Origin of the sequence: Castellaniella sp., from assembly GCF_034675905.1 — a bacterium.
Classification (GTDB): domain Bacteria; phylum Pseudomonadota; class Gammaproteobacteria; order Burkholderiales; family Burkholderiaceae_B; genus Castellaniella.
Map to the genome: position 1 here is coordinate 741,341 of NZ_JAUCCV010000010.1, position 53,753 is coordinate 795,093.

General features: G+C 62.4%; 60 protein-coding genes and 2 pseudogenes (2 of these 62 running past the window's edge). 47 read left to right on the plus strand and 15 right to left on the minus strand.

Annotated elements, in window-relative coordinates; translation table 11 throughout:
* The 4 genes in view from VDP79_RS13745 to sctW are tightly spaced (at most 14 nt apart) and all read right to left on the minus strand, a layout consistent with a single transcriptional unit that may run on beyond the window.
* On the minus strand, positions 1 to 356 hold the 5' portion of the coding sequence (locus VDP79_RS13745) for a hypothetical protein (RefSeq protein WP_323018727.1). It extends 37 nt beyond the left edge of the window; the window shows 356 of its 393 coding nt (coding positions 1-356); it begins with the start codon at positions 354 to 356; its stop codon lies beyond the left edge, outside the window.
* Positions 357 to 367: 11 nt separating this feature from the next.
* A complete protein-coding gene (locus tag VDP79_RS13750; protein ID WP_323018728.1) occupies positions 368 to 769 on the minus strand; it encodes a hypothetical protein in 402 nt (133 codons plus the stop codon).
* Between the two features lie 14 nt (positions 770 to 783).
* The gene (locus VDP79_RS13755) at positions 784 to 1,167 is read right to left on the minus strand and encodes a CesT family type III secretion system chaperone (RefSeq protein ID WP_323018729.1); all 384 of its coding nucleotides are present in this window, start codon (positions 1,165 to 1,167) and stop codon (positions 784 to 786) included.
* Entirely contained in the window at positions 1,167 to 2,270 is a 1,104-nt protein-coding gene (gene sctW, locus VDP79_RS13760; protein WP_323018730.1) for a type III secretion system gatekeeper subunit SctW, read from the minus strand. Before sctW ends, VDP79_RS13755 begins: the two co-directional genes overlap by 1 nt.
* A gap of 235 nt (positions 2,271 to 2,505) precedes the next feature.
* Between sctW and VDP79_RS13765 the strand changes: the two genes are divergently transcribed.
* The 22 genes from VDP79_RS13765 (at position 2,506) to sctC (ending at position 19,099) form a co-directional block, all read left to right on the plus strand.
* A complete protein-coding gene (locus VDP79_RS13765) occupies positions 2,506 to 3,141 on the plus strand; it encodes a hypothetical protein (RefSeq protein WP_323018731.1) in 636 nt (211 codons plus the stop codon).
* 79 nt (positions 3,142 to 3,220) lie between these two features.
* The gene (locus VDP79_RS13770) at positions 3,221 to 3,847 is read left to right on the plus strand and encodes a hypothetical protein (protein WP_323018732.1); all 627 of its coding nucleotides are present in this window, start codon (positions 3,221 to 3,223) and stop codon (positions 3,845 to 3,847) included.
* Between the two features lie 15 nt (positions 3,848 to 3,862).
* The gene (locus VDP79_RS13775; RefSeq protein ID WP_323018733.1) at positions 3,863 to 4,144 is read left to right on the plus strand and encodes a hypothetical protein; all 282 of its coding nucleotides are present in this window, start codon (positions 3,863 to 3,865) and stop codon (positions 4,142 to 4,144) included.
* 24 nt (positions 4,145 to 4,168) lie between these two features.
* Entirely contained in the window at positions 4,169 to 4,672 is a 504-nt protein-coding gene (locus tag VDP79_RS13780) for a SycD/LcrH family type III secretion system chaperone (protein WP_323018734.1), read from the plus strand.
* 98 nt (positions 4,673 to 4,770) lie between these two features.
* The gene (gene sctB / locus VDP79_RS13785; protein ID WP_323018735.1) at positions 4,771 to 5,598 is read left to right on the plus strand and encodes a type III secretion system translocon subunit SctB; all 828 of its coding nucleotides are present in this window, start codon (positions 4,771 to 4,773) and stop codon (positions 5,596 to 5,598) included.
* A 29-nt stretch (positions 5,599 to 5,627) separates the two neighbouring features.
* Positions 5,628 to 6,896, plus strand: a complete 1,269-nt coding sequence (gene sctE / locus VDP79_RS13790) for a type III secretion system translocon subunit SctE (RefSeq protein ID WP_323018736.1) — start codon at positions 5,628 to 5,630, stop codon at positions 6,894 to 6,896.
* A 28-nt stretch (positions 6,897 to 6,924) separates the two neighbouring features.
* Entirely contained in the window at positions 6,925 to 7,407 is a 483-nt protein-coding gene (locus VDP79_RS13795; protein ID WP_323018737.1) for a SycD/LcrH family type III secretion system chaperone, read from the plus strand.
* Positions 7,407 to 7,865, plus strand: coding sequence for a hypothetical protein (locus VDP79_RS13800; RefSeq protein ID WP_323018738.1), 459 nt, complete (start codon positions 7,407 to 7,409; stop codon positions 7,863 to 7,865). The genes VDP79_RS13795 and VDP79_RS13800 overlap by 1 nt, the downstream gene beginning before the upstream one ends.
* A 15-nt stretch (positions 7,866 to 7,880) precedes the next feature.
* Complete coding sequence (gene sctI, locus VDP79_RS13805; RefSeq protein ID WP_323018739.1) at positions 7,881 to 8,306, plus strand: type III secretion system inner rod subunit SctI; 426 nt, start codon at positions 7,881 to 7,883, stop codon at positions 8,304 to 8,306.
* Positions 8,306 to 9,154, plus strand: coding sequence for a type III secretion system inner membrane ring lipoprotein SctJ (gene sctJ, locus VDP79_RS13810; RefSeq protein ID WP_323018740.1), 849 nt, complete (start codon positions 8,306 to 8,308; stop codon positions 9,152 to 9,154). The genes sctI and sctJ overlap by 1 nt, the downstream gene beginning before the upstream one ends.
* Positions 9,151 to 9,807, plus strand: a complete 657-nt coding sequence (locus VDP79_RS13815) for a SctK family type III secretion system sorting platform protein (protein ID WP_323018741.1) — start codon at positions 9,151 to 9,153, stop codon at positions 9,805 to 9,807. Before sctJ ends, VDP79_RS13815 begins: the two co-directional genes overlap by 4 nt.
* Positions 9,777 to 10,415: an HrpE/YscL family type III secretion apparatus protein gene (locus tag VDP79_RS13820; protein WP_323018742.1), complete on the plus strand. Its 639-nt coding sequence runs from the start codon at positions 9,777 to 9,779 to the stop codon at positions 10,413 to 10,415. The genes VDP79_RS13815 and VDP79_RS13820 overlap by 31 nt, the downstream gene beginning before the upstream one ends.
* An 18-nt stretch (positions 10,416 to 10,433) precedes the next feature.
* A complete protein-coding gene (gene sctN, locus VDP79_RS13825; RefSeq protein ID WP_323018743.1) occupies positions 10,434 to 11,774 on the plus strand; it encodes a type III secretion system ATPase SctN in 1,341 nt (446 codons plus the stop codon).
* Complete coding sequence (locus VDP79_RS13830; protein WP_323018744.1) at positions 11,771 to 12,277, plus strand: type III secretion protein; 507 nt, start codon at positions 11,771 to 11,773, stop codon at positions 12,275 to 12,277. Before sctN ends, VDP79_RS13830 begins: the two co-directional genes overlap by 4 nt.
* Positions 12,274 to 12,843, plus strand: coding sequence for a hypothetical protein (locus tag VDP79_RS13835; RefSeq protein WP_323018745.1), 570 nt, complete (start codon positions 12,274 to 12,276; stop codon positions 12,841 to 12,843). The genes VDP79_RS13830 and VDP79_RS13835 overlap by 4 nt, the downstream gene beginning before the upstream one ends.
* 13 nt (positions 12,844 to 12,856) lie before the next feature.
* Positions 12,857 to 13,933, plus strand: coding sequence for a type III secretion system cytoplasmic ring protein SctQ (sctQ, locus tag VDP79_RS13840; protein ID WP_323018746.1), 1,077 nt, complete (start codon positions 12,857 to 12,859; stop codon positions 13,931 to 13,933).
* Positions 13,930 to 14,601: a type III secretion system export apparatus subunit SctR gene (gene sctR / locus VDP79_RS13845; protein ID WP_323018747.1), complete on the plus strand. Its 672-nt coding sequence runs from the start codon at positions 13,930 to 13,932 to the stop codon at positions 14,599 to 14,601. Before sctQ ends, sctR begins: the two co-directional genes overlap by 4 nt.
* A 7-nt stretch (positions 14,602 to 14,608) precedes the next feature.
* The gene (sctS, locus tag VDP79_RS13850; RefSeq protein ID WP_323018748.1) at positions 14,609 to 14,875 is read left to right on the plus strand and encodes a type III secretion system export apparatus subunit SctS; all 267 of its coding nucleotides are present in this window, start codon (positions 14,609 to 14,611) and stop codon (positions 14,873 to 14,875) included.
* Positions 14,876 to 14,888: 13 nt separating this feature from the next.
* Positions 14,889 to 15,689 carry a type III secretion system export apparatus subunit SctT gene (gene sctT, locus VDP79_RS13855; RefSeq protein ID WP_323018749.1) on the plus strand — a complete coding sequence of 267 codons (801 nt, stop codon included), beginning with the start codon at positions 14,889 to 14,891 and terminating at the stop codon, positions 15,687 to 15,689.
* Positions 15,686 to 16,738 carry a type III secretion system export apparatus subunit SctU gene (gene sctU / locus VDP79_RS13860; protein WP_323018750.1) on the plus strand — a complete coding sequence of 351 codons (1,053 nt, stop codon included), beginning with the start codon at positions 15,686 to 15,688 and terminating at the stop codon, positions 16,736 to 16,738. The genes sctT and sctU overlap by 4 nt, the downstream gene beginning before the upstream one ends.
* A 4-nt stretch (positions 16,739 to 16,742) precedes the next feature.
* A complete protein-coding gene (locus tag VDP79_RS13865) occupies positions 16,743 to 17,144 on the plus strand; it encodes a hypothetical protein (protein WP_323018751.1) in 402 nt (133 codons plus the stop codon).
* A gap of 59 nt (positions 17,145 to 17,203) precedes the next feature.
* Entirely contained in the window at positions 17,204 to 19,099 is a 1,896-nt protein-coding gene (sctC, locus tag VDP79_RS13870) for a type III secretion system outer membrane ring subunit SctC (protein WP_323018964.1), read from the plus strand.
* A 24-nt stretch (positions 19,100 to 19,123) separates the two neighbouring features.
* On the opposite strand, the gene VDP79_RS13875 is transcribed toward sctC, so the two are convergent.
* Positions 19,124 to 19,723: an RNA polymerase sigma factor gene (locus VDP79_RS13875; RefSeq protein ID WP_323018752.1), complete on the minus strand. Its 600-nt coding sequence runs from the start codon at positions 19,721 to 19,723 to the stop codon at positions 19,124 to 19,126.
* 140 nt (positions 19,724 to 19,863) lie between these two features.
* Entirely contained in the window at positions 19,864 to 20,325 is a 462-nt protein-coding gene (locus tag VDP79_RS13880) for a hypothetical protein (RefSeq protein WP_323018753.1), read from the minus strand.
* 257 nt (positions 20,326 to 20,582) lie between these two features.
* Between VDP79_RS13880 and VDP79_RS13885 the strand changes: the two genes are divergently transcribed.
* Together VDP79_RS13885 and VDP79_RS13890 are read left to right on the plus strand one after the other, a co-directional pair.
* Positions 20,583 to 22,094 carry a glutamate-cysteine ligase family protein gene (locus VDP79_RS13885; protein ID WP_323018754.1) on the plus strand — a complete coding sequence of 504 codons (1,512 nt, stop codon included), beginning with the start codon at positions 20,583 to 20,585 and terminating at the stop codon, positions 22,092 to 22,094.
* Between the two features lie 22 nt (positions 22,095 to 22,116).
* Positions 22,117 to 22,452, plus strand: a complete 336-nt coding sequence (locus VDP79_RS13890) for an STAS domain-containing protein (RefSeq protein ID WP_323018755.1) — start codon at positions 22,117 to 22,119, stop codon at positions 22,450 to 22,452.
* A gap of 48 nt (positions 22,453 to 22,500) precedes the next feature.
* Here VDP79_RS13890 and VDP79_RS13895 read toward each other — a convergent pair whose 3' ends face one another.
* The 4 genes from VDP79_RS13895 to dnaA form a co-directional block, all read right to left on the minus strand.
* The gene (locus tag VDP79_RS13895; RefSeq protein WP_323018756.1) at positions 22,501 to 23,088 is read right to left on the minus strand and encodes a PIN domain-containing protein; all 588 of its coding nucleotides are present in this window, start codon (positions 23,086 to 23,088) and stop codon (positions 22,501 to 22,503) included.
* A 133-nt stretch (positions 23,089 to 23,221) separates the two neighbouring features.
* Positions 23,222 to 25,675: a DNA topoisomerase (ATP-hydrolyzing) subunit B gene (gene gyrB / locus VDP79_RS13900; RefSeq protein WP_416233119.1), complete on the minus strand. Its 2,454-nt coding sequence runs from the start codon at positions 25,673 to 25,675 to the stop codon at positions 23,222 to 23,224.
* 39 nt (positions 25,676 to 25,714) lie between these two features.
* The gene (gene dnaN, locus VDP79_RS13905; protein ID WP_323018757.1) at positions 25,715 to 26,824 is read right to left on the minus strand and encodes a DNA polymerase III subunit beta; all 1,110 of its coding nucleotides are present in this window, start codon (positions 26,822 to 26,824) and stop codon (positions 25,715 to 25,717) included.
* Between the two features lie 4 nt (positions 26,825 to 26,828).
* Positions 26,829 to 28,238 (minus strand): chromosomal replication initiator protein DnaA, encoded by a 1,410-nt coding sequence (dnaA, locus tag VDP79_RS13910; RefSeq protein WP_323018758.1) that lies wholly within the window; start codon positions 28,236 to 28,238, stop codon positions 26,829 to 26,831.
* Between the two features lie 181 nt (positions 28,239 to 28,419).
* Between dnaA and rpmH the strand changes: the two genes are divergently transcribed.
* From rpmH to VDP79_RS13975, 12 genes and pseudogenes are all read left to right on the plus strand, one after another.
* Positions 28,420 to 28,554, plus strand: coding sequence for a 50S ribosomal protein L34 (rpmH, locus tag VDP79_RS13915; RefSeq protein ID WP_043679136.1), 135 nt, complete (start codon positions 28,420 to 28,422; stop codon positions 28,552 to 28,554).
* A 49-nt stretch (positions 28,555 to 28,603) separates the two neighbouring features.
* Entirely contained in the window at positions 28,604 to 28,963 is a 360-nt protein-coding gene (locus VDP79_RS13920; protein WP_323018759.1) for a ribonuclease P protein component, read from the plus strand.
* Positions 28,960 to 29,202: a membrane protein insertion efficiency factor YidD gene (gene yidD, locus VDP79_RS13925; RefSeq protein WP_323018966.1), complete on the plus strand. Its 243-nt coding sequence runs from the start codon at positions 28,960 to 28,962 to the stop codon at positions 29,200 to 29,202. The genes VDP79_RS13920 and yidD overlap by 4 nt, the downstream gene beginning before the upstream one ends.
* A gap of 100 nt (positions 29,203 to 29,302) precedes the next feature.
* Positions 29,303 to 31,022 (plus strand): annotated as a pseudogene (gene yidC, locus VDP79_RS13930) (membrane protein insertase YidC).
* 120 nt (positions 31,023 to 31,142) lie between these two features.
* The gene (gene mnmE, locus VDP79_RS13935) at positions 31,143 to 32,513 is read left to right on the plus strand and encodes a tRNA uridine-5-carboxymethylaminomethyl(34) synthesis GTPase MnmE (RefSeq protein ID WP_323018760.1); all 1,371 of its coding nucleotides are present in this window, start codon (positions 31,143 to 31,145) and stop codon (positions 32,511 to 32,513) included.
* A gap of 319 nt (positions 32,514 to 32,832) precedes the next feature.
* Positions 32,833 to 33,171, plus strand: a pseudogene (locus VDP79_RS15000) (integrase arm-type DNA-binding domain-containing protein); the annotation flags it as partial.
* A gap of 85 nt (positions 33,172 to 33,256) precedes the next feature.
* The gene (locus VDP79_RS13950; RefSeq protein WP_323018762.1) at positions 33,257 to 33,565 is read left to right on the plus strand and encodes a tyrosine-type recombinase/integrase; all 309 of its coding nucleotides are present in this window, start codon (positions 33,257 to 33,259) and stop codon (positions 33,563 to 33,565) included.
* A 189-nt stretch (positions 33,566 to 33,754) separates the two neighbouring features.
* Complete coding sequence (locus tag VDP79_RS13955) at positions 33,755 to 34,072, plus strand: helix-turn-helix domain-containing protein (protein ID WP_323018763.1); 318 nt, start codon at positions 33,755 to 33,757, stop codon at positions 34,070 to 34,072.
* Positions 34,073 to 34,123: 51 nt separating this feature from the next.
* Positions 34,124 to 34,294 carry a type I restriction endonuclease subunit R, EcoR124 family gene (locus VDP79_RS13960; protein ID WP_323018967.1) on the plus strand — a complete coding sequence of 57 codons (171 nt, stop codon included), beginning with the start codon at positions 34,124 to 34,126 and terminating at the stop codon, positions 34,292 to 34,294.
* 70 nt (positions 34,295 to 34,364) lie between these two features.
* Complete coding sequence (locus VDP79_RS13965; protein ID WP_323018764.1) at positions 34,365 to 34,670, plus strand: hypothetical protein; 306 nt, start codon at positions 34,365 to 34,367, stop codon at positions 34,668 to 34,670.
* A 23-nt stretch (positions 34,671 to 34,693) separates the two neighbouring features.
* A complete protein-coding gene (locus VDP79_RS13970) occupies positions 34,694 to 35,971 on the plus strand; it encodes an IS256 family transposase (protein WP_323018968.1) in 1,278 nt (425 codons plus the stop codon).
* A 44-nt stretch (positions 35,972 to 36,015) separates the two neighbouring features.
* Positions 36,016 to 36,792: a virulence RhuM family protein gene (locus tag VDP79_RS13975; RefSeq protein ID WP_323018765.1), complete on the plus strand. Its 777-nt coding sequence runs from the start codon at positions 36,016 to 36,018 to the stop codon at positions 36,790 to 36,792.
* 12 nt (positions 36,793 to 36,804) lie between these two features.
* On the opposite strand, the gene VDP79_RS13980 is transcribed toward VDP79_RS13975, so the two are convergent.
* On the minus strand, positions 36,805 to 37,098 hold the full coding sequence (locus tag VDP79_RS13980; protein ID WP_323018766.1) for an antibiotic biosynthesis monooxygenase family protein: 294 nt from the start codon (positions 37,096 to 37,098) through the stop codon (positions 36,805 to 36,807).
* A gap of 44 nt (positions 37,099 to 37,142) precedes the next feature.
* Positions 37,143 to 38,258 (minus strand): NAD(P)/FAD-dependent oxidoreductase, encoded by a 1,116-nt coding sequence (locus tag VDP79_RS13985; RefSeq protein WP_323018767.1) that lies wholly within the window; start codon positions 38,256 to 38,258, stop codon positions 37,143 to 37,145.
* Positions 38,259 to 38,455: 197 nt separating this feature from the next.
* Here VDP79_RS13985 and VDP79_RS13990 point away from each other — a divergent pair, with 197 nt between their 5' ends.
* The 3 genes from VDP79_RS13990 (at position 38,456) to VDP79_RS14000 (ending at position 40,974) form a co-directional block, all read left to right on the plus strand.
* Entirely contained in the window at positions 38,456 to 38,950 is a 495-nt protein-coding gene (locus tag VDP79_RS13990; protein WP_323018768.1) for a MarR family transcriptional regulator, read from the plus strand.
* 121 nt (positions 38,951 to 39,071) lie between these two features.
* Positions 39,072 to 39,497: an organic hydroperoxide resistance protein gene (locus tag VDP79_RS13995; RefSeq protein WP_323018769.1), complete on the plus strand. Its 426-nt coding sequence runs from the start codon at positions 39,072 to 39,074 to the stop codon at positions 39,495 to 39,497.
* 205 nt (positions 39,498 to 39,702) lie between these two features.
* Complete coding sequence (locus tag VDP79_RS14000; RefSeq protein ID WP_323018770.1) at positions 39,703 to 40,974, plus strand: nitrate/nitrite transporter; 1,272 nt, start codon at positions 39,703 to 39,705, stop codon at positions 40,972 to 40,974.
* Positions 40,975 to 41,144: 170 nt separating this feature from the next.
* Here VDP79_RS14000 and VDP79_RS14005 read toward each other — a convergent pair whose 3' ends face one another.
* Positions 41,145 to 41,429, minus strand: a complete 285-nt coding sequence (locus VDP79_RS14005) for a heavy-metal-associated domain-containing protein (RefSeq protein ID WP_323018771.1) — start codon at positions 41,427 to 41,429, stop codon at positions 41,145 to 41,147.
* A 121-nt stretch (positions 41,430 to 41,550) separates the two neighbouring features.
* On the opposite strand from VDP79_RS14005, the gene dinB reads away from it, so the two are divergent.
* The 6 genes from dinB to VDP79_RS14035 all read left to right on the plus strand — a co-directional run bounded on the left by dinB (position 41,551) and on the right by VDP79_RS14035 (position 48,453).
* Positions 41,551 to 42,684: a DNA polymerase IV gene (gene dinB / locus VDP79_RS14010; RefSeq protein ID WP_323018772.1), complete on the plus strand. Its 1,134-nt coding sequence runs from the start codon at positions 41,551 to 41,553 to the stop codon at positions 42,682 to 42,684.
* A gap of 161 nt (positions 42,685 to 42,845) precedes the next feature.
* Entirely contained in the window at positions 42,846 to 43,685 is an 840-nt protein-coding gene (locus tag VDP79_RS14015) for a formate/nitrite transporter family protein (protein ID WP_323018773.1), read from the plus strand.
* Between the two features lie 29 nt (positions 43,686 to 43,714).
* Positions 43,715 to 46,285 carry a nitrite reductase large subunit NirB gene (gene nirB, locus VDP79_RS14020; protein ID WP_323018774.1) on the plus strand — a complete coding sequence of 857 codons (2,571 nt, stop codon included), beginning with the start codon at positions 43,715 to 43,717 and terminating at the stop codon, positions 46,283 to 46,285.
* The gene (nirD, locus tag VDP79_RS14025) at positions 46,282 to 46,698 is read left to right on the plus strand and encodes a nitrite reductase small subunit NirD (RefSeq protein ID WP_323018775.1); all 417 of its coding nucleotides are present in this window, start codon (positions 46,282 to 46,284) and stop codon (positions 46,696 to 46,698) included. Before nirB ends, nirD begins: the two co-directional genes overlap by 4 nt.
* Before the next feature lie 4 nt (positions 46,699 to 46,702).
* Complete coding sequence (gene cobA, locus VDP79_RS14030) at positions 46,703 to 47,515, plus strand: uroporphyrinogen-III C-methyltransferase (RefSeq protein WP_323018776.1); 813 nt, start codon at positions 46,703 to 46,705, stop codon at positions 47,513 to 47,515.
* A complete protein-coding gene (locus tag VDP79_RS14035; RefSeq protein ID WP_323018777.1) occupies positions 47,512 to 48,453 on the plus strand; it encodes a precorrin-2 dehydrogenase/sirohydrochlorin ferrochelatase family protein in 942 nt (313 codons plus the stop codon). Before cobA ends, VDP79_RS14035 begins: the two co-directional genes overlap by 4 nt.
* Here the strand turns inward: VDP79_RS14035 and VDP79_RS14040 are convergent.
* Positions 48,405 to 49,277 carry an MOSC domain-containing protein gene (locus VDP79_RS14040; protein ID WP_323018778.1) on the minus strand — a complete coding sequence of 291 codons (873 nt, stop codon included), beginning with the start codon at positions 49,275 to 49,277 and terminating at the stop codon, positions 48,405 to 48,407. The two genes, VDP79_RS14035 and VDP79_RS14040, sit on opposite strands and share 49 nt — an antisense overlap.
* Positions 49,278 to 49,427: 150 nt before the next feature.
* Here VDP79_RS14040 and VDP79_RS14045 point away from each other — a divergent pair, with 150 nt between their 5' ends.
* Positions 49,428 to 50,312, plus strand: coding sequence for an EamA family transporter (locus VDP79_RS14045; protein ID WP_323018779.1), 885 nt, complete (start codon positions 49,428 to 49,430; stop codon positions 50,310 to 50,312).
* Positions 50,313 to 50,378: 66 nt separating this feature from the next.
* Positions 50,379 to 51,569 (plus strand): acetylornithine transaminase, encoded by a 1,191-nt coding sequence (locus tag VDP79_RS14050; RefSeq protein ID WP_323018780.1) that lies wholly within the window; start codon positions 50,379 to 50,381, stop codon positions 51,567 to 51,569.
* 114 nt (positions 51,570 to 51,683) lie between these two features.
* On the opposite strand, the gene VDP79_RS14055 is transcribed toward VDP79_RS14050, so the two are convergent.
* A protein-coding gene (locus tag VDP79_RS14055; RefSeq protein ID WP_323018781.1) for a malate synthase G crosses the window boundary here: on the minus strand, positions 51,684 to 53,753 show its 3' portion. 105 nt of this gene lie beyond the right edge of the window; 2,070 of the gene's 2,175 nt are visible here — the last part of the coding sequence; its start codon lies beyond the right edge, outside the window; the stop codon is at positions 51,684 to 51,686.

The following is a 53,753-nucleotide window of genomic DNA, read 5'->3' on the forward strand; positions in this document are numbered from 1 at the left end:
ATATTGATGTAAGCGCGCATAGCGGCTTCGGCTTCGGGCAATCGGCCTAGCGCCGCCAGAGCCTGGGCGCGAACCAGATGAAAGGCCGTGCCCATGCCTCCTTGGAGGGCTACTTTATCCAGAGTCCCCAGTGCGGATTCTGGTTTGCCGGCACGCAATTGCGCCAGCGCCAACGAGATGCGTTGGCGCGCGTCGGCCAGGCCGAGCTCGTCCAGCGCGGCGAGCAGCACGGCGGCTTTTTCGGGCCTGTCGTTTTCCAGATAGATGTAGGCCAGCAGGTCGAGCAGGATGTCGCCGTTCTCGCCCAGGGGGCGAGCGGGCTCGGGGGCCGTGGGCGTATCGGGGTCCGGAGTCATGGCGCCTGAGTTCATCCCTGGTATAGCGCGCTGCGGTACATGGCCACCAGGTCGCGCAGATTGGTTTCCTCTTTCAGCAGGCGCACGGCCCGGTTCAGCGTGCGGCTGTCGCCCGCACCGGATTCGGCCTGCGTGGCGAGATTTTTCAGGGCTTCACGCAGCGCCTCGGCGAACTGGGACGGCATCAGCAGGTCACGATTGCCGATGTCGGGGCGCAAGGCTTCTTTCAGGTAGTCGCCGGTATTGGGTTTGTCCAACAGCTGCGCCAGCTGGGCGCGGATCGGGTCATCCGATGGCGCCAGATTGCGCCGGTCCGGCAAGGTGCGGGTGTCAGGCTCGTTTTTCCGGGCATAGACGATGTTGTCGATCCCGTGATCGAAGCTCATGAGCCGGTTGACGTTCAGATCAGGCATGGGCAGGCTCCGGTTCAGGGTTCGTCACGCAAGGCGTCTAGCCAGCGGTTCAGGTAGTCCAAGGCCTGGTGCAGCCGCAATACCGTGAATTCGGCTTCGTTGAGCCGTACGAGCGCCAGCAGGTAGGAGACGCCGTCGTATTCGCGCAGCGCGGGTTGCACCGGCCAGTCGTCCATCCGGCTGTGGTGTGCGCGCTTGCAGGCGCGCAGCAGCCATTGCCCGGCATCATACGGCGTGGGACAGGCTGCGTAGACCAGGATGTTCGTGTCGGCGTGTTCCAAGCCCAGCAACCGACCAGGGGTCGTGCGAAAGACGACCTGGCCTCGGGCATCGAAGGACAGATCCGGGATGCCGGCGGCCTCGCCGAACTGTCGCAGAGTGCTGTTGGGGCCCGTCATTACAAATCTTCCTCGTCGATGGCCAGATCCAGGGCGTCCTGGGCGGCGCTCAGGATGCCCTGCCGGGTGTCGGAATCCGGAAATACCGGGACAGGGAGGTCGCGCAGCAGGGATTTTATGCCTGTCAGCAGCATGATGCGACCTTCCGGCGTCGTGACGCCATGCTGTTGGGTCAATGAGGTGAAACGGGATTCGCTCAGCCATTTTTCACTGGTCAGCGAAACCAGGTCGCGCATCAATCGTTCGCTGTCCGGGGCGCCCAGCCCTTTTGACTGCAGGTTGCCGGATAGATCGGTGCAGCCTTCCAGGACCGTTGCGGCGACCTGCAGATGATACAGATCGCTGGTCAGGGCCTGCAAGCGCCGGGGGTCGGTGGAGGGTCGGGTGGACGACAGGTCCTGGCCCAGGGCGGCCACCAGCTGTGTGAGGCCGCGGGCCATGTCTTTGCCGCCGAAACGTTCCAACGCCAAGCCCAGCGTCTTGCCTAGCGTGTTTTCGCCCAGAACGATGTCGCGGTATGTGCTTTGGAAGGTCTGAACCCCTTGGGCGTCCGACGCGAATTCTGCCGCGCTGCCCAGCGCATTCAGGCCCGCCCGGATTTGAGGGCCGCTATCAATTTCCAGATCGGCCAGGGCATCGCGCAGGGTCTCCAGCAGCTCGGGGCTGGCGCCGTCCTGTTCGCCCTTGCGCAGGGTGTATTGCAGCGCCAGGAATTGCTGGGAGACATCATCGAATGCCTGGGCGGCCTCCTGGCGGGGTGAACCCTGGCCCGACAGTAGTTTTTCGACAAGCGCTTCGAGCTTGGCCTGGGCATTGGGGTCCTGGCCTTGTTGCAGCATTTCGATGATTTCCGCCGGCTGCATGAGCTCCACGGGCCGCTCGGGCTTGACCTTGCGTTCGGCGTGGTGCTTGTTTTCAGTCTTTTCCGCCATGTGCAGGCTGATTTCCTCGGCGGCATCGTTCAGGGAGTCGATTCCGCCTTTCAGCAGCACCGCGTGTTCGCCCATCAGCGTGCCCGTGCGGGGCTGATCCGTGCTGAATCCGGGCTGTTGGCCCGGCGAACTGAATCCGGGGGTAATGCCGCCGGCGTCGATGCGGTTCATGGTGGGGAAGCGGTTCCATACAGAGACTGGTCTGAGGTAGTAACGGACGCCGCGCGAAGGTTCCCTTGAAGTGCGCGGAATCAGGCAGGTTTCAATGCGGTCTGGGGTTTTCCCTGGTTTTTGGTTGGTGATGGAACTGTTATCGCTTGCCTGACACTTATCCGGTATGCAGGCGGTCGCCCTTCGGTTTCACCCGGTCGCCCTCCGCTGACATACCGATATAGGATGATCCATCATGAACATGACAGTCAACAATTCCGGCGGCGTCAATTTCGCAGCGGCTCTTGCCAGCGGCGACATTCAGACCATCATCCAGATGGTGCAAAGCGAACGGGTCCGCTTGCTGGATTCGCAGTTGGTCGATCAGGTCAAGGCTGTCCAGTCCCGCAACGATCAGATCGCCAAGCTGAACAATGTGTTGTCCAGCCTGAATGCCTACTCCAGCCAGATCAAGGGGACCGATGCGCAGTCCAAACCCGCAGACTGGGGCTCCAACAACGAATTGCGCAAGACCTACGAGGTCGCCGTGAATGACGCCATTCAGGATGCGGGCATTACCGATTTGGGGATTCAGCAGCATGATGGCTTGCGTTCCGCCAAGCCCGGCGAGCAGCCGTCGCATCCGTGGGAAGCGGTCAACGGGGTCTTGATTCATGGCACCAATGTGATCAATCCCACAGTCACCAAGGGCGAAGTCGATGCGGCCATCACCAAGATCAAAGGCATGATCGACGCCGAAAGTAATAATCAGCAGATGGACATGCTGCGTCTGCAAAGCCTGAACAACAAGAAGAACGAGTCCATCGAGATCCTGACCAATACTCAGAAGAAACACACGGATTCAGCGTCCAGCATCATTCGGAACATCTGATGCTGCACACAGTGTTCGGGCGCCAGACTGAACGGCCTGTTCTTCAGGCTATGTTGCAATCCAGATCAAGGAAAATATTATGAATACTTCCGGCGTGGGCAGTTCGCTGCCGATCGACATCAGCCAGGCGATTGCGTCGGGCGACATCCAGACCCTGATTCAGATGGTGCAGAGCGAACGCGTCAAACTGCTGGATCAGCAGTTGGTGGATCAGGTCAAAGCGGTGCAGGCGCGCAATGACCAGATTGCCAAGCTAAATGACGTGTTGTCCAAGTTGACCGCCTTTCAGGGCGGCATCAAGGGGACCGATGCCGGCAGCAAGATCAAGGACTGGAATAACGACAAAATCAAGCAATACGAGCTGCCCTTGAACGACGCTATCATCGCGGCCGGCATCGAAGATTTGGGATTTCCCAGTCGGACGGGCCAGCGCACGCGTCTGCCCGGAGAAGAAAATGTTCCAGGCGGCAGCGGCGGACCCTGGGTGACAGGCAAGCAAGTGGTTGGCGGATGGACCACCAAGGGCGAAATCGACGCAGCCATCACCAAGGTCAAGGGCATGATCGACGCCCAGAGCAATAACCAGCAGATGGATATGCTGCGTTTGCAGAGCCTGAACAACAAGAAAAACGAGTCCATCGAAATTTTGACGAACACGCAGAAAAAGCATACGGACTCCACCTCGTCCATCATTCGCAACATCTGATAAGGATTCACCACCATGGCCAAGACACCCGAAGAAATCATGCGCGAGGCCGAGGCGCTGATCGAACAGACCCAGCGCAGCCTGGCCGCGACGGCCGACGTCTACCGTGCCCAGGGCCTGGATGCCGACAAGTTGGCTGCCGGCATGAACGAGAAACATCAGGCAGAGGCCGAAGCGCTGTTTCGCAAGGATATGGAAGATATCGAGCGCGAGGCAGCCGAAGAAGCCGCCCGCCTGAGCTTCGCCAACGCTACGCCTCGTGCGGGCGGGCCGCGCAAGATGCGCAATATGATCTGACCAGCGTTTCACACAGGAGCCCTCATGAGCGAGCAACCCGATACCGAATTTACCCAGCAGGATGCGGATGCAGCCGTCGAAAATCTGATCGGCCTGTGGAAATCCGGGGGCACCTTGGCGCAGGCCATGGGGATCACCGCCCAGGAGTGCGAGGCGATGTATGCCCACGGTCATTCTCTGTATGCTCAGGGTAAATACAACGACGCCTTCAAGATCTTTGCCCAGCTGGTGAGCTATGACCACATGGATTCGCGCTATCAGCTAGCCCTGGCATCGGCCATGCAGATAACCCGGCGCTACGAAGAAGCCTTGCAGCAGTACGTCGTCGTGACAGTGATGCGGGTGGATGACCCTATCCCGGTCTTCCACAGCGCCGAGTGCCTGCTGGCCCTGGGACGCCCCCAGGAGGCCCGCGAATCACTGGAGCTGATTATTGAATCCATGTGCAAGCCTGGCGAGCACGATGCCGTCAAGGCCCGTTCCGAGGCGTTGCTCAAGGCGATCAACGCAAAGACCCAGGAAAAATAAATCGTTTGCATGGAACGATTTACCGCTGGCCGGCCACTGAAGTAGTAAGCGCGCCCAGGTGCGGCAGGCAGATCCAGACAAGCATACCGGAGTCCAACATGAGCATTTCGCTGCAATCCAATCTTCCTCCTGGCTATATTCCGCCGGGCGTCGATCCCAAGTCGCTGGACCCGGCGACGCGGAAAATGGTCGAGACCACGGGGATCACGCTGGAAGCCGCCCTCAAGCTGATTGGCGTCGAGGTTAACGACACCAATGCGGGCCGCCTGGAATCGCTGCTGGATTCCATGTTGCCCAAGCCTAGCGGCGACAAACCGATGAGCGACCCTTTCGGCGGCTTGTCGTCCGAGTCGGTGTCCATCGATATCTATTCGGTCATGGCCCTGTTTCAGAAGTGCGCCCAGGAAATGCGCAATCAGGCGCGTGAGGTCCGCAACTCCGAAATGCAAAACCAGGTGAGCAGCCTGAAAAACGCGGCGCAGGAAATTCGCAATGCCGCCGAAGACCGCATGCAGCAGGCCATCATTTCGGGCGCTTTCCAGATCACCGGCGGGTTGGTGTCCGTGGGCATGGGGGTCACCGGCGGTGTGTTGGGGGCCAAGGGCATCAACGCGGGCGCCGACACGGTCAGCGGCATGAAGCTCAGCAATGTCGCCAGCACGCTCAGCAATTCCGCCCAGGGGGCTGGCAGCATCTTCACCGGCATCGGCGGCATGGTGGGTTCCAGCAAGGAACGAGAAGCCGCCGAGCACGACGCCAAGAAGTCTGAGCTTGAATCCGACGCCAAGGTCCACGAGCAAAGCGTGCAGCAGGCCAATGACCTGATGCAGCAAATGATGGACGTGATCCGGGATGTCCGCGAAAAGCTGGGCGCCATTGATCAGGCGCGCAACGAAACCAATCGCGGTATTGCGCGCAACGTCTGATCTGGACCCACTACCCAAGAGAGGCACGCATGAACACGACGATTTCCTCGACCGGCCCCGGCTACACCCCCCCCGTGGGAGGGCAGACGGATGGTGGCCAGGTGAACAACGTCCCCGGCGGCAACGGGATCAATAACGTCGATCTCGAGAAGTTCTACACCGAGGTCGTCAAGTACGCCAAGCAGTTCGAGGAGCCGGGCAAGAGCGGCGAGAGCCCATTGGTCGATTCGCGCGGAGCGCCCAAGATCGACGCCCCTGCGCAGGCCTTCAGCGCCAATGACATGGTGGATCTGTTGCGCAGTCTGCGCAGCAAGTCCCAGGATGGACAGCTCAAGACGGCCAAGGAAGGCCTGGAATCCGCCCGGGTCAAGGCGGAAAAGAACACTGAAAAGCAGTTGGAAAAGATCAAGGAATGGGTCGATAAGTGCAAGGAAGCCAGTTCCAAGGGCTTGCTCGGCAAGATCTTCGGCTGGGTCGGCAAGATCTTCGCTTTTCTCGCTGCGGTCGTGGCTGTGGCGGCGGCGGCCGTCGCCACGGTTGCGACGGGCGGCGCCGCAGCGCCTTTGTTGGCCCTGGCGATCGTCGGCGCGGTTGCGGCGACCGTGTCGCTGGCCAATGCCATTTCCCAGGAAGCCGGCGGCCCCGAGATCAGTATCGGCAGTCTCATCCAGCATACTGTGGGCAAATTTCTGACGGATGTCTGCGGAGTAGACCCCAAGCAGGTCGAAAATATCTGCAAGATCGTCGGCGGCGCGATGGCGATCGCTTGCCCTATCATGCTGGCCATCGAACCCTCTTTGCTGGGCAATATGGCGCAAGGCATCGCTCTGATGGCGGGCGCCGATGAAAAGACGGCGGGCTATATCGCCATGGCCTTGACCATCGCGGCAGCCATCGGCGTCGGGATCGCCATGGCGGTCATGACGGGCGGGTCCTCCATGGCCAGCACGGTCTCGCAGGTCAGCAGCAAGGTGATCATTTCGACGCTCAAGACCTTCAATGCGGTGCTGACGGGAACCTCGGCGGTGGTGTCGGGCGGGACCCAGATCGCCCAGGGCGGCGTAAATATTTCCAAGGCCCAGTCCGAGGAAAAAGCCCAGATAGCCATTTCACAGAAAAAGGAACTCGAGGCCATGATGGTCAAGCTGCAAAAGCAGATGGAAGAAGGCCGCGAGGAAATAAAGAAAATCATCCAGCAGATCGAGGAAAGCACCCAGGCGGTCAGCAAAATGATCGCCGGCACGACCGACAACATGACGCAGATCGCCATGAACATGAGCGGCAAGTCGACGGTCTGAATCCAGGATGACGAGAAAGGAGAACCTGATGTCCAAATCCGCGACGGCCGACGTGTCCCGCAGCCCGGTTGCCCAGAAGCTGTATGACGATCTGTCGGCTTTGCCGGCTGGATCCCGCATGAGCAGCGCGCAGCTGGAAGTCCTCTATGCTCTGGCATATGCCCATGTGACCCAGGGGCAGTATGCTCAGGCCCTGCCAATTTTTTCGATCCTGGCGACGTACGGCCCCACCCGCAAGCACTACCTGGCGGGCCTGGCGGTTTGTCTGGAAAAATCGGAACGCTATGAGGAAGCCATCAGCATGTATTCACTGCTGTCCGTGCTGTTTCCCGGCAGTCCCGAACCCGCCTTGCAGGTGGCCGAATGTCAATTGATGCTGGGCCAGGCGGGGGATGCCGCAGAAGAACTCGACCGTGTGCTGCGCTGCATTGCTGAATCCGGCGGCCGCTATGATGCCCTGAAGCCGCGCGCTCAGGTGTTGCGCGGCTTGGCGGGCAAAAGGGCGTCCTGATGCAGCTTGCGGATCCGCCCCTCGAGGCTGTACCGCCTGGATTGGAAGCCGTCTCCACCGAGACGGCTTTTGTGCTTGAGGCGGAGGATGCCCGATTCCTGGCAGAGGTCGGCATGCTGGCGGCCAGCCGCGGCGACCTGAGCCGCGCGGATCGTATTTTCGGCTTTCTGCGTCAGGTGCGGCCTGAACGCGCCTTCCCCCTGGTGGGGCTGGCGGTGGCCCGCCTGAATGCGGGGCGCGCCGAAGAGGCCGCCCGCCTGCTGCAGGACGTTCATCTGGCGGACTTGCAAGAGCAGGCTGTGGTTCAATCCTGGTGCGGTTTGGCCCTGCAATTGGCAGGGCATGGTGCGGAAAGCCGCCGCATGCTGTCTCTGGCTGCGCGGCAATCTGGTGAGGGGGCCGTGTTGGCCCAGCAGATGCTGGGACTGGCCGTTGATGATGCATCGAATGATTCTTGATTGAGGGAGTACTCCTTGGAAATCGCCGCTCTCGCTGCCTCATTGGCAGGTCAGGTTCAGCCTGTGGTCAATCTGGCGCCGCCCGCTCAGCCGGATGCGCTGGCCACCGAACGGTTCAATGCCGTCATGCAGGCGCCACAGGAAATGCCCCTGCAAGCAGGGGTATCGGCGGCGGTGCAATCCGCTTTTGCCGCGCCGTCTGCCGATGTCCCCACCCTGGGGGGGCAGATCCTCTCGGGATTGAGAGGCGTGGCCGATGATTTTTCCTCGACGTGGAAGGATATCGCCCGCAATCTTGACGGCATGGGCGCGCAGCCGGCCGTCAGTGACATGTTGCGCCTGCAAACGGAATTGCTGCAGGTGTCGGTCCAGTATGAATTGGTGGGTAAAGCCGTATCGCGCTCGACGCAAAATATTGATACCTTGGTCAGGATGTCTTGATGACTCTTTTTCGTGTGGATGTGATGCCCTCCTGGATCCGGTGGTTCAAGTTTGCGTTGGCGGCGCTAGTCCTGGCCGGACTGGCCGCATGCGGGTCCAGCGTGACGCTGTACTCCTCGGCCACCGAGGGCGAGGCCAACGAGCTGCTGTCCGTTCTGCTTGATCATGGCATCAGGGCCGAAAAGATTTCCGGCAAAGAAGGCGTGGCAGTATCCGTGGATGGCGCTCAGGTCGCGCGGGCCTTGGATATTCTGCATGCGCGCGGCTTGCCACGAGAGCAATTCGCCGGCATGGGACAGATCTTCCGTAAAGAAGGCCTGGTGTCGTCCCCCCTCGAAGAGCGGGCCCGGTACATCTATGCCCTGTCGCAGGAACTGACCAACACGCTGTCGCAGATGGACGGCGTTCTGACCGCCCGGGTCCATGTGGTGTTGCCTGAACGCGGCGAAATCGGCGAGGCCTCTACGCCGTCAACGGCAGCGGTTTTCATCAAGCACCAGGTCGGCTATTCCTTCGATGCGCTCAAGCCGCAGATCCGCCAGCTCGTCACCCATGCGATTCCCGGTTTGACCGAGGAACGGGTCTCCATCACGCTGGTGTCGGCACAGCCTCGGGCTGATCGCCAAGAGACACAGTCAGCGCTGACCACGGTGCTGGGGGTGCAGGTTGCGCAGGGTTCGGCTGCTGGCTTGGCGACGCTGCTGGCGGTGCTGGTGTTCCTGCTGCTGGCGGCGCTGGCGGGGTTGGGCTACGTGCTGTGGCATCAGGGACTGGTGCCGGGCCGCCCGGTTGCGCAGACCCGCCAGGACCCGGTCATCCAGCCGGCGGCCCGGGGTAGCGGCGAATGACGGCGAATGTTTTATTCGGCGATCGGCTGCTGGAGTTCAATTTATTGCCCAGCAAGACCCTGCATCCCAGCCGGCATGCCCAGTTTGGGGGGGTGACGCAGCCGGTGCCTGACGCCTGTCAGGCTGCCTGGCATCGCCAGTGGTCGGCTCGTATTCTGCGCCAGCTGGGGTTGCAGGACCGTCCGGTGCTGGATGCGGATCGCCCTGAGTTGGCCCTGGCCTTGCTGCCGCCACCGCGCCTGGCGCGGGTGGCGCATCATGTGGGGGCGGCGCTGTGCGCGTCACGCTTGCGCCGTGTCATTGCCGGCGCGGATGTCCGGCGATTGACGACGGCCTTGGGGCCGGAGGTCATGGGGTTTGCCCAGCAAGCGCCTGGCCGACGAGGTGTATCGCTCGACTGGCTGGCAGGCCTGGATGTCGATGGCCTGGCTGATGCGGTCGATCAGACAGGCAGTGCGATGTTGATGGCGGCTTTGCAGGCCGGTGGCCCCGAACTCAGCCAGCGCGCGGCGCTCAAAATGGCTGACCCGTCGCCGTTGCAGGGCCGTCCTGCGATAGAGCCTACCGACCGGCAAGAGGCCCTGGCCTTGGCGCTGGATGTTCTACAACAGATTGAACCGACATGGCATTCCTCATTCCCCGTGATGCACTGACCCCGCGCAAGCTGGCGGCAACCCTGGATCCTGCAGCCCGTGTGCTGCGGGCGGGGGATCTGGCGGTCCTGGTGCAGGCGCAGGCGGTGCTGGACAATGCCCATGCCCAGGCCGACGCCATTCTGGCAGGCGCACAGGCGGCGTTTGAGGCCGAGCGGCAGCGCGGCTACGAGGACGGCAAGCAGGAAGCCCTGCTCGACCAGGCGGAAAAGATGATCGAGACCGTGGGCCGGACCGTGGATTATTTTGCGGGGATCGAAAACGAGATGGTCGATCTGGTGATGGCCGCCGTGCGCAAGGTCGTCGACGGCTTCGACGATCAGGAAAAAGTCATGGTGGTCGTCCGCAATGCGCTGGCCGTCGTGCGCAATCAGAAGCAGATGACGCTGCGCCTGCACCCGGATGAGATCGAGATCGTCCGCGGGCGCATCAATGACATCCTGGCGGCGTATCCAGGGGTGGGGTATCTGGACTTGCTGGCCGATGCGCGGCTGGGCCGGGGCGCCTGCATTTTGGAAAGCGAAATCGGGATGGTCGAGGCCAGCCTGGAGGGCCAGATCGAGGCGCTGCGGGGGGCTTTTCAGCGCACCCTGGGCAGCCGGGTCTGACGGGACGCGAGGCAGAACATGCGCCAGTTCGACTACATCACCGAAATGATGGAAATGGCTTTGCAGGACACGCCGACCTTGCGGATCAAGGGGCGGGTCACGCAGGTGATCGGCACCATCATCAAGGCGGTGGTGCCCACGGTCAAGATCGGCGAAGTCTGCATTTTGCGCAATCCCGGCGAAGACTTCGAGATGAAGGGCGAGGTCGTGGGTTTCGCCCGGGATGCCGCCTTGTTGACGCCCTTGGGAGATATGTACGGGATTTCTTCCGCCACCGAGGTCATTCCCACGGGGCGCGCGCATATGGTGCCGGTCGGGCCAGGCCTGTTGGGGCGCGTGCTGGATGGTTTGGGACGCCCCTTGGACGGGGCCGAGCGCGGGCCGCTGGAGGCCAGCAAGTTCTATCCCGTTTTTGCCGAAGCGCCGGATCCCCTGTCGCGGCGCATCATCGACAAGCCCTTAGAGCTGGGGGTGCGTGCGCTGGATGGCGTGCTGACCTGCGGCGAGGGGCAGCGTATGGGTATTTTTGCTGCTGCCGGCGGCGGCAAGTCGACGCTGATGGGCATGCTGGTCAAAGGCGCCGATGTGGATGTCACGGTGGTCGCCTTGATCGGCGAGCGGGGCCGCGAGGTGCGCGAGTTCCTGGAAAATGAACTGGGCCCGGAGGGACGCCGCAAGAGCGTGATCGTCTGCGCGACCAGCGACAAGTCTTCGATGGAGCGCGCCAAAGCGTCTTATGTGGCCACGGCGATCGCCGAGTATTTCCGCGACCAGGGCAAGCGGGTCCTCTTTCTGATGGATTCCGTGACGCGCTTTGCCCGTGCTCAGCGGGAAATCGGCCTGGCAGCTGGCGAGCCGCCGACGCGCCGCGGCTATCCCCCGTCGGTCTTTGCCACGCTGCCCAAGCTGATGGAACGCGTCGGGATGAATCAGCATGGGTCGATCACCGCCTTGTATACCGTCCTGGTCGAGGGGGACGACATGACCGAGCCCATCGCCGACGAGACGCGTTCTATCCTGGATGGCCACATCGTGTTGTCGCGCCGGTTGGGAGCCGCCAACCATTATCCGGCCATCGATGTGCTGGCCTCGGCCAGTCGCGTCATGAATGCCGTGATCACGCCAGAGCACAAGCGTCTGGCGGGTCGCATTCGTGAGTTGATGGCTAAATATCAGGAAGTGGAATTGCTGGTCAAGATCGGCGAATACAAGCGCGGCGGCGATGCGGTCACCGACGAGGCCATCGACAAAATCGACGCCATCAACCGCTTTCTGCGGCAGCGGACGGACGAACACGCCACATTGCCCGAGGCGCTCGAGGGGATGGCGGCGATCGTGGGCAAGGAAGCGGGCGTATGAACGTATTCAGCGAGCTGCTTGCCATCAAGCGCTTTCGTGAAGAGCAGGCTGAATTGGCCGTGGCCCGCCAGCGCCAGGCCTATGCCCAGGCTGAAGAGCTGCGTGATGATGCCGTCACGCAGTTGGTGCAGTTTCAGCAATGGGCGCAGGATCAGGAACAGGCGATGTATCAGGATTTATGCAGCCGCCTCGTGCGCGTCGGCGAGATCGAAGACGTGATGCAGGGGGTGGCGGACCTGCGTCAAGGCGAGCAGGATCGGGAAGGCCGTGTGACGGAGGCTGCCGAGCAGGTCAGTCATGAGGCGGATATCCTGACTCAGCGCCGCGAGACCCACCGCGAGGCCAGCCGCATGGTCGAGAAATTCATTGAACTGGCGCGCATCCATGCCGCTGAGCAGATGCATGAACTGGAACGCAAGGAAGACCAGGAAATGGAAGAGGCCGCGTCCGTGACGCGTGACCACGATGACTGGCGGCATCATGATGAATATGAGCCTTCATGACCATGACTGATCGTCGTATCGACCTGAATATCGGCCTGAGCCAGGGATTGCCGGATTTGTCGCAGTCCGGCCTGGGACAGCCGCGCCGCGAGGCGGCGGACGCGGATCGTCGCGCCTTCGAGCAGGCGATGAATCAGACATCTGCGGACGGCGCTCCCGCGGCGGCGGCCGATCCGGCGGGCGATACTCCCAAGCCCTTCGCCCTTTTTGGCGGGCCTGCCGCCCCCCTCTCCGGTTCGGAGCAGGCGCCGGCAGGCTTGGCGCAGGACCTGGCGCGGGCGGCTGACCGCATGCTGGTGGGCGATGGCAGCACGGGTCGCCGAGAAGTCCGTCTGGCATTGAAGGACGAGATCCTGCCAGGTGTGACGATGAGCGTCTACGAAGAAGAAGGCCGCCTGGTGGCTGCTTTTGTCTGTTCGCGCGAGGCTTCGCGCGAAAGGCTGGCAGCCTGCGCCCGGGCGCTGGCGGATGAATGGGCGCAATCGGTAGGGCGACCCGTGCTGGTGCGTGTCAGCGCCGATGACCCGGACGACCCCTGCCTGACTGAAGCGGCAGCTGCCGCATGATCAAGACCGTTACATGGATGTTATGAACCTCGACATCGCCGCCCCCGCGACCTTGCCCCGCTTGACCGCCAGCCAGGCACAGGCGCTGACGCTGATTGCAGCGCATGGGGCCGATTTCACGGTCACCTTGCCGGTGCAGGAAGGCGCGGATGCGCAGGCCGGCGTCTGGCGCATCGGCTTGACGCCGGGCGCGCCCGATGCCCTGCGCCGGCAGGCGGATCGAAGCGTGCGCTTCGAGTGGGCCGGCGCCGCCTTGCGGGCGTGTGCGCCGGCGGGCGCATTGGCGGCGTGGGTCAGTGCGCGAGTGCCTGAACTGGCCCTGGGCGTTTTGCCGGACGCCTTGCTGGATGCTGCATTGGACGCGGCTGTGGCCGAGGTCGTCGCCGCGTTGGCGGGCGTATCGCCCGGTGGGCCTTTACAGGTGGCGCCAAGCGATGATGCGGCGCCGTTGCCGCATGTCTGGACTGTGGCGGCACATGCGCAGCCTGCCGGCAGCGCCTTGTTGATGGTGCTGGAGGCGGATGATCTGGGCCTGCTGCTGCTGGCCAGCTTGCTGGCCCGGATGCCTGCATCCGCTGCTGGGCCGGTGGATATCGATGGCATGCCTATCCGTCTGCGGGCCGAGGTGGGCCATGCCCGATTGCCAGCGGATGTATTGCAGACGCTGGCCAGCGGCGACGTGATCCTGCTGGATGACTATTTGGTCAGCCCGCAAGGCGAGCTATGGCTGGGGTTCCCCGGCGGCCAGGGCGTGCGGGTGCGCGCGGAACAATCTTCTTATCTTGTGACTCAAGGCTGGACTTCCCTCATGACACAGACTTCCCCTCCTGACGAGGACGCGCCTTCGGGCGAGCCGCTGGATCTGGACGCCATCCCGGTCCGGCTGAGCTTTGATCTGGGCGACCGATCCCTGAGCCTGGCTGAACTGCGGCAGTTGCAGCCCGGGGCCATCTTCGATCTGCAACGCCCCTTGTCGGACGGTCCGGTCATGATCCGCGCCAATGGCGCACTGATCGGGACCGGGTCCTTGGTCGAGGTCGATGGTCATGTCGGCGTGTGTATCGGCACTCTGGGCAAGGGCGGGGCATGAGCGGCAACTTTGATCCCGTCAGCCTGGCCATTGCGCTGGCTCTGCTGGCGCTGTTGCCGCTGGTCGCGGTCATGACCACGTCCTTTCTGAAGCTGGCGGTCGTGTTCGCGCTGGTGCGCAACGCGCTGGGCGTGCAGCAGGTGCCGCCCAATATGGCCTTGTACGGCCTGGCGGCGATTCTGTCGGTCTATGTGATGGGGCCGGTGGTCATGCAGGTGGGCCACGAACTGCAAACCGTGCGCCAGCAGACCAGCCAGTCCGTCAGCGGCGGGGATCAGGTGAATGCCATGTTCGATGCCGTGACGCGCGGCGCGGAGCCGTTGCGGGAGTTCATGTTGAAGAACAGCCGGCCGGAGCAGCGTGATTTCTTTGTGCGCACGGCGCGGCATCTTTGGGGCGACGCCCAGGCGCGGGATTTGCAGCAGAATGACCTGATCGTGTTGGTGCCGGCCTTTCTGGTGACGGAGCTGACCGAGGCGTTTCAGATCGGTTTTCTGCTGTATCTGCCGTTTGTCATCATCGATCTGATCGTGTCCAACATCCTGTTGGCCATGGGCATGATGATGGTCTCGCCGGTGACGATTTCCATGCCGCTCAAGCTCTTTCTGTTTGTCATGGTGGATGGCTGGACGCGCCTGGTCCAGGGTCTTGTGCTTTCCTATTCCTGAGCAAGCCATGGGAACCGTCGACATCGTTTCTTATATGACCCAGGCGCTTTATCTGACGCTGTGGCTGTCGCTGCCGCCCATTGCGGTCGCTGCGATCGTGGGTACGCTGTTTTCCTTATTCCAGGCGTTGACCCAGATCCAGGAGCAGACGCTGTCGTTTGCCGTCAAGCTGATCGCCGTCTTCATCACCATTTTGCTGACGGCGCGCTGGCTCAGCGGCGAACTCTATAACTACACCATTTCGGTGTTCGATCTGTTTTATAAAATCCACTGAGGCCGGGACGATCATGCTTGGCGGCACGAACTACGCAGAAGCCCAGGTGTTCTTGGGGGCCTGGGCATTGACCCAGCCTCGCATCCTGGCTGTGTGCGCCATGCTGCCGCTGTTCAATCGCCAGCTGCTGCCGGGGCTGTTGCGGTATGGCATCGGCGCGGCAATCGGGCTGGTGCTGGTGCCCATGCTGACGCCGCGCTACGCGGCCATTGACCTGGGAACCATCGACTTGATGCTGTTGGTGGGCAAGGAAATCTTCATCGGTCTGGTGATGGGGTTCCTGATCGCCATTCCGTTCTGGATCTTCGAGGCGGTCGGGTTTGTCGTCGATAACCAGCGCGGCGCCAGCCTGGGGGCCGTCATCAATCCGGCGACCGGCAATGATTCCTCGCCCCTGGGCATTCTGTTCAATCAGGCCTTTCTGGTGTTCTTTCTGGTCGGCGGCGGGTTCACGCTGATGCTGAATCTGATCTACGACAGTTTCCGTCTGTGGGATCTGTGGTCCTGGACGCCGGTTCTGCGCGAAACCAGCATCCCGCTGATGCTGGATCAGCTCAGCCGCTTCATGCGGCTGGTGCTGCTGTTTGCGGCGCCTGCCGTCGTGTCCATGTTTCTGGCAGAGCTGGGGCTGGCGCTGGTCAGCCGCTTTGCCCCGCAGCTGCAGGTGTTTTTCCTGGCCATGCCCATCAAGAGCGCCCTGGCGCTGCTGGTGTTGGTGTTGTACATGAGCACCCTGTTCGAATACGCCGACGAGACGGTCCGGGGCATACCGGGCATACTGCACTTTCTTGACGGCCAATGGAGGCATCCATGAGCGGCGAGAAGACCGAACAGCCCAGCTCCAAGAAACTGCGAGAGGCCCGCGAGAAGGGCGAGGTCGCCCACAGCAAGGATTTCACGCAGACGCTGCTGATCCTGGCGCTGTTCGGCTATTTTCTGGGGAACGCGACCCACATCATTGAATCCCTGGGGCGTATTTTGCTGATCCCGTCGGAGCTGGTCGGCTTGCCATTCGATCTGGCCCTGAAGACGGCGCTCGAGGCGTCTATGAAAGAAGCCGTCGGCCAGGTCCTGCCGGTGGTGCTGATTGTGCTGGGTGTCGGCATGTTCAGTGAGTTCCTGCAGGTCGGCATCGTGCTGGCCTTCAAGAAGCTGATGCCTTCCGGGCAGAAACTCAATCCGATCAGCAATTTGAAAAATATCTTCTCGGCTCGCAATCTGATGGAATTCCTGAAATCCATCATCAAGATCGCCTTTCTGTCCGTGTTGGTGACGTTGGTGGTGCGCGATGCGTTGCCCCAACTCATGTCGGTGCCGCACAGCGGGCTGGCGGGGCTGCAAATGGGGGTCGGCGGCATGCTGCGCACGCTGATCATCAACGTGGCGGTCGCCTATACGATCATTGCTCTGGCCGATTTTGTCTGGCAGCGCATGCAGCACCGCAAGCAGCTCATGATGAGCAAAGAAGAAATCAAACAGGAATACAAGGAAATGGAAGGCGATCCGCACATCAAGGGGCAGCGCAAGCATTTGCACCAGGAAATGGTCATGCAGGGGGCGGTCCAGAGCGCTCGCAAGGCCTCGGTGGTGGTGACCAATCCGACCCACTTGGCGATCGCTCTGTATTACGACAAGGATGAAACGCCCTTGCCCATGGTGCTGGCCAAGGGTGAAGGCGCCCTGGCAGAGGAAATGATGCGGGCGGCCCGCGAAGCCGGCGTGCCTGTGATGCAGAATATCCCCTTGGCGCATGCTTTGATGGACCATGCCGAGCCGCAGCAGTACATCCCCAGCGAACTGATCGAACCCGTTGCCGAGATATTGCGTTTGGTGCGCAAGCTGGCGTCGGACACACCGGAGTAGAACCATGATGGCTGTTTCTTCCCATCCCCTGATCGCCCAATATGTGGCTCACCACGGTATCCCGGAAGTCATCCGTTCGGATGGCCGGGCGACGGTCATCATAGACGACAAGTATCGTGTGCATATGCTGGGCGCGCGCAATGGCTGGATGGCGCTCAGCGCGCGCTTGTGCATGTTGCCGAAAACAGGGGTAGACCGTGACAGATTTTTGGCAGAGATCGGTCGCCAGGCGGCGGGCATGTTGAGCAGCCAGCCGTCCTCTTGCGTCGTCGACCCGGGAGAAGAGGCCTTGTGGCTGCAACAGATGGTTCGTCCCGATGCGGATGCGGTCGAGGTGGACGAGGCCGTGGGCGATTTCGCCAATGCCTTGTCGTTTTGGGTCAACGCCGTACGGCGGGCGGCATGAGGATGAAATACGTGATGACACAGCATGCAGTCAATGCGGGAGCGCGCTTGTTCAAGCGTATGGTTCTGGCCCATGTCCTGGCGTTGTGCCTGGTCGGCACGGTGCAGGCCGCGCCCAACTGGCCTGCCGCCCCCTATAGCTACTATGCGCAGGAACAAAGTCTGAAGGATGTGCTGCAGCAATTTGCCGGCGGCTTCAGCCTGGCCCTGGAAATGGCGCCAGGGCTGTCCGGCACGGTCAATGGCAAGTTCAATGCCGCCACGCCGACGGAGTTCATGGATCGCCTGGGGGGCGTGTACGGTTTCAATTGGTTCGTGCATGCAGGAACGCTGTTTGTCAGCCCTGCCCGATCGATGATCACGCGGTCGATCAATGCGCTGGGCAGCTCCATCACCGCCTTGCGCGACGCATTGCTGCAGCTTGGGGTGCTGGATGAACGATTCGGCTGGGGTGAGTTGGCGGATCAGGGCATCGCCCTGGTGTCGGGGCCGCCGGCGTATGTCGGGCTGGTGCAGAAAACCGTGGCCGCCTTGCCCCTGGGCGCTGGCGGCCAGCAGGTTGCCGTATTCCGGCTTAAACATGCCTCGGTGAATGATCGGGTGGTCAGCTATCGTTCGCAAAGCGTGGTGACGCCAGGGCTGGCGACCGTGTTGCGCAATCTGATTCTGGGCTCCGGTTCAGGCGCCAACAACGAAACCCTGTCCGCAGTCGCCGCGCCCTTGCGCAGCAATCCGCCGGCGTTTGCCGCCAATTCCGATGGCGCAGAGGCTGAGACGGGCGGCGCCAGCAATACGGCAGCGTCCGGCGCAAAACATCCCGCCAAGGCCGGGCTGCGCTTTCGCGAGCCCACGGTGCAGGCGGATCCGCGTTTGAATGCCATCATCGTGCAGGATATTCCGGATCGCATTCCTATCTATAAACAGTTGATCGAGCAGTTGGATGTCCCCAGCACGCTGATCGAGATCGAAGCCATGATCGTCGACGTCAATTCCGACAACGTCAGCGAGCTGGGGGTGACCTGGGGCGCACAGGCGGGCAAGACGACGTTTGGCTATAGCGATTTCAGTCTGGCCAACAGCAACGGCTTGCCGCTGGACAGCGCCGCCTCTCTGGCGCCGGGGACGTTGGGATTTTCTGTCAGTAATGTGCTGGCGGCCCGCCTGCATGCGCTGGAAACCCAGGGCGCTGCCAACATTCTGTCGCAGCCGTCGATTCTGACGGCTGACAATATGGGCGCCTTGATCGACCTGTCGGATACGTTCTATATCCAGACAACGGGTGAACGGGTGGCGACCGTCACCCCGGTGACAGTCGGCACGTCCCTGCGCGTGACGCCACGCTACATCGAGGGCAGTGAGGGACGGCGGCGGGTGGAACTGACCGTTGATATCGAAGACGGCCGCATCCAGGACGAGCGCCGGATCGGGTCTTTGCCGACGGTGCGCAAGAGCAGCATCAGTACGCTGGCGATCGTGGGCGATGGCCAGACGCTGTTGGTCGGGGGTTACAACAGCAGTCAGGACAGCCAGCAGGTGGACAAGGTCCCGTTGCTGGGCGATATTCCGCTGCTGGGGGCTTTGTTCTCCAACAAGAACAAGACGACCCAGCGCAGGGAACGCCTCTTTTTGCTGCGTCCCAGAGTGGTTTCCATTCAGGGCGAAGTGGTGACGCCGCCTCGGCTGCAGTCCGGGGATACCGGGCCGGCCATCAGCGCCACCTGGACCGGCAAGGGCGACAAGCCGATGTCGGCCGGACAATATCTGGACCTGATCCAGGGGCAGCAAACCCGGGTGCGCTTCGATGCCGTGAGCGAGGCGCAGGTATCGGGGCCGGTGCATGTCGGGCCGAACTACACCAGTTCGGCGACCAGCAGCGATCTGGACATGCCTCGGGATGCTGCATCCGAGGTCAAGGGGTCAAGCCTGCACGTGGAAACGCGCAAGGTCAGCCCTTGATGCGCAGAGTCCGGGCCTGCCCCGTCAGAACGTGATGGGCAGGCCTTTTTGTTGCAGCCGGTCGCGTAGCGCCGCACGGGCGCGTGACAGCCGGCTGCGAACGGTGCCGACGGGTACCGTCAGCAGGATGGCGGCTTCTTCGTAGGACATATTGTCCAGGCCGACCATCAGTAGGATGCTGCGCATGCTGTCGGGCAGCTCGTCCAGGGATTCTTGCAGCAGGCGCATGGTCTGCGCTTGTGTAGCGGCCTCTTCGGGGGTTGCCGATTCGGTCGCCAGATCATCAAGGCTGTCGTCGCTGACGAAGTTGTAGCGCCGTTCGGGGGCCCGGGACAAATGATTGCGGACCAGATTCAGCGCGATGCCGTACAGCCAGGTGGATAGCTGCGATTCGCCGCGAAAGGTTTGATACGAGCGAGCGGCTTCCATGAAGGCTTGCTGGGTCAGGTCTTCGGCTTCGCTGATATTGCCGATGTGTTTGATGATGAAACGCTGCAGGCGGCTGCTGTGCTCTTTGACCAACTCGCGAAATAGGCGTTCGTCGGGATGGCTGGCCGGCGGTGTGTGATCCGCCTGGCAAGAAGAATCCGGCAAGGTATCGCGTGGATGGGAGGGGGAGGTCATGGAGGCCAGAGAGGCGGGAAGCAGCGCTGATCTGACCGATTCTATTGCACGAAATGTGACAATTCAAGGAATTGTTTTAAGTTTGCAATATTTCATGACATTTACAAGAATATGCACCCAGAGACGGGCTGTTCAGAGATTCAAGCGTGCAGCAGATCGCGCAGCCAGTCTGCCGCAATATCGGGCCTGACGGGAGTTTGGCCCGACAGGGCCGCCTGCTCGAAATGGTGCCGCATGGCTTGATCGATCTGTTGCCGTTGCGGGGCGCTCAAGCTGGCGGGGTTGATCTCCAGCGTCTGGCAGGCAGCCCGGAAGATCGGACCCGAGCCTTGTGCCGAGCATTGCAGCGCCGTCAAAAAGTCCACGCCGGCGAGCGCCTGGTGCGCTGTCTGGGCCATATCCAGCGCCTGCGTGATGGTGCGGGAAGACAAAGGTCTGCCGGGGCTGGGGGTCAGATTCAGTTCTTGGGCGATGGCCTTGGTGATCCCGATGCCGTACTGCTGACCCAGCACATTGGTGAATGTTCTGGCGGTATCCAGATCCGGGTCGACCCAGGCGACGCTGCGCCCGCTGGAGCTTGTGCCGGTGCCTAGGACCTGCAAAGACTGGCCGGAGACCGAAAGGTAGACAGCATCGTTGTTTTTGGCAGCTGCGGTGAAGGCCTCTAACGCGGGGCTGCCATGAGGGGGTGCTGTAAGAGGTACGTTAATCGTCATATATAGAGGGGTAACCGCGGCTACAATTTAAATGGGGCCGGAATCGCCTGGTCGAGAATCGACCCTTTACCCCTGAGTAACTCCCGACAGGAATAGGTTCCAGTCAGTTCACATTCAGATGTTTTTGCTAGAGCGCCTCCAGTATGTTGACACAAACCATCGGTAGTCATATCGGGCTGGAACTGGAAATGGCGGTCGTTCGCGTGGCGGATGGACACAGTCACGCGGTCACAAGATATTTTGATGCCTTGGCGGGCCTGAAGCAGCGCCGGGACTTGGCCGTGACGGAAACCCGGCTGGGCGCCCGTCTTGTCGGATTGGACACGCTCGAGGGGCATAGCGGCCTGGATAATGGCCATAATCTGCTGGAAACCGCGTTCGCTCCCATCACAGGAGGGCCGGGCGGTCTGGACCGCTTGGCCGCTCTGGTCGTCCAGGAACTGCGCGAAGCGGAGCAGGCCCTGGCGGCCGAAGGCGCTGCGTTACTGAATGCATCGGAACACCCGGATTGTTCTCTGGGCGCGGATTGGTATGCGCGGGCGCGTACCGAACGTCCGATTTACCGTGAATTGGTGGATTATCGCGGCTGGCGACATCACCTTGGGATCGATGCCAAGGCCCAGAACGGGCCGTGCACCTCGGCGCCGGTCATGCAGGCCGTGCGGGCGCTCAATGTGATGCTGGCGCTGGCTCCTGCCGGTATCGCCCTGTTTGCCAATAGTCCGCTGGAATCCGGCCGTGATACCGGACTCAAGGAAAACCGGCTGACGCTGTGGGACCGGATGTTCCGTGACAGCCGGTTTCCGGGCGACCATTATCTGCAGCGCCTGCCGGATCGGCCCTTCAATGATCTGGGGGATCATTACCGCTGGATGTATGGGGCGGGGACGGTCTCCCGCGCCCTGCCGTTGGCGCTGGGCCAGGATTACAAGACAGTGACGCCGGTCTATCTGCAGGGCGATCCGTCGCTGACGGATTTTCTGCAGTCCGCCGGGTGGCCCGGACGCTCCGGGGAGACCGGGCAGTCCATTGATTTAGCCCCGCAAGGCGCTTACTTCGTCTATGGGCAGTACGCACATTTTCTGGATGCGCGCTGGCGTTATCGGGTGGATCGAGACCCTGAGCTGCATGAGTTGCTGTCGGCCTGGTCCAGGCCGGGCGGGATAGAAGAGCTTCTGCTGGCCTGTGGCGCGGATGGCTATATCGAGGGCCGGGCGCCCGGCTCGGTATTTGCGGACGCCCAGTTGCTGGCCGAGGCAGGCCGGGCGGTGGCCGCCAGCGCCCCGATGGCGCCGTCCGCCTGGCAGTTGGGGCTGTTGTGCAATCTGGACGAGGCGGAACAGCTGTGGCGCCAGTGGGGGTGGGACCGCTTGAGCGGCCTGCGCGGCGTCGCTATCCGGGATGCCTTGGACGATGATCAGGTGCATGCCCTGGCGCGCGAGACCTTGGCGGTCGCCCGCGCCGGTTTGCCGGCGGGCGAGCAGCACTGGCTGGACTATGCCGACCATGCCGTTCAGACCCGCCGTACCGGCGCGGATCGGTTGCGGGGGCTCTGGCAGGACCATGCCGGACAAGAGGACCGCTTGGCGCGCGTGTGCGCACAGCGCCGGGTCTGTGTTGTCGAACCGTCGTTTCGCGTATCATCTGAGCACTGATCCTCCCGCTTCGAAAACCATCATGCCATTTACCACCTCCAAGTCCGGATCCGTCCTTATCGTGCAACCCGAGGGCCAGGTCAACAGCAGCAACGCGGCGGCCTTCGAGGCCGACTTGCTGGTCGAGCTGGACAAGGGTGAACAACGCATCGTCCTGGATCTGGCGCGGCTGGACTACATTTCCAGTGCGGGCCTGCGGGTCATTCTGCTGCTGGCTAAAAAGCTGAAGCAGGCTGGCGGCGCCCTGGCCCTGTGCGCCATTCAGCCCAATGTGCGCGAGGTCCTGGAAATCAGCGGCTTCCTGTCGATCCTGAAGGTTTACGACCAGAAGTCGGAAGCCGTCGCGGCGCTGGAATAGACAGCTCGGGTTTTGTTCACAGAGCCGTCCGCTGGACGGGCTCTGTGTTCATTTGGCCGCCAGGCGCTTGAGGCGATGCAGCCGTTCGCGCAGCAGGATATCGGCCAGCGGCTCGGGAGCGCGCCCCAGCGCAACAGAGTCGGCGGCCACGGCCTGTACGGCAGTGTCCAGGCGTGATGGTCCTGCCCGCCACCAGTCGGCCAGCAGCTGATCGGGGGAATACACATCCATCCCCTGACGCCGCAACTCAGATCGATTGAAGTCCTTCAGATTCCATGTCATCACGTGCACAGCAAGAGGGCGCTGCAAGCCGCAGCGCGCGCGTCGCGCCAGGCCGGCAGCAATCACGTGGAGATCCTTCGGGTCGCTGTAGCGCAAGCCGATTTCGTAGGGGGCGGTGTTGGCCTCCATGGCGCTGGGGAAGCGCTGGTTCATGGCATTCCATTGTTCCGCCAGTTTTTCAGGCGGAATCTGCCACAAGCGTGCCGCGTTGCGGCGCCATTCCTCGCCGATGCGTTCGGTCCAGACCGGCTGGAATACGCCCTGATCGGCCACACGCAGCAGCAATTGGCGCTGCACTGTGGACATCAGCACACAGGCATCGAGGACGACAAAGGGAGGGGTAGGGCAGGACATGGGGTGCGATAAGGCGGTGGCGGCTGTTTTTGGCTTGAAGAGGGGATTGTGTTGACCACGAAAAATGACCGCCGGTCAGGCGGTCATTTTTCTAAGCACTACGGATGGCCAACATATCTGAAGACCAACAACATCACACGTCGATATTGCCCGCCTGCAGCGCGTGTTTTTCAATAAAGGCGCGGCGCGGTTCGACGTTGTCGCCCATCAGGGTGACGAAGATTTCGTCGGCAGCGATCGCGTCTTCGATTTCCACGCGCAGCAAGCGGCGCACGGAAGGGTCCATCGTGGTTTCCCAGAGCTGCGCGGGGTTCATTTCGCCCAGGCCCTTGTAGCGCTGCTTGCTGATGCCGCGTTCGGCCTCGGTGCGCAGCCATTGCATGACTTCGCGGAAATCGGAGACCGATTTTTCCTTGGCCTTGTCGCCGACGCCTCGGCGCACGACGGCGCCTTCGCCCAGCAGGCCCAGGAACGTCTTGGCGGTACGGGACAGGACGGCGTAATCGCCGCCACGCACGAAACTGCGGTCGAACAGGCTGATACGCAGGTTGCCGAAGTGGGGGCGGATGACGGCCAGACGCCAGGCTTCTTCGATGTCGTCGTATTGGGCTTCGACATGGACGGCGTCGGGGGCTTCCGGGTCGCGCAGGGCTTGCTCCAGGGCGGCGGCGCTGGTGCGGGCGGCGGATTCGTCGATCAGGCTGACTGACACGCCTTCGGCCATGGCCGACAGGGCCTCGGTGTCCATGATGCGCGACAGGCGGGCGATGACGTGATCCGCCAGGACGTACTGGCGGGCCAGATCCATCAGGGCTTCGTCGCGGATGGGCGTGGCGCCTGTGCGGGTCACCAGTTCAGTGTCCTTCAGGGCCAGCTGCAGCATGAATTGGGCTTCTTCGCCGTCATCCTTCAGATAGCGCTCTTCGCGGCCGACCTTGACCTTGTACAGCGGCGGCTGGGCGATGTAGATATAGCCGCGTTCGACCAGTTCCCGCATCTGGCGGTAGAACAGGGTCAGCAACAGGGTGCGGATGTGGGCGCCATCGACGTCCGCGTCGGTCATGATGATGATGCGGTGATAGCGCAGCTTGTCGACGTTGAAATCGGGACCGATGCTGGTGCCCAGCGCCGTGATCAGCGTGGTGATCTGTTCGCTGGACAGCAATCGGTCAAAGCGGGCCTTTTCGACGTTCAGCACCTTGCCGCGCAGCGGCAGGATCGCCTGGAACTTGCGGTCGCGGCCTTGTTTGGCCGAGCCGCCGGCGGAGTCGCCCTCGACGATATAGAGTTCGCACAGGGCAGGGTCTTTTTCCTGGCAGTCGGCCAGTTTGCCCGGCAGGCCGGCGCCTTCCAGCACGCTTTTGCGGCGCGTCATTTCACGCGCCTTGCGGGCGGCTTCGCGGGCGCGGGCGGCTTCGACGATCTTGGCACACAGGGCGCGGGCGTCGTTGGGATTTTCCAGCAACCAGGTTTCCAGCGTGCGGCTGACGGCGTCTTCGACGGCGGGGCGCACTTCGCTGGAGACGAGCTTGTCCTTGGTCTGGCTGCTGAATTTCGGTTCGGGCGTCTTGACCGAGAGCACGCAGGCCAGGCCTTCGCGCATGTCGTCGCCGGCGGTATCGACCTTGGCTTTTTTAGCCAGGTCGTTGTCGGCGATGTATTTGTTCAGCACCCGGGTCATGGCGGCCCGCAGGCCGGTCAGGTGGGTGCCGCCGTCGCGCTGCGGGATGTTGTTGGTGAAGCACAGCACGGTTTCTGCATAGCTGTCGTTCCATTGCATGGCGACTTCGACGGCCACGCGCACGCCGCCCGCATCCGATTCGGTGCTGACGGCAAAGACGTTGTCGTGCAGGACGGTCTTGGCGCGGTTGATGTACTGGACGAAACCCTTGACCCCGCCCAGGAAGGCCAGGTTTTCGTCCTGGCCGGTGCGCTCGTCCACCAAGCGGATTTTCACGCCGTTGTTCAGGAAGGACAGCTCGCGCAGGCGGCGCGCCAGGATTTCGTAGGTGTAGTCGATGTTATTGAAGATTTCCGCATCGGCCAGGTAGTGGACCCGGGTGCCGGTACGGTCGGCGTCGCCGGTCACGGCCAGCGGGGCCGTGCGTTCGCCCCGGCGGAATTCCATCTGGTGTTCGTGGCCGTTGCGCCAGATGGTCAGGCGCAGCCATTCGGACAACGCGTTGACGCAGGACACCCCCACCCCGTGCAGACCGCCCGATACCTTGTAGGAATTCTGGTCGAACTTCCCGCCGGCATGCAGTTCGGTCATGACGATTTCAGCCGCGCTGCGGTGATGCTCGTCGTCCTTGTGAATGGCGGTGGGGATGCCGCGGCCATTGTCCATGACGGAAATGCTGTTGTCGGCGTGGATGGTGACGACAATGTCGTCGCAGTAGCCGGCCAGCGCCTCGTCAATGGCGTTATCCACCACCTCGAAGACCATATGGTGCAGGCCGGTGCCATCCGAGGTGTCGCCGATGTACATGCCTGGACGCTTGCGGACCGCTTCCAGGCCCTTGAGCATCTTGATCGAGTCGGCGCCGTAGCCGGAGGACGGTGTGTTCGGGGTAGTGGGTTCTGACATGGAAATCCTGTGATTGAATCAGTCTGGCGCGTTCGGTGATCAGATGCGCATGGGCATGACGACGTATTTGAATTCGTCGTCGTTGGGCACGGTGATCAACACCGAAGCGTTGACGTCAGGCTGCACCGACCAGCAGACCTGTTCGGTCTTGATGTTGGCCAGAACGTCGAGCAGATAGGTGACGTTGAAGGCCACGTCCAGCGGTTCCTGGGCGTAGTCGACTTCGAGTTCTTCGCGGGCTTCTTCCTGTTCGGCGTTGGACGAGGAAATACGCAGCAGATTGTCGCCCAGCTGCAGGCGTACGCCCTTGAGCTTGTCGGTCGTCAGGATGGCGGCGCGTTGCAGGCTGGCCTGCAAGGCTTCGCGGGAAATCAGGATGTGGCGCGTGTAGCCGGAGGGGATGACGCGCTTGTAGTCGGGGAATTTGCCCTCGACCAGTTTCGAGACCAGTTCGATCTGGTCGAACCGGAAGCGGATCTGGCCGGCGGCCAAGTCGACCTGAACGGGGGATTCGTCATCGGCCAACAGGCGCAGCATTTCGTGCACGGTCTTGCGCGGGATGATGGCGTCCATCTGTGCATCCAGGCCGTCGACCGCGATGCTGCTGTGGGCCAAGCGGTGACCGTCGGTGGAGACTGCCCGGACCTGGCCGGGTTCCAGCACCATCAGCAGGCCGTTCAGGTAGTAGCGGATGTCCTGCTGCGCCATGGAAAAGTGCACCTGGTTGAACAGCTGCTTCAGGGCTTTTTGCGGGATGGAAAAGGACGCTGACCATTGATCGGTCTGGGATACCGTGGGGTAGTCGGCGGCGTCCAGGGTCTGCAGGGCAAAGCGGCTGCGACGCGCCTGGACGGACAGCTTGGCGTCGTCCAGCGACAGGCGCACATCGCCGGTTTCGGGCAAGGCGCGCAGGATATCCAGGAACTTGCGGGCGGCCACGGTTGTGGACTGAACATCGTCGCCGACTCCGAAATCCGCCTGCGTGGTGATCTGGACTTCCAGGTCGTTGGCGATGAACGCCACCTGATTGCCTTGTTTGCGGATCAGGACATTGGCCAGGATCGGCAAGGTATTGCGCCGTTCGACGATCCCCACCACGGTCGTCAGGGGCTTGAGCACGGCATCGCGGCTTGCTTGTATCAGTAGCATGTCATTATCCTTTGAGGGTTTGCTCGAGTACGTGAAGTGCGTGATTCAATTCGGTTTGTTTGGCCCGCAGATCGGTGATCTTGCGCACGGCATGCAACACGGTGGTGTGATCACGCCCGCCGAATAGATCCCCGATTTCGGGCAGACTTTTCTGGGTCAGTTCTTTTGCCAGGTACATGGCGATCTGGCGCGGCAGCGCAATATTGGCCGGCCGGCGCTTCGAGTACATGTCGGCGACCTTGATTTTATAGAAATCGGCCACGGTCTTCTGGATGTTTTCCACCGTGATCTGGCTATTGGAGACCGACAGCAGGTCTTTCAGGGCTTCTTTGCAGACTTCGACGGTCAGGACTTCGCGGCCGTGGAAGCGGGCGTAGGCGGATACCTTGCGCAGGGCGCCTTCCAGTTCGCGCACGTTGCTGCGCAGGTGCTTGGCGATGAAGAACGCGACTTCCTCGGGCATGGTGATGCCCTCGGTCTGCGCTTTGCGCAGCAAAATGGCCACGCGCATTTCCAGTTCGGGCGGCTCGATGGCGACGGTCAGGCCCGAATCGAAACGCGAGATCAGCCGGCTGTCGATATTGGCCAGTTCCTTGGGGTAGGTGTCCGAGGTGATGATGATCTGCTTGCGTTGGGCCACCATGGCCTCGAAAGCGTAGAAGAATTCTTCCTGGGTGCGGTTCTTGCCGGCGAAAAACTGGATGTCGTCGATCAGCAGCAGATCCAGCGAATGGTAGTAGCGCTTGAAGTCATCGAAGGCGCGGCGCTGGTAGGCCTTGACCACGTCCGACACGTATTGGTCGGCGTGCACATAGCGGATGCGCGGATTGTTGCCGCCGGCCAGCAGGGCGTTGCCGATCGCGTGGATCAGGTGGGTCTTGCCCAGGCCGACGCCGCCGTACAGAAAGAGCGGGTTGTAGGAGACGCCGGGGTTTTCGGCGACCTGCAGGGCGGCGGCGCGCGCCAGTTGATTGGCCTTGCCGATGACGAAATTATCGAAGGTCAGGTCCAGATTCAGACGCGAGCGATCCTGGACCGCTTCGTCGGTGGCCGTGTGCGCGGGGGTAGGCGCTGCAGCAGCGGGTGCAGCCGCCTGGCTGGCCGTGGTGTTGGCCGGGGGCGGCGGCGTCAGCGGTGCGCGACCGGCGGCGGGGGCCTGTCGGGCGGGGGCTGCGCTCAGTTCGAATTGCACCTGCACCGCCTGGGAAAACCAGTCGGTGGCCAGGGCTTCGAGCCGTGTGGAAAAATTCTTGCGCACCCAATCAAGCTTGAAGCGGTTGGGCGCACCGATCCTCAGGATCGCGAGTTCCTCGTCGTAGCCGAGCGGAACCAGAGGTTTGATCCAGGCGCTGATCTGTTGGGGAGGAAGTTCCTGTCCCAGCTGCTGGAGACAGGCCTGCCAGAATTCATTCATAGGTGCCATCGTGCGAAACCTCGATTCTACCCTTTCCCGTGGTAAGTTATCCACAGACGGGCGACCGCTTGGCGGTACGCAGCGGGGGATAAGTTCACAAGTAATTGACGGCGCGCCAAAAATTTGTTGAAATGGTGGGCTTTTCTGTACCCTTTTACCCCCAAGCTCTTTTGGATTCGCCATGAAACGCACTTTCCAGCCTTCTGTTACCCGCCGCAAGCGTACCCATGGGTTTCGTGTCCGCATGAAGACGCGCGCCGGTCGCGCCGTTCTCAGCGCTCGTCGCGCCAAGGGCCGCAAGCGCCTGGCCGTCTGATCCGTCGTTCCCGCTGCTGGCCTGTCGGCCGGCCTTGGAATTGACTGCCATGCCTACCGATTTCCCTTCGGCGGCCCGGCTGCATCGCCCCTCGGAATATGCTGCGGCTCTGAAAGGCCGGCGTGTCGCCCGAGGGGCTTTGTTCGTCGTCTCCAGTCCGCGACAATCGGATGGGGTTCCTGCTCGCCTGGGGCTGGTCGTTCCTAAGCGTCACGCGCCGCTGGCCGTGACGCGCAATGCGATCAAGCGCGTCATCCGCGAGGCATTCCGCTTGCGGCGGGCTGACTTGCCCGAAGGCGATCTGGTATTCCGTCTGGTCAGCAGGCCGGCGCCTGCCAGCCTGACGATGCTCAAGCGTCAGGTGCGCACGGAAGTCGATGCCTTGCTGGGCAGGATCGGGAAATGTTGATCCGATCCCTGTTCATCGCGCCGATCCGCTTCTACCGTTATTTTCTAAGCCCCTGGGTGGGCCAGCAATGCCGCTTCACGCCGACCTGTTCCGCCTATACGATCGAGGCGATCGAAACGCATGGCGTGCTGCGCGGGATCTGGCTGGGGGTTCGCCGCATCGCCCGTTGTCACCCGGGCTGTGCGGGCGGGCATGATCCCGTGCCGCCGGCGCCGCCGCATATCGGCGGGCGTGGATGAGTCGCAAGCGCCGGGCGGCTGCCTGATCAAGTCTTTGTCAGCTGCCCTGCGTTAAACTGGTGGGCTTTTGCCCCGATCCTATTCAAAAAAACAGGCGCCAATGGACATTCGACGCACCATCCTCTGGATGATCTTTTCTTTCTCGCTGCTGCTGCTGTGGAACAACTGGCAGGTGCATCAGGGGCAGCCGTCCCTGTTCTCTGTGACGCCACCCGCAGCAGAGCCAGCCAAAACCGCAGGGGCGTCCGTCGGACAGGATGGCGTACCCGCCGTGCAGGGGTGCCGCGCAAACCAAGGTCCCCGTGTCCGATGCCGTCCCCCAAGGGCAGCCGGTGCAGGTGAAGACCGGGGTGTACGACCTGACCTTTGATACGCTGGGGGCGCAGCTGGTGCGCGCCGAGCTGCTGCACTACAAGAACCAGGAAGCCACTACGGGGATCATTCCGTGGTTCAAGGGCTTGATGGGCAAGAAGCCGCCGCAGGATGCAGGCAGCGCCATGTATCTGTTGAACGATCAGCCGGGGGATATCTATGTCGCCCAGACAGGGCTGGTCGGTGCGCCGCAGGGGCAGGGCTATCCTACGCACCTGACGCCGTTCGCGCTGGTCGGTGACGGGCCGGTGGTCAAGGGCGATACGACGGAAGTCTCGTTCGAGGCCGTGTCCGGCCAGGTGCGGGTGGTCAAGACCTTCATCCTGTCGCAAAACGGGTATGACATCCGCGTGCGTAATGAGGTCACCAATCTGGGCGATCAGCCGATCGATCCGTCGCTGTATCTGCAGCTGACGCGCGACGGCCATGAACCGTCCAATACGACGGGCTTCTACAGCACCTTTACCGGCCCCGCCGTCTACTCGTCGGAAGACAAGTTCCAGAAGGTGACGTTCGAGGACATCACCAAGAACAAGGCCAGCTATACCCAGCAGGCGGACAATGGCTGGGTCGGCATGGTGCAGCACTATTTTGCGACGGCCTGGGTGCCGCAGCAGGGCGTGGTGCGCACGAACCAGGCGCTGGCGCTGCCGGGCAATCTGTTCGCCATCCGCACGATCGAATCCCTGGGCACGATCGCCCCGGGTGCAAGCAAGTCGGTGGATGCGCAGCTGTGGGTCGGCCCGCAGGATCAGCAGGCGATGGGCGATGTCGCGCCTGGCCTGGATCTGGTGGTGGACTACGGCTGGGTGACGATCATTGCCAAGCCCATGTTCAAGCTCATGATCTGGCTGCACAGCCTGGTGGGCAACTGGGGCTGGACGATCGTGGTGCTGACGCTGCTGATCAAGCTGGTGTTCTATCCGCTGTCGGCAGCCAGCTATCGTTCGATGGCGAAGATGAAGCTGGTCGCGCCGCGCATGAAGCACCTGAAGGAAAAATTCGGCGACGACAAGGCGAAGATGAACGCCGCCATGATGGAGATGTACCGCACGGAAAAGATCAATCCGCTGGGCGGGTGTCTGCCGATGGTGGTGCAGATTCCGGTGTTCATCGCGCTGTACTGGGTGTTGTTGGGCAGCGTGGAGATGCGCGGGGCGCCGTGGCTGCTGTGGATTCACGATCTGTCGGTCAGCGATCCCTGGTTCATTTTGCCAGCGTTCATGATGCTGACGATGTTCCTGCAGATCAAGCTGAACCCGACGCCTCCGGACCCGATGCAGGCCAGGGTCATGATGATCATGCCGCTGGTGTTCGGCGGGATGATGTTCCTGTTCCCGGCGGGTTTGGTGCTGTATTGGTGCGTGAACAATACGGTGTCGATCATTCAGCAGCGGGTGATCATGAACCGCCTGGATCGGGAAAAGGCAGCGTCGGCGTCCAGCTGATGGTTGGATGCTGATGTGATGAAGCGGCGCTCTTCTAGAGCGCCGTTTCTTTTGGGCATGGCCGGGTTTCCCGATATCATGCGAATGAGCCAGTTCGCGGACTACTGAACAAATTTCGATATGAGTGCATTGCAGACAGCCCCCATCATTGCCATTGCCACTGCCCCCGGCCGGGGCGGGATCGGCGTGATCCGGGTGTCGGGGCCGGATTTGCGGGCCTGGGCAGATGTGCTGTGCGGTCAGGCGTTGCAGCCCCGGCATGCGCATTACCTGCCGTTTCGCAATCAGGATGGCGAAGTCATGGACGAGGGCTTGGCGCTGTTCTTTCCCGGCCCTCATTCCTATACGGGCGAGGACGTGCTGGAACTGCAGGGACACGGCGGGCCGGCAGTATTGCGGCGGGTGCTGGATGACTGCCTGGCGCGAGGCGCGGAGATCGGTTTGCGGCTGGCGCAGCCGGGGGAATTCACGCAACGGGCCTTTCTGAATGAGCGGCTGGATCTGGCGCAGGCGGAAGCGGTGGCCGATCTGATCGAGGCCAGTTCCACGGCGGCGGCCCGCAGCGCGATGGCGTCGTTGTCAGGGGCGTTTTCGGCCGAGATCAATGCCTTGGGCGAGCGTGTCGTGCAGCTGCGCATGCTGGTCGAGGCGACGCTGGATTTCCCGGAGGAGGAAATCGATTTCCTGGAAAAATACCAGGCGGCGGAACGCCTGGACACGGTGACGGCGGCGCTGGATGGGGTCTTGCGTACGGCCCGCCAGGGGATGGTATTGCGCGAGGGCCTGCACGTGGTGCTGGCGGGTCAGCCCAACGTGGGCAAGTCCAGCCTGCTGAACGCACTGGCAGGTGAAGAGGTGGCCATCGTGACGCCGATTGCCGGCACCACGCGCGATCGGGTGATCCAGCAGATCCATATCGATGGGATTCCGCTGCATATCGTGGATACCGCAGGGCTGCGCGATACCGACGATACGGTAGAGCAGATCGGGATCGAGCGCAGTTGGGCGGAAATCGCCCGCGCCCAGGTGATCCTGCACCTGCAGGATGCGCGTCATCCGGATGACCCCCTGGACGCGGACATCGTGCGGCGGCTGCCGGCGGGTACGCCGATGCTGCAGGTGCTGAACAAGGTGGATCTGATGAGTGAGCCTGGACAGGGCATAGCCCCTGAGGGCGCTGAGCAGATCCGCATTTCCGCCCGTACGGGCGTCGGGCTGGACGCGCTACGCACCCGCCTGCTGCATATTGCCGGCTGGACGCCGGGGACGGAATCGCCCTGGCTGGCGCGAGAACGCCATGTCCAGGCGTTGGAAGCGGCGCGGGAACATTTATTGCTGGCCCGCGAGCACGCTGCGCACAGCGATCAGGTGCTGGATCTGTTCGCTGAAGAGCTGCGTCTGGCGCACGAGTCTTTGTGCGAAATCACCGGGCAGTTCACCAGTGACGATCTGCTGGGCGAGATCTTTTCTAGGTTCTGCATCGGGAAGTGACGTTAAGTCTATGGACATCCACCGAAGTCTGCTTATGCGCCTGTAAGCCGCATAAATAAAGGGATTTTTGTCTGCTGAGTGATTCAGCGATACAGTCAAAGCTGCTCACTTTTATGTCCGAGTTTAGTTCCAAGCAGCTGGTTGATCGCTTTCTTCCCTCTACTTGGACATACGGAGGATGAGATCGCGGTGACCGACAACGCACTCAAGGCGCTCAAGCCCAGGACAAGACCTACACGGTCACCAATGGCCGGGGGCTGTATGTCGAGGTGTCGAGGTCTTCCCGACCGGGGGAGTCGTCTGGCGCTACCGTTACCGGCTGAACGGCAAGTACGAGAAGCTCACGCTGAGCAAGTACCCAGCGCTGACGCTGAAGAGCGCCCGCCTGAAGCGGGATGGGGCGGCCCAGCAAGTAGCAATGGGCGAATCGCCGGCGAAGAAGAAGCAGCAAGAGAAAACGGCCGGCCCTGAAGACGCCACCGTGGCCGACTTCGCCGAACGTTTCTTCAAAGGCATCCAGTCACGCGATCGCAAGAATCTGACCATGCCGCGTCGCTACTTGGAAAAGGACATCCTTCCGCACATCGGCAGCAAGCCGGTTCGGGGCATTACTGCCGAGGACGTGCGCAGCGTCATCAGGCGCAAGAAGGAACGAGGCTTCGATGCCGCCGCAGGCCAGGTGCGTGGTCTGCTCAAGCGCATGTTTGATTATGCGCTGAGGGTGACCGGCGTTCCTGCGCGCCATGCAGGCCACCAACATCCGCCGGCAGTTCAAGATCGCCTTCCAGTTGATCCTGATGACCCTGGTGCGCAAGTCCGAGCTGATGCTGGCGCAGTGGAAGGACATGCATCTGAACGAAGGCGAATGGCACATCCCGATCGAGAACTCCAAGACCGGCAAGCCTCACATCGTCTACCTGTCCACACAGGCGCTGACGTTGTTCAAGGAATTTAAACCGCTCGCCAGCAGCAGCATCTGGGTGTTGCCGGGGGGGGGCACCCTGGCCAAGTCTTTCGCCAACAATGCACTGAACCAGGCGCTGAAGGTTTAGGGGGGAGGATGGGTGGTGTAAGTCCGCCCAGGGCACTGGGAGGGCCTTTTCCTTTTTTGGATAGGACCGTTGTCCCTTGATTGCCATTCCCTTACCCCTGCCTTTTCCTTTGTGGCAGGCATTTATGATCGACGATGATTATCAGACACTGATACAATTTTGAATCAACGTGTCATTGGAATCGCGATCATGAAGCGCTGCATTGTGGGTATCCGACAGCCAGACGGTTCGCCACCGAAGGGCAGCGAAACTCCCAGCATTTGGTTTCCGTCTCTGGCATCACTGGCTGCAGTGCTGTCTGACGACAACCGCCGGCTGCTGCGCCTGATCCATGACAAACAACCCAAGTCCCTGACCGAACTAGCTGAACTCAGCGGCCGCAAGGTGCCGAATCTATCGCGCACCCTGAAGATGATGGCCGATTACGGCTTGGTGTCGCTACAGCGCAATGTTCGGGATGTTCAGCCGACCGCTCTGGCGACTGAGTTTCTGGTTGTGCTGGACTGACAAGCGTGGACATCAGGAGAGCCACCGCTGCGCCAGGAAGACAGACGGTACATCAGCAGCTCACTGAGACGTGAATTCGCCAGCGAGAACGGCACCGAACTCAATGCCCTTTTGCCCAAGATGAGCCCGCTCAATCCGGAGTACCTGACCAAAAAGCAAAGCGTCTTCCAGAAGATCGCCGCGTTCGTCGAAAAATTCAAAGGGGTAGGTGGGCAGGTGTAACCGGCCAGAGTTATCGCACTAGCGTTAACGCGTGCTTGGTCGACATACAGACCATGTGGAGATACTTGGTATGAATGGCAAAAAATTGATCCGCAACAGCACAGCCGAGTTTCTGATCTTCACTGGTCAGGCCGGCGAACAGAGCATCGAGGCCCGCTATGAGGACGAAACCCTGTGGCTGTCGCAGAAGCTGATGGCCGAGCTGTTCGGGGTGGATGTGCGCACCGTCAGCGAGCATCTGAAGAACATCTTTGGTAGCCATGAACTCGCGCCTGAGGCAACTATCCGGAAATTCCGGATAGTTCAGCAGGAGGGCCAGCGGGAGGTGTCCCGGTCGGTGGACGAGAGTGTCCAGAATTTTGTGGGCGAGGCATAACATGAGAGAAAACGATCATGGATATGCCCGTGAAACACAAGAAGCCATCTATTGCGGCCCAGGCGGCCGCCCGTACGGCCCGATTTCCGAAGCTGCCTGAGCATTTGCTGGACGGCCTGGTCGAAGGTCCGATGTCGGCCATGGAGGTCGAGGATCTGATTGATGCCTTTGGCAAGGCGGTGATCGAGCGGGCCATGGCTGGCGAGATGAACGCCCACCTTGGCTACCGTGCCGGCGAAGACAAGCCGGCCCAACAAGCCGACGAACGCAACGGCGTGAGCGCCAAGACGCTGTTGACCAAACACGGCTCGATGCGTGTTCAGTTGCCCCGCGACCGGGACGGTACCTTCGAGCCGGTCTTGATCCCCAAGCATGAGCGCCATTTCGCCGGGTTCGATGAACGCATCATCGCCCTGTACGCCCGAGGCATGAGCGTGCGCGAGATCCAGGCATTCCTGGCTGAGACCTATGGCACGGATGTCTCGCCCGAGCTCATCAGCGAGGTCACTGACGAGGTCATGACCGAGACGGTGGCCTGGCAGAATCGGCCCCTGGAGCGCATGTACCCGGTCGTGTTCTTCGATGCCCTGCGCGTGAAGATCCGCACCGACGGGCTGGTGGTCAACAAGGCGGTCTACCTGGCGCTGGGGATCGACGCTAGCGGGGAGCGTGACGTGCTGGGGCTGTGGATTGAGCAGACCGAAGGTTCGAAGTTCTGGCTCAAGGTCTTCAACGAGCTCAAGAACCGGGGCTGCCAGGACATTCTGATTGCCGTGGTCGATGGTTTAAAGGGCCTGCCCGAGGCCATCAACGTGGTCTTCCCGAAAACGACGGTGCAGACCTGCATCGTGCATCTGATGCGCAACAGCCTGGATTACGCCGGCTGGAAGGACCGTAAGTTGGTCGCCGCCGCCCTCAAGCCCATCTATGCCGCCGCCAATGAGCAACAGGCCAGAGAGGCGCTGGCCGCCTTCGCGGCTGGCCCTTGGGGCACGAAATATCCGACGATCGTGGCCGCCTGGGAGCGGGCCTGGGAACATGTGGTGCCGTTCTTCATCTTCCCACCCGATATCCGGCGCGTGATCTATACCACGAACGCCATCGAGAACATGAATCGGCAGCTGCGTAAAATCATCAAGAACCGGGGCCAATTCCCCAGCGACGAGGCGGCCGTCAAACTCCTATGGCTGGCGCTGCGAAACGTGCTGGCCAAGCCGTCACGATCGGTTCATACGTGGAAAGCAGCCATGAATCAGTTCGCCATCCTGTTCGGTGAACGGTTCACCGAGGCGAGGGATTAAACGATGCCAAACCGCCCCGCCCACAAAAAATCTGACACTCCCCGGTGGACTTCTACAACCTCGACGCCATCATTTCCATCGGCTATCGGGTCAACTCCCTACGCGCAACGCAGTTCCGCCAGTGGGCGACCGGCGTCCTGCGTGAGTTCGCGATCAAGGGCTATGTGCTGGATCGTCAGCGCATGGAAAATGGCAGCTTCCTGGGCGAAGACTACTTCGAGCGGCTGCTGGCGGAAATCCGCGAGATTCGCCTCAGCAAGCGACGCTTCTATCAGAAGATCACCGACATCTACGCCACCAGCGTGGATTACAACAAGGACGCACCGACGACCAAGGCCTTCTTCGCCAAAGTACAGAACAAACTGCATTACGCCATCCATGGTCATACCGCTGCAGAGTTGATCCGCAAGCGGGCTGATAGCAGCAAGCCGCATATGGGGCTGACTTCCTGGGCGGGCGCGCCCGAAGGCAAGCTCCTGAAAACCGACGTGGCCGTGGCCAAGAACTATCTGACCAAGGACGAGTTGGATTCATTGGGCCGTATCGTCAACGCCTATCTGGAACTGGCCGAGGATCGTGCTCGCCGCAAGATTCCCATGAGTATGGAAGACTGGTCCAAGCGTCTGGACGCCTTCCTCGAATTTGATGAACGGGAAGTGCTACAGAATAGCGGCAAGATTTCTGCAAAACTTGCCCAGACGCATGCGGAAAGTGAATTTGAGAAGTACAGGATTGTGCAGGATCGCCTGTTTGAAAGCGATTTCGACAAAGCAGTGAAAAAACTGGCGACTGGTGAGCCGAACACCAGAGATGACGGATAAGCTTCAGGTCGCCTATTCCCCCACTACTTCCGTGTGCACGACTTCCGGCGCCTTGGCGAAGAATCCCCCGACGATGCCGCGCCATGCCTGGAAGTCTTCGGATTCGCGGAAGTGCTTCATGTGGTCTTCCAGGGTCTGCCAGTGAATCTGCAGGACGTATTGTTCGGGGTGCTCGATGACGTGGTGCAGTTCCAGGCGGTGAAAGCCGCGCGCCCGCTGGAACAGGGGCAGGGCTTTTTGCACGCCGGCCTCGAAGTCTGCCTGGACGCCGGGTTTGACGGTGATGTGGGCCATTTCGCGGATCATGTCGGATTCCTTTGGATGTCGGGAGGGAAAGCCTGATTATGCCGCTACATGCCTGGGCATTGCAGAACGGTCTGTGCAATGGCCAGGCAGGACGTCAGTCCGGGCGATTCGATGCCGTACAGATTGACCAGGCCTGGGACGCCATGCGTGCGAGCGTCCTGGATGATGAAATCCGCATCCTGCCCGTCCGGCATTGCCAGTTTGGGCCGGATGCCGGCGTAGCTGGGGTGCAGGGAATCATCGGGCAGATCGGGCCAGTAGCAGCGGATGGCAGCGTAGAACCCGTCTGCCCGGGCCGGGTCCACGCGGTAGTCGATCGTGTCGATCCACTCGACGTCGGGGCCGAATCGCGCCTGTCCGCCCAGGTCCAGGGTCAGATGCACGCCCAGCCCGCCGGGTTCGGGCACCGGGTAGATCAGGTGGGAGAACGGCGCTTTCCCGGATAGGGTGTAGTAATTGCCCTTGGCATAGCGGCCAAGCGGAATCGTGGCGGGCGGGATGCCCTGGATGCTGGCAGCCACGGCCTGGGCATGCAGACCGGCGCAATTGATGACGCGGCGGGCGATGATTTCCGAGGGTTCATCGCCGCCGATGTGCAGCAGCATGCCGTCGTCTGGCGTCGGTAATACAGTGCCGCCGGTCACGGGGGAGCGCAGGGCCAGCAGGCCGCCGGCCTGTTCCAGGTCACCCAGTAGCGCCAGCATCAGGCCATGACTGTCAATGATGCCGGTGGATGGTGATTCCAGGGCGGCAATGCATTGCAGCGCAGGTTCGCGGGCTTGCGCCTGGCTGGGGTCCAGCCAGCGCAGGTCATCCACGCCGTTGGCGACGGCTGCCGCTGCAATCTGTTGCAGCCGATCACCTTGTTCATCGTGTGTGGCGACGATCAGTTTGCCGCAGCGCCGGTGCGCCACGCCATGGGATGCGCAGTAGTCGTACAGCGTCTGGCGGCCCGCCACGCACAGGCGCGCTTTCAGGGATCCTTTGGGATAGTAGATGCCGGCGTGGATGACTTCGCTGTTGCGCGAACTGGTGCCCGTGCCGATGGCGTGTTCGGATTCGACGAGCAGGGTCTCTAGCCCGGATTGGGCGCAGGCGCGGGCAACGGCCAGGCCGACGACGCCTGCGCCGATGACCAGGCAGTCGACAGAGTCGGTCATGACGTGTCCTGTAGGCGGATGGAATGCCTGGAAATTGTACTGTGACGCAGAATATAGCGACCGGAGCCAAGGTCTTTGCAAGCGCCGCTTGGTCTTTGCCGGTCCCGGCGGAGTGCTGCGGTGGAGTCTGGGGTATTGCCGGGTATCTGGAATATAAATAGCTTGCAATTAAATAGCATGCTATTTAATATATGCCTATGTCTTCAAAACCCGCTATCCCGGCAACCCCGCCACCCGCCTACCTGACGCTGGACGCTCAGCTGTGCTTTGCGCTGTATTCGGCACATCTGGCCATGGGCAAGGTCTACCGCCGCCATCTGGCAGAACTGGGGCTGACCTATCCGCAGTATCTGGTCATGCTGGTGCTGTGGGAATCGGATGGCCTGACGGTGACTGCTCTGGGGGATCGGCTGTACCTGGATTCGGCCACGCTGACGCCGTTGCTGAAACGCTTGCAGGCATTGGGCTTGCTGCGCAGGGATCGCGCCCAGGCTGATCAGCGCCAGGTGCTGGTCACGCTGACCCAGGCGGGGCGGGCATTGCAGCAGCGGGCGCATGCCGTGCCGCAGGGCGTCATGTGCGCCACTGGCTGTACGCCGGCCCAGGCGCAGGTGCTGAAGGCCGAACTGGAAGAACTGCGTGCGCATTTGCAGGGTGCGCAGGCTACGTTGGAACATACGGCGGGACGATAAGGGCATGGGCCAGGCAGGGTGTCTGCCGGTATCCGTGCGCCGTGATCGGTCCGCTGATTGGGAAGTCGCCGCTGGTGGTGCCGAGACTTTCTTTTTGAATTGCACCGCCAGGAGTCCAACCATGACAGTTGAAAACGTTCTCTACACCGCCCATGCTTCCGCGACGGGCGGCCGCGACGGCAGCGCCAAATCTTCGGATGGCCGCCTGGATATCAAGCTGTCCGTCCCCAAGGAACTGGGCGGTGATGCCGGCCCCGGCACCAATCCGGAACAATTGTTTGCAGCCGGGTATTCCGCCTGCTTTCTGGGGGCCTTGAAACTGGTCGCCGGCAAGGAAAACGTCACACTGCCGGCTGATACGCAGGTGGCAGGTTCCGTGGGTGTCGGCCCGATCCCCACCGGATTCGGTATTGCCGTGGAACTGAAAATCACCGCCGCAGGCGTGGATCATGCCAAGCTGAACGACCTGGTACAAAAGGCCCACGTGGTGTGCCCGTATTCCAACGCCACGCGCAACAACATCAAGGTCACGCTGACGGTGCAGTAAGCAGGACCCGTGCCCGACGGTCGGCGGGTTGCGTCTCGCCTGGAAAGGGCCTCGTTCGGATTGGACGAGGCCCTTTTCCAATGCGCGGGCGCCCGACCGGCCATTTCACTGTCCTGAGTTCGGATGATTCAGGTCAAATAACAGCACAAGCAATAGGGATATGATCGTTTTCTGGGCGAAATGATTTTCGCCATGGGAGACCATCATGCCACCTGAGACACTGCCCCCATCCGGGTCCGCATCGCGTCAAGCGCTGTCCGTCCTGTTTTCCAGCACCTTCGCGTTCACGGTCTGCTTTGCCATCTGGACCATGTTTTCGGTGCTGGGCGTGCCGTTGAAAACAGAGCTGAGCCTGAATGAAACCCAGTTCGGCCTGCTGATTGCGACGCCGGTGCTGACGGGGTCGCTGATCCGGGTGCCTTTGGGCATGCTGACGGATCGTTTTGGCGGCCGGATCGTATTTCTTCTGGTCCTGCTGGTCTGTGTGCCGCCTCTGTATCTGATGGCTTATGCGGAAACGTATACGCAGTTTCTGGTGCTGGCTTTGTTCGTCGGGCTGGCGGGCGGTACGTTTTCTGTGGGTACCCCTTATGTCGCCCGCTGGTTCGTGCCAGAGCGCCGGGGCTTTGCCATGGGGGTGTTCGGCGCGGGTAATTCGGGTTCGGCCCTGAATATGTTCGTGGCGCCGCTGATCATCGGTGCATTCGGCTGGGCCATGTTGCCCAAGGTGTATGCCGCCCTGATGCTGGGCACGGCGATCCTGTTCTGGTTGTTCAGCCATACAGATCCTGTCCATCGCGTATCGTCCGGTACCGGAATGCTGCAGCAGCTGAGCGTACTGAAGGACCCCCGCGTCTGGCGGTACTGCCAATATTATTCGGTCGTGTTCGGGGGCTATGTGGCCTTGGCCCTGTGGATCACCAAATACTATGTGGCCGAATACGGTTTCGATCTGACCCTGGCCGCTTTCCTGGCCATGATCTTTTCCCTGCCGGGCGGCGTGCTGCGGGCTCTGGGCGGCTGGTTTTCGGATCGTTTCGGCGCCTACACCGTGACCTGGTGGGTGATGTGGGTGTGCTGGGTGTGTTTTTTCCTGCTGTCCTATCCGCAGACACAGATGACGATCCAGACCTTGAGCGGCCCGGTGTCGCTGCATATCGGCCTGAATGCCACGGCATTCACGATCCTGCTGTTCATCGTCGGGGTGGCCATGGCGATCGGCAAGGCGTCGGTCTTCAAGTTCATCAGCGACGACTATTCAGACAATATCGGCGCTGTGTCTGGCGTCGTGGGGCTGGCTGGCGGCCTGGGAGGCTTCATCCTGCCGATCATGTTCGGCGCCTTGCTGGATATCACTGGGGTGTATTCCAGCGCCTTCATGCTGCTGTACGGATCGGTCTGCGTGTCGCTGGTGTTCATGCACTATTCGTACCGGCGCGCGCCGCGGGCCGGTACCGAACTGATGGACCATGCGTGATGAGGTAGGCCGAGGGGAGTCCGGGCATCCACCTCGCGGCCTGCAGGCCGCTCGGATAAATTTGGCAGAACGCAGTCCGCAGGGTGCGGCGCCGTCCCACCTCGGCGCTTGCAAGCGCCTCGGATAATTCCTGCGCATGACAGCCCGCAGGGGCTGTCATGTGTCTGGAATTATCCCCCGCACCCGCCGCAGCAGTTGCCGTCTTCGCCGTGAACGGGCTTCAGGGCTTCGTAGCCGGCGTCGGCGACGGCGACCTGGATGCGCTGGGTGGATGCCTGCGCGGTATCAAAGGTGACGGTGGCTTTCTCATCGGCCAGCGACACGCTGACCTGGGACACGCCAGGCAGCGCGGACAGGACTTGGTCCAGCTTGTCGGCGCATGCCGGGCCGCGCAGGCCTACCAGGCGCAGGGTCGCAGTTTTCTGGGAAGATCGTTTCAGGGTTTCGGCTTGCATAGGTCCTCGCGAACGGGGAAATGCCCCTGGGTAGGGCGGGGTTATAGATACATTTTAAATATACCTTAAGAGTCGGCTAGTATAGCAGTGCCTGCCCGCTTTTGGCGTCAGGATGTCAAAGATGCCTGAGTCCCCCGCCCGCCGTATCGCCCATCTGGATATGGATGCGTTTTTCGCTTCCGTGGAATTGTTGCGCTATCCCGAATTGCACGGGCAGCCGGTCGTGATCGGAGGGCGCGGCGAAGCCCCTCGTGATGGTCGCTATGCGCGATTGCGTGACTATGTCGGGCGCGGCGTCATCACCACGGCGACATACGAGGCCAGGGCTTTTGGGGTGCATTCGGCCATGGGCATGATGAAGGCGGCGCGCCTGGCCCCCGATGCCGTGCTGCTGCCGGTGAATTTCCCCGCTTATCGTCATTATTCACACCTGTTCAAGGCGGCGGTGGCCGCCATCGCCCCGCAGATGGAAGATCGCGGGATCGATGAAATCTACATCGACCTGACCGATCTGCCGCAGGATTCAGAGACTCTGGGGCGGCAGCTGAAGCAGGCAGTGCGCGACGCGACGGGCCTGGTCTGCTCTATCGGGATTTCGCCCAATAAGCTGCTGTCCAAGATCGCCTCGGATCTGGACAAACCCGATGGCTTGACGCTGATCGGGCCGGGGGATCTGCAGCGCCGCATCTGGCCGCTGCCGGTATCAAAGGTCAATGGCATCGGCCCCAAGGCGACTCGCCGCCTGCAGGGCATGGGGATCGAGACGATCGCGCAGTTGGCCACCGCCGCCCCGGATCAGTTGCAAGAAGCATTCGGCCTGGGGATGGCGCGATGGCTGCTGGATGTGGCTCACGGCATAGATGACCGGCCGGTGGTGATGGAATCCGAACCGCGTTCGATCAGCCGGGAAACGACATTCGAGCGCGATCTGCACGTGGTCCGGGACCGGATGTTGCTGTCCGGGATTTTCCGCGAACTCTGTGAACACCTGGCCCAGGATCTGGCGCGCAAGCAGGTGCACGGAGCCACCATCGGGATCAAGCTGCGCTTTGACGATTTCCGGGTCGTGACGCGCGACCTGACGCTGGATGAAGCTATCGGGGATGCCGATGCCATTCATCGCGCCGCCGGGCAATGCCTGAAACGCGTTACGCTGGATCGCCGCTTGCGCCTGCTGGGCGTGCGGGCCAGCAAGCTGCAGCCGGTGGATAATGCCGGCTCTGCGCCGCATCCCGTGCAGCTTTCCTTGTACTGAGCCGGATCACGGTTCTGGTGCGTGATGCACCACCTTGACGCAACCGGCGCGCTGGGCAATGCCCGGCCGGAGTATTCCTTCTCTGGCAAAGACGCGCGGCCTAGAGTTGGCATGTTGTTTGCTTTCCCTGATGTATCACTGGACACAGACGGGAGAGTCTCATGTACGACGAAACGATCAATGGTTTTGTGCGCGCCGCCGATGCCAAGCTCAGCCAGCTGCGCAGGAAGCCCCAGGGGTTCTTTGTCGCCTGCATGTTGGCGGGCGCCTATATCGGATTGGGCATCATCCTGATCTTTACGCTGGGAAGCTCCATTCCGTCGGCTTTGCGTCCGCTGGCAATGGGCGCGACCTTTGGAATTGCCCTGATCCTGGTCGTCATTGCCGGCGCTGAACTGTTCACCGGCCACACCATGGTGATGGCGTTGCGGCGCTACCGGGGACGGGGCACCTGGGCCGATGCGGCGACCGTCCTGTGCGCGAGTTGGGTGGGCAATCTGTGCGGCGCCTTGGTGCTGGTCGGTCTGTTCGTGATGGGCGGTGGCGGCGGTCTTCTGGACGATCCGCAGGGGCTCGTGATGACGGCAGCCGCGCACAAGATGACTGCCGGCGGCGCCAGCCTGTTCGCCCGTGCCGTCCTGTGCAACTGGCTGGTCTGTCTGGCGGTCTGGATGTCGGCTCGGGTGTCGTCCGACAGCGCTCGCTGCATCGTGATCTTCTGGTGCCTGCTGGCCTTCGTCGGCAGTGGCTACGAGCATAGTGTGGCCAATATGACGTTGCTGCTGCTGGCGCTTGCCGGCAACCATCCAGACACGGTGAGCCTGGGTGGCATGTTCTGGAATCTGGGTTGGGTGACGCTGGGCAATATCGTCGGCGGCGCCGTGTTTGTGGCCGGCGCCTACCGGATCGCCTCAACGGCTGCGGTCGATTCGTCCGCGGATGTCGTGTCCTTCGAAGCCGGTCCAGGCACGCCGCTGGGTCCTTCGTCCTCGCGGGTCTGAGCGTTCGCCCTCAATTTTCTGGAATCGATATGAAGTCTATCCCTTCGAGTGAGTACGGGACCTCTCCGGTTAGCAGGAAACGCCTGCTTGTCATCGGCAATGGCATGGTCGGCCAGCGCCTGCTGGAAGAACTGGTCCGGCGCGGGCAGGGCGACAGCATCACGGTGCTGTGCGGCGAACCCCGGCTGGCATATGACCGCGTGCAGCTGAGCCAGTGTTTTGTCGGGGCGGACCCGCAGGACCTGGCTCTGTCCGACGAGGTGTTCTTCGAGACTCATGGCATCACTGTGTTGCGCGGCAAGAAGGCGGCCTGGATCGACCGCGCACGGCGCCGCGTCCACGTCACGGACGAGGAATTCTATCTCTATGACCGACTGGTGCTGGCGATGGGGTCCAATCCTTTCATTCCGCCGATCGAGGGGGCAGATCGGCCTGGGTGCTTGCCGTATCGGACGCTCGAGGATGTGGCGGCCATCCAGGCGCGCGCGGCGGGCAGCCGTCGGGGCGTCGTCATCGGCGGCGGCTTGTTGGGCCTGGAGGCCGCACGCGCCCTGCATGGCCTGGGGCTGGATACCCATGTCGTCGAATTCTCGCCTTGGCTGATGGCGACGCAGCTCGATGAGTCCGGCGGGCGTCTGCTGCGCGGCAAGATCGAGGCGCTGGGCCTCCATGTCCACACATCCAAGACGACTTCGTCCATCGGCAGGGGCTTGCGCTCGCCTTTGCGCCTGAAGTTCTCGGATGGGGGGCTGTTGGAGGCCGACATGGTGGTGTTTTCGGCGGGCATCCGGCCCTGCGACCGTCTGGCGCACAGCTGCGGTCTGGTGATCGGCCCTCGGGGAGGCGTCGTGATTGACGAACGCTGCCGCAGCTCGGACCCGGCGATTTATGCGATCGGCGAGGTTGCCAGCTGGCAGGGCAGCACCTTTGGCTTGGTGTCGCCTGGCTATGAGATGGCAAGGGTTTGCGCGGCTCACCTGGAAGGCGACGAGGGCGTGGTCTTTCAGGGCAGCCAGCCCAGCACCAAACTGAAGTTGCTGGGGGTGGATGTTGCATCGATCGGCGATGCGCAGGGCCGCACGCAGGGCAGTGTGTGTTGCGTGTTCGAGGATGCTTTGGCGGGGGTCTATAAGAAGCTGGTGATGGATACCGGCGGGAAGCGTCTGTTGGGCGCAGTGCTGGTAGGCGATACGGCGTCGTTCGGCATGCTGGATCAGTACTTTACGAATGGCCTGCCCCTGCCGGCGCAGCCGGCCGCATTGATCGCGCCGGTGGCAGGCGCCGCCCCCGCGTTGGGCGTGGACGCACTGCCGGACACAGCGCAGATCTGCTCCTGCAATCAGGTGAGCAAGGGGACATTGTGCAGCGCCATCGCTGATGGTTGCGCCACCCTGGGCGACCTGAAAGCCAAGACCCGTGCGGGCACCACCTGCGGCGGCTGCATGCCGTTGGTGAAGCAGATACTGGACCGGGAGCTGGAACGGCTGGGGGTGGCCGTCGATCATGGTCTGTGTGAGCATTTCCGCTACAGCCGGCAAGAACTCTATCACCTGGTTCGCGTCAACGACATCCGCGATTTCAAGCGTCTGATCGCCCTGCATGGCACGGGAAAGGGGTGCGACCTCTGCAAGCCGGTGGCTGCGTCGATCTTTGCCTCGTGCTGGAATGACTTCGTGTTGGCCCCCCAGCACGCCCCGCTGCAGGATAGCAATGACGCCTATCTGGGCAATCTGCAGAAGGACGGTACCTATTCCGTGGTGCCTCGCATCCCGGCCGGGGAGATCACGCCTGAGAAGCTGATCGTCATCGGCGAGCTGGCCCGCAAATATGGCTTGTATACCAAGATCACCGGCGGTCAGCGGATCGATCTGTTCGGCGCGCGCCTGGAACAGCTGCCGCTGATCTGGCAGGAACTGATCGATGCAGGTTTCGAGTCCGGGCATGCCTATGGCAAGGCCCTGCGCACGGCCAAGTCGTGTGTCGGCAGCACTTGGTGCCGCTTCGGCGTGCAGGATTCAGTGGGACTGGCCATCCGCCTGGAGCAACGCTATCGGGGATTGCGCGCGCCCCACAAGATCAAGATGGCGGCGTCCGGCTGCACGCGCGAATGCGCCGAGGCGCAGAGCAAGGACGTCGGGGTCATCGCCACGGACAAGGGCTGGAACCTGTATGTGTGCGGTAACGGCGGCATGCGGCCTCGTCATGCGGAACTGCTGGCCTCGGATCTGGATGACGAGACGCTGATCCGGTACATCGACCGCTTCCTGATGTTCTATATCCGCACGGCGGACAAGCTGCAGCGCACGGCGGGCTGGCGCGAGAACCTGGAAGGTGGCCTGGATTACCTGAGGGACGTCGTTGTGAACGACAGCCTGGGTCTGGGCTCAGAGCTGGAAGCCCAGATGCAGCGCCTCGTGGATCGATACGAGTGCGAATGGGCCGCAACCCTGAAGGACGAGCAGGCCTTGCGGCGGTTCCGTTCCTTCGTCAATGATGACGCGCCCGATGAACAGATCGTTCACGTGCGGGAACGCGGTCAGATCCGTCCGGCCACAGTGCAGGAGCGCGAGGCGCTGACAATCCAGGCGGAGGTCGAATGAAGAAGATCATAGGCCTGCATGCTTCCCGTCCAGAGGCGCTGCAGAGGGATGCGCCGTGTTGGCAGGCGGTCTGCCGTCATGAAGACCTGATCCCGGATGCTGGCGTAGCCGTTCGGGCATTCGGTGAGCGGATCGCTGTCTTCATGACGGAGGCAGGGCTGTTCGCCATCGACCACGTGGATCCTTTCTGCGGTGTCGCCGTGTTGGCGCGTGGAATCGTCGGCGAACTGGGGGGGCGACCCGTGGTGGCCTCGCCCATGTACAAACAGCACTTTTTCCTGGATACCGGGGAATGCCTGGAGGATGTCGGCGTGCGCGTCCGCTGCTGGCTGGCGCGGGTGGACGAAGAGGGCGTTCTGCGTCTGAGCCGTCCGACGGATCGCGTTCTGGGGGAGCCGGATCATGGGACCTGATGCGATGATGAACCCACCTTTGCCGGCACATCCGGGGACGATGGGACACGTCTGGCTGGTGGGCGCCGGCCCCGGCGATCCCGATCTGATCACCCTGAAAGGTATGCGCGTCCTGCAGGCTGCCGATGTGGTGATCTACGACCGTCTGGCTCCGATCGCGCTGCTCGCGCACTGCCGGCCGGATGCCCTGCGGATTTCCGTGGGCAAGCAGGCCGGTCGGCACAGCGTTCCCCAGGACGGCATCCATGTCTTGCTGGCAACCCACGCAAGAGCGGGCCGCCTGGTTGTCCGCCTGAAGGGCGGCGATCCCTTCGTCTTCGGGCGCGGGGGAGAGGAAATGGTCTCCTTGCGCCAACAGGGGGTGCCGGTGTCGATCATTCCGGGGGTGACGGCGGCATCCGGCTGCGCAGCGGCGACCGGCATTCCGCTGACCCATCGTGATCTGGCAGCCGAGGTTTGCCTGGTCGCCGCGCATCGCCAGGATGGGGCCGATGGTCCGGACTGGTCCGCCCTGGCGGCCGGGCGGCAGCGCACATTGGTGTTTTACATGGGTTTGTCCCAGGCGCATCGGATCGGAGTCGAACTGATGCTGCGCGGCCTGTCCGGGGCGACGCCCGTTGCGCTCATCGCCGGCGGGACGACCTCGGCGCAGCAGGCGATCCGGTGCGGGCTGGCGGAGCTGGGGACGGTCTCTCACCGCAGCGATCTGGCGTCGCCTTGCCTGATCGTGGTCGGGCAGGTGGTCGCTCTCGCGGATCCAGATCTCGTGGCCTGGGCTCAGGACTGCCGGGCGCCCACCCTGGCCTGCTCGGCATGAAGCCCCTTTATCCGCTGTTCGCGGACCTGACGGGGCGACCGGTGCTGGTGGTCGGGGGAGGCGTCGTGGCGGAGCGCAAAGTGCGTTCCCTGCTGAAGTGCGGAGCGTCTGTTCGCGTGGGGGCGCCGCGCCTGACGGCAGCGCTGCGGCGCTGGGCGGACACAGCTTGTCTGACCTATTTGCCCGGACCGTTCCAGTCGGACTGGCTGGACGCGGCCTGGTTGGTCATCGCGGCGACCGGGGATCGCCGGGTCAATGCCCAGGTCAGGATGGCGGCGGACGCACGCGGTGTGCTGGCCAATGTCGTGGATGACCCCGGTCTGTCCTCGTTTCAGGTCCCGGCCGTGGTGGATCGGTCCCCCCTGGTGATTGCCGTGTCCTCGTCGGGGGCGGCGCCCGTCCTGGCCCGGCGTGTCAGAGAACGGATCGAAGCGCTGTTCGATGCTTCGCTGGGTGCGTTGATGGCGCTGGCGGATCGGCATCGCCAGGCTATCCGCCAGGCGTATCCCGATCCTGGGGCGCGCTGCCGGTTCTACGATTGGCTGCATGACGGTCCCGTGCCGGTGCGGCTGCGTCAGGGCGATGTGCCGGGCGCGGAAGAGCTGCTGCGCTGCCGCCTGGCGAGCGCAGCGACCGAGGCGCCGCTGGCGTGTCGGGTGACGTGGATCACAGTGTGTCCGGCAGACCCGGGGCGCCTGACACTGAATGAGCTGCGGGCCATGAACGAGGCCGAGGTGCTGGTGCATGAGCCCGACCTGCCCGCGCCGTGGCTGGACATGGCTCGCCGGGATGCGGACCGCCGCGTCTTGTCTGCGGGTTCGGACGCCGCCGGGGCGTTGGAGCTGTGCGCAGGCTATCGGCGTGCTGTCATCCTGCTGGCGGAACAGGATCAGAAGTCGAATTCCGGCTCGATGGCGTCACCCGCCTGCAGCCAGTGATCGCCGTCCGGCAGGGCGGCGATGGCGTTCATGCCGAACAGCACGCCTTGCTCGAACTGCCGATGCCGGGCCAGTGTGCGGCCGGGTTCGGGGGCGGTATGACCGGTCTGGGGATCCACGTTGGGGATGGGGCAGCGGGCGCATGCTTTGACGAAGGCAAACCCCAGCTTGCCGGTGCGAAAGCCCGCCAGATGATCCTCGTCGTAGGGCTCCAGTCCCTGTAGCACGATGTTGGGCCGAAAGCGGATCATGTCCGCCGCCGGATGGCCGCCTTCAGCCAACTGCGCGTTCAGCTCGTCCAGAGAATGCTGGTTCGTGACCAGAAACGGAAAGCCGTCGGCAAAAGCGAAGGCGTGGCGGTCCACTGGCAGAAAGGATTGCGGCCAGTCCGGGTGGGTCTGGATCCATTGCGTCATGTGACGCATGCTGGCCAGGCGGTGCGCCTGGGGGTGGACGTGCAGCAGTCGGCAGGATACGCCTAGGAAGCCGCTTAGCCAGCGGGCGACATCATCGCCCTGATCAGCGCCGATGGTCTCGGCGCCCCAGATGGTGACGGGGACGGCGGTTTGTTCGCCGCCGATGACCGGCGCAAAACAATCCGGCTGGTCGGGCGCTTTCAGCCACACGCCATCCGGCTGGGGTGCAGGCTGGATCAGCACCATGCGGGGGTGCTGGCGCTGGGTCATGAAGATGCCTTGTGCATCGACGATGACCCAGTGGCGGTCGTATTCCAGCCCGGCGCTGCTGACGCGGATGCGATCATGGGCGATGCCGGCGCAGGATTTGACGGGATAACTGTAGAGGCTGTGGATGGCCAGACGCATGGCGGCGATTCGGTCAATGGCGAAGCGCTTATTCTAAGCGCAAGCCGGACAAGGTTCGACGGGGCGCGCACAGCGCCCGCATCCGGAAGAATTTGACGTAGCATGCAGAGTTTGCGGCGCTCGCTAGAGGCGCCGGCTACTGGAGTCCCCATGCCCTTGAAAGACATTCTGGCCGCCCTGGTCGTCATCGTGGTCTGGGGGGCGAATTTCGTCGTCATCAAATTCGGTGTGGATGAGATCCCGCCGATGCTGTTGGGGGCCTTGCGGTTCTTGTTCGTCGCTTTTCCGGCGGTTTTTTTCGTCCCTCGGCCAGCGGTTCCCTGGCGGTATGTGGCAGGGTACGGGCTCACCATCTGTCTGGGGCAGTTCGTCTTTCTGTTCCTGGCCATCTATCTGGGCATGCCGGCGGGGCTGGCGTCGCTGGTACTGCAGGCCCAGGCGTTTTTCACCGTGGCGATCGCCGCGCTGGTGCTGCACGAATCCATCCGTGCGCATCATGTGCTGGGCATCGGTCTGGCGATCGCCGGTTTGGTGATGCTGAACGCCGGCGCGGGCTCGACGACGGTGCCCCTCGTGGGATTTCTGCTGACGTTGTTGGCGGCGTTCAGCTGGGCGTGCGGCAATATCGTCCTGAAATGCACGGGCCAGGTGCGCATGCTGTCCATGGTGGTGTGGGGCGCGCTGTTGCCGCCGATTCCGTTTTTATTGCTGTCGGCGGTGTTCGAGGGTCCGGACCGCATGCTGGACAGCTTGCTGCACATCAGCTGGCAAGCCGTGGCGGTCGTGGCGTATTTGTCGGGGGTGGCGACACTGATCGGCTATGTGCTGTGGGGGCGGTTGCTGGCGCGCCATCCGGTGGCCCGTATCGCGCCGCTGAGCTTGCTGATCCCGGTGGTCGGCCTGTTGTGTGCGGATTGGGTTCTGGGTGAAAAGCTGGGTTTGTGGCAGTGGCTGGGCGGCTTTGTGGTATTGATCGGACTGACCATCAATCTGTTTGGCGCCCGCTGGGCCGCCCTGCTTCGGAACCGCTCGTAACCGACCTAAAATGGGCGTTTTGGCGCCTGGTGGGTCAGGCCATCGTTTTTACTGGGATTCATACTCATGACCATCGATCGTGCAGGGATCAATGCCCTGATGGAAATTACGTCGCGTCCTGAACTGGTCTTTGTCAGCGGACAGGGTTCCTGGCTGCAGGACAGCGCGGGCAAGCGGTACCTGGACTTCATCCAGGGTTGGGCGGTGAACTGTCTGGGGCATAACCCGGCTGCGATGATCGACGCGCTGGCGCATCAATCGCGCGCCTTGATCAATCCTTCGCCGGCGTTCTACAACCAGCCGTCCATCGATCTGGCCAAGCGCATCGTGGGTGCGTCCTGCTTCGACCGGGTGTTTTTCGCCAATAGCGGGGCGGAAGCCAACGAAGGCGCCATCAAACTGGCCCGTAAATGGGGGCAGCTGCACCGCAAGGGCGCCTATAAGATCATCACGTTCGATCATGGCTTTCATGGCCGCACGCTGGCGACCATGTCGGCGTCCGGCAAGGCGGGCTGGGATACGAAATTCGCGCCGCAGGTCGACGGTTTCCCCAAGGCCGATCTGAATGATCTGGACTCTGTGCGCGCCCTGATCGACGATCAGACCGTGGCGGTGATGCTGGAACCCGTGCAGGGCGAGGCTGGCGTCATCCCGGCGACACGCGAATTTCTGCAGGAGCTGCGTGCGTTGACGCGTGAACGGGGGCTGTTGCTGATCGTGGACGAGGTGCAGACCGGCATGGGCCGCACTGGCCGCATGTTCGCCTATCAGCACGCGGGCATCGAACCCGACATCATGACCCTGGGCAAGGGCATCGGCGGCGGCGTGCCGCTGGCGGCGATGTGTGCCCGCGAGGCCGTCTGCTGCTTCGAGCATGGCGACCAGGGCGGCACCTACAACGGCAACCCTTTGATGACGGCGGTCGGGGTGGCGGTATTCGATGTGCTGGCAGCGCCTGGATTCATGGATGCCATCAATGAACGCGCGCGTCAGCTGTCGGACGGCCTGCTGGCTTTGTCGGACAAATGGGGCATGCAGGGCGAGCGCGGCGTGGGTCTGTTGCGCGCCTTGATCATGGATCGCGACGACGGCCCGGCCCTGGTGGCCGCCGCCCGGGAGCGGACGCCAGAAGGCCTGCTGCTGAATGCGCCGCGCGGCAATCTGTTGCGCTTCATGCCGGCCCTGAACGTGTCGGCCGATGAAATCGACACCATGCTGGCCTGGCTGGATGATCTGGTGGCGCAGGTGCGCGGTTGATTCTTCTGTGCCGCCCGTTCGGCGGCGCAGGATAAAAAAACGCCGCTGTGGCATGCCACAGCGGCGTTTTTTTGGGAGCAGGAGCCGATCAGCGGCCCAGCGGTCAGCGCCGCATCAAGCTTTCGCAGCCAGTTCGGCTTTTTTCACCTGACGCCAGTGGTGCAGCAGCGGTTCGGTGTAGCCGTTGGGCTGTTCCAGGCCCTTGAAGATCAGATCGCTGGCGGCCTTGAAAGCGCAGGATGTGTCGAAATGGCCGTCCATGGGTTCGTAGACGTCGTCGCCGGCGTTTTGCTTGTCCACGACGGCAGACATGCGGCGCAGGGTTTCTTCAACCTGGGCGCGGTTGGTGACGCCGTGCAGCAGCCAGTTGACGATGTGCTGGCTGGAAATCCGCAGCGTGGCGCGGTCTTCCATCAGGCCGACGTCATGGATGTCGGGGACTTTCGAGCAGCCCACGCCTTGGTCGATCCAGCGCACCACGTAGCCCAGGATGCCTTGGCAGTTGTTGTCCAGTTCCTGCTGGATCTGTTTGGGCGTCCAGGTGGGGGCGGCAGTCACCGGCACGGTCAGGATGCGGTCGGTGTAGTCCTCGTGGCGGCCTTCCAGGGACTTTTGCACTTCGACCACATCGACCTGATGGTAGTGCAGGGCATGCAGTGTAGCGGCGGTCGGCGACGGCACCCAGGCCGTGTTGCCGCCGGCCCTGACCTGGCCGATTTTCTGTTCGAGCATGGCGGCCATCAGGTCCGGCATGGCCCACATGCCCTTGCCGATCTGGGCATGGCCGCGCAAGCCGCATTCCAGGCCGGTCTGCACGTTGTTCAGCTCGTAGGCCTGGATCCAGGCCTGGGATTTCATGTCGTGCTTGCGCACCATGACGCCGGCGCGCATGGACGTGTGCAGTTCGTCGCCCGTGCGGTCCAGGAACCCTGTGTTGATGAATACCACGCGTTCGGTGGCGGCGGCGATGCAGGCTTTCAGATTGACGCTGGTGCGGCGTTCTTCGTCCATGATGCCCATCTTGATGGTGTTGGGCGCCAGGCCCAGCAGCGTTTCGACGCGGCCAAAGACTTCGCTGGCAAAGGCGACTTCGTCGGGGCCGTGCATTTTCGGCTTGACGATGTAGATGGATCCGGTGCGGGAGTTCTTGCGGGCCTTCAGGTCGTGGACGGCGATCAGCGACGTGCACACGGCATCCAGGATGCCTTCGGGGATTTCCAGGCCGTCGCGGTCGAGGATGGCGGGGTTCGTCATCAGGTGGCCGACATTGCGCACGAACATCAGGGCGCGGCTATGCAGGGTTCCGGTGCCGCCGTCGCGGGCGACGTATTCGCGGTCCGGGTTCAGGCGGCGGGTGATGGTCTTGCCGCCCTTCACCAGGTCTTCGGACAGGTCGCCCTTCATCAGGCCCAGCCAGTTGCGGTAGGCGACGACCTTGTCGTCGGCGTCGACGGCGGCGATCGAGTCCTCGCAGTCCATGATGGTGGTCAGGGCGGATTCGACGACCACGTCCTTGATGTGGGCGGCGTCGGTCTTGCCGATGGGCGATTGGGCGTCGAACTGGATTTCAAAGTGCAGGCCGTGATGGCGGAACACCAGGGCCTGAGGCGCGGCAGCGTCGCCGCGATGGCCCAGGAATGCCTGGGCATCGGCCAGACGCGTGGTCGCGCCGTCTTTCAGCGTGACCTGCAGTTCGCCGTTGACGACGGCATAGCCGGTGGCGTCGCTGTGCGAGCCCTGCGCCAGGGTGATGCTGTCGTTCAGGAATTGGCGGGCGAAGGCGATGACACGGGCGCCGCGCACCGGGTTGTAGCTGTTGCCGCGTGCGGCGCCATCCGTATCGGGGATGGCGTCGGTGCCGTACAGGGCGTCGTACAGGCTGCCCCAGCGTGCATTGGCGGCGTTCAGGGCGTAGCGGGCGTTCATGACCGGCACGACCAGCTGCGGGCCGGCTTGCGCCGTGATTTCCGTATCGACGTTGGCGGTGGTCACGGCGACCTTGGCCGGGGCGTCTTTCAGGTAGCCGATCTGGTGCAAAAAGGCGCGGTAGGCAGCCGGGTCGGCGATGGGGCCGGGGTGCTGGCCGTACCAGTCGTCCATGGCGGCCTGGATGCGGTCGCGTTCGGCCAGCAGGGCGCGGTTTTTCGGCGCCAGATCATGCACGATCGCCGCCAGCCCTTCCCA

What these genes read in the sequence shown, in the direction of transcription:
- VDP79_RS13980 (WP_323018766.1), bottom strand. Translation starts at nt 37,098, where the DNA reads ATGATCCGCGAAATGGCCCACATCACCGTCAAACCCGGCGTCCAGGCA.
- VDP79_RS13985 (WP_323018767.1), bottom strand. Translation starts at nt 38,258, where the DNA reads ATGACCGACTCTGTCGACTGCCTGGTCATCGGCGCAGGCGTCGTCGGC.
- VDP79_RS13780 (WP_323018734.1), top strand. Translation starts at nt 4,169, where the DNA reads ATGAGCGAGCAACCCGATACCGAATTTACCCAGCAGGATGCGGATGCA.
- sctE (WP_323018736.1), top strand. Translation starts at nt 5,628, where the DNA reads ATGAACACGACGATTTCCTCGACCGGCCCCGGCTACACCCCCCCCGTG.
- VDP79_RS13955 (WP_323018763.1), top strand. Translation starts at nt 33,755, where the DNA reads ATGAAGCGCTGCATTGTGGGTATCCGACAGCCAGACGGTTCGCCACCG.
- VDP79_RS13770 (WP_323018732.1), top strand. Translation starts at nt 3,221, where the DNA reads ATGAATACTTCCGGCGTGGGCAGTTCGCTGCCGATCGACATCAGCCAG.
- sctR (WP_323018747.1), top strand. Translation starts at nt 13,930, where the DNA reads ATGAGCGGCAACTTTGATCCCGTCAGCCTGGCCATTGCGCTGGCTCTG.
- mnmE (WP_323018760.1), top strand. Translation starts at nt 31,143, where the DNA reads ATGAGTGCATTGCAGACAGCCCCCATCATTGCCATTGCCACTGCCCCC.
- VDP79_RS13765 (WP_323018731.1), top strand. Translation starts at nt 2,506, where the DNA reads ATGAACATGACAGTCAACAATTCCGGCGGCGTCAATTTCGCAGCGGCT.
- sctT (WP_323018749.1), top strand. Translation starts at nt 14,889, where the DNA reads ATGCTTGGCGGCACGAACTACGCAGAAGCCCAGGTGTTCTTGGGGGCC.
- VDP79_RS14005 (WP_323018771.1), bottom strand. Translation starts at nt 41,429, where the DNA reads ATGCAAGCCGAAACCCTGAAACGATCTTCCCAGAAAACTGCGACCCTG.
- VDP79_RS13875 (WP_323018752.1), bottom strand. Translation starts at nt 19,723, where the DNA reads ATGACCTCCCCCTCCCATCCACGCGATACCTTGCCGGATTCTTCTTGC.
- VDP79_RS14035 (WP_323018777.1), top strand. Translation starts at nt 47,512, where the DNA reads ATGAAGCCCCTTTATCCGCTGTTCGCGGACCTGACGGGGCGACCGGTG.
- sctC (WP_323018964.1), top strand. Translation starts at nt 17,204, where the DNA reads ATGGTTCTGGCCCATGTCCTGGCGTTGTGCCTGGTCGGCACGGTGCAG.
- VDP79_RS13995 (WP_323018769.1), top strand. Translation starts at nt 39,072, where the DNA reads ATGACAGTTGAAAACGTTCTCTACACCGCCCATGCTTCCGCGACGGGC.
- VDP79_RS13965 (WP_323018764.1), top strand. Translation starts at nt 34,365, where the DNA reads ATGAATGGCAAAAAATTGATCCGCAACAGCACAGCCGAGTTTCTGATC.
- sctB (WP_323018735.1), top strand. Translation starts at nt 4,771, where the DNA reads ATGAGCATTTCGCTGCAATCCAATCTTCCTCCTGGCTATATTCCGCCG.
- nirB (WP_323018774.1), top strand. Translation starts at nt 43,715, where the DNA reads ATGAAGTCTATCCCTTCGAGTGAGTACGGGACCTCTCCGGTTAGCAGG.
- VDP79_RS13920 (WP_323018759.1), top strand. Translation starts at nt 28,604, where the DNA reads ATGCCTACCGATTTCCCTTCGGCGGCCCGGCTGCATCGCCCCTCGGAA.
- gyrB (WP_416233119.1), bottom strand. Translation starts at nt 25,675, where the DNA reads ATGTCAGAACCCACTACCCCGAACACACCGTCCTCCGGCTACGGCGCC.
- sctW (WP_323018730.1), bottom strand. Translation starts at nt 2,270, where the DNA reads ATGAACCGCATCGACGCCGGCGGCATTACCCCCGGATTCAGTTCGCCG.
- VDP79_RS13895 (WP_323018756.1), bottom strand. Translation starts at nt 23,088, where the DNA reads ATGTCCTGCCCTACCCCTCCCTTTGTCGTCCTCGATGCCTGTGTGCTG.
- VDP79_RS13800 (WP_323018738.1), top strand. Translation starts at nt 7,407, where the DNA reads ATGCAGCTTGCGGATCCGCCCCTCGAGGCTGTACCGCCTGGATTGGAA.
- sctS (WP_323018748.1), top strand. Translation starts at nt 14,609, where the DNA reads ATGGGAACCGTCGACATCGTTTCTTATATGACCCAGGCGCTTTATCTG.
- sctN (WP_323018743.1), top strand. Translation starts at nt 10,434, where the DNA reads ATGCGCCAGTTCGACTACATCACCGAAATGATGGAAATGGCTTTGCAG.
- VDP79_RS13755 (WP_323018729.1), bottom strand. Translation starts at nt 1,167, where the DNA reads ATGACGGGCCCCAACAGCACTCTGCGACAGTTCGGCGAGGCCGCCGGC.
- VDP79_RS13885 (WP_323018754.1), top strand. Translation starts at nt 20,583, where the DNA reads ATGTTGACACAAACCATCGGTAGTCATATCGGGCTGGAACTGGAAATG.
- VDP79_RS13750 (WP_323018728.1), bottom strand. Translation starts at nt 769, where the DNA reads ATGCCTGATCTGAACGTCAACCGGCTCATGAGCTTCGATCACGGGATC.
- VDP79_RS13990 (WP_323018768.1), top strand. Translation starts at nt 38,456, where the DNA reads ATGTCTTCAAAACCCGCTATCCCGGCAACCCCGCCACCCGCCTACCTG.
- VDP79_RS14000 (WP_323018770.1), top strand. Translation starts at nt 39,703, where the DNA reads ATGCCACCTGAGACACTGCCCCCATCCGGGTCCGCATCGCGTCAAGCG.
- VDP79_RS13865 (WP_323018751.1), top strand. Translation starts at nt 16,743, where the DNA reads ATGATGGCTGTTTCTTCCCATCCCCTGATCGCCCAATATGTGGCTCAC.
- VDP79_RS13795 (WP_323018737.1), top strand. Translation starts at nt 6,925, where the DNA reads ATGTCCAAATCCGCGACGGCCGACGTGTCCCGCAGCCCGGTTGCCCAG.
- dinB (WP_323018772.1), top strand. Translation starts at nt 41,551, where the DNA reads ATGCCTGAGTCCCCCGCCCGCCGTATCGCCCATCTGGATATGGATGCG.
- rpmH (WP_043679136.1), top strand. Translation starts at nt 28,420, where the DNA reads ATGAAACGCACTTTCCAGCCTTCTGTTACCCGCCGCAAGCGTACCCAT.
- sctU (WP_323018750.1), top strand. Translation starts at nt 15,686, where the DNA reads ATGAGCGGCGAGAAGACCGAACAGCCCAGCTCCAAGAAACTGCGAGAG.
- dnaA (WP_323018758.1), bottom strand. Translation starts at nt 28,238, where the DNA reads ATGAATGAATTCTGGCAGGCCTGTCTCCAGCAGCTGGGACAGGAACTT.
- VDP79_RS13970 (WP_323018968.1), top strand. Translation starts at nt 34,694, where the DNA reads ATGCCCGTGAAACACAAGAAGCCATCTATTGCGGCCCAGGCGGCCGCC.
- dnaN (WP_323018757.1), bottom strand. Translation starts at nt 26,824, where the DNA reads ATGCTACTGATACAAGCAAGCCGCGATGCCGTGCTCAAGCCCCTGACG.
- VDP79_RS14040 (WP_323018778.1), bottom strand. Translation starts at nt 49,277, where the DNA reads ATGCGTCTGGCCATCCACAGCCTCTACAGTTATCCCGTCAAATCCTGC.
- sctJ (WP_323018740.1), top strand. Translation starts at nt 8,306, where the DNA reads ATGACTCTTTTTCGTGTGGATGTGATGCCCTCCTGGATCCGGTGGTTC.
- nirD (WP_323018775.1), top strand. Translation starts at nt 46,282, where the DNA reads ATGAAGAAGATCATAGGCCTGCATGCTTCCCGTCCAGAGGCGCTGCAG.
- VDP79_RS14045 (WP_323018779.1), top strand. Translation starts at nt 49,428, where the DNA reads ATGCCCTTGAAAGACATTCTGGCCGCCCTGGTCGTCATCGTGGTCTGG.
- VDP79_RS14050 (WP_323018780.1), top strand. Translation starts at nt 50,379, where the DNA reads ATGACCATCGATCGTGCAGGGATCAATGCCCTGATGGAAATTACGTCG.
- VDP79_RS13775 (WP_323018733.1), top strand. Translation starts at nt 3,863, where the DNA reads ATGGCCAAGACACCCGAAGAAATCATGCGCGAGGCCGAGGCGCTGATC.
- VDP79_RS13950 (WP_323018762.1), top strand. Translation starts at nt 33,257, where the DNA reads ATGCAGGCCACCAACATCCGCCGGCAGTTCAAGATCGCCTTCCAGTTG.
- VDP79_RS14015 (WP_323018773.1), top strand. Translation starts at nt 42,846, where the DNA reads ATGTACGACGAAACGATCAATGGTTTTGTGCGCGCCGCCGATGCCAAG.
- VDP79_RS13820 (WP_323018742.1), top strand. Translation starts at nt 9,777, where the DNA reads ATGGCATTCCTCATTCCCCGTGATGCACTGACCCCGCGCAAGCTGGCG.
- VDP79_RS13830 (WP_323018744.1), top strand. Translation starts at nt 11,771, where the DNA reads ATGAACGTATTCAGCGAGCTGCTTGCCATCAAGCGCTTTCGTGAAGAG.
- VDP79_RS13890 (WP_323018755.1), top strand. Translation starts at nt 22,117, where the DNA reads ATGCCATTTACCACCTCCAAGTCCGGATCCGTCCTTATCGTGCAACCC.
- sctQ (WP_323018746.1), top strand. Translation starts at nt 12,857, where the DNA reads ATGGATGTTATGAACCTCGACATCGCCGCCCCCGCGACCTTGCCCCGC.
- VDP79_RS13815 (WP_323018741.1), top strand. Translation starts at nt 9,151, where the DNA reads ATGACGGCGAATGTTTTATTCGGCGATCGGCTGCTGGAGTTCAATTTA.
- VDP79_RS13835 (WP_323018745.1), top strand. Translation starts at nt 12,274, where the DNA reads ATGACCATGACTGATCGTCGTATCGACCTGAATATCGGCCTGAGCCAG.
- cobA (WP_323018776.1), top strand. Translation starts at nt 46,703, where the DNA reads ATGATGAACCCACCTTTGCCGGCACATCCGGGGACGATGGGACACGTC.